Origin of the sequence: Flavobacterium aerium, from assembly GCF_030766725.1 — a bacterium.
GTDB lineage: Bacteria > Bacteroidota > Bacteroidia > Flavobacteriales > Flavobacteriaceae > Flavobacterium > Flavobacterium aerium.
Genome location: NZ_JARQWR010000001.1, coordinates 461,371 through 519,041, shown reverse-complemented (window position 1 = coordinate 519,041; position 57,671 = coordinate 461,371). Strand labels below are relative to the sequence as shown.

Sequence of the window (57,671 nt, the reverse complement as noted above, 5' to 3'; positions counted from 1 at the left end):
GAATATAATACAGTACAGGATTTGTATGATAAATCCCCACACTTTCTGCCAAATCTCCTACTACAAATGGTGTATAAGGGTGGGCTGTGGTATAGAAATCTAATAAGAAATTTTCAGCAAATGTATTTTTGAATTCTTTTTCAATGTATTGGTCTTTGAATGCTACAGATTGTAGGAATCGAACAGCGCTTTTCTCTAGGGCACGCATCACATACTCTTTACCGTTTTTATCGACTAATCGCAATGATCTTGATTGATGTCCCCCTCCTGAAATTGTTGGAGTCAATCCACCATATAGTGTATCTAATTTAACTGTTTTTGCAATAATTGGTAAGCTGTAATATTTACGGTAATGTTCTCCCCATAAAAATTTATAGAAGCCTCCTTTTTGGGTCATTTCTGGAGTGTAAACGGAAGCTTTTATTGTTGTATCAAACTTTCCAGAATATTCTTTTAATACCGGTTTAGGACGAAAAGTAGTAGGTTGTTGTTTATACAATAATACTTCTTCATTATTCACTGCTCCATAGTAGGATACTTTTGATGCTCCATTTCCGTACACATCTAATACCGCATAGCCATTTCCACCATAGGAAAAATCATTGTGCTCTATTGCTCTTGCTGGCGCAGTCTTCGAACCTGATCCGCTTATGATTTGTTTAATGTTATCTTCCTCAATGTATTGTAAGTTATGCTCGTGTCCAGAAACTACTATAACATTATTCTTATCTTGAATTAATGTTTTTATGCGTTTTACTAGAGTAGTGTATTTTTTATTTTGAATATCTTGTGGACTTATTCCAGATGTTTTACGTAAAACATTAATAACGGTTCCCAGTATTGGAAGGGGTAAATTTGACTGAAATGGAAATAGTTGTTTTCTCAATGAGAATTGTCCTCCGTGTGGTCCGTTACTCATCAATGGGTGGTGAATAGCAATAACGATTACTTTATTCTGATTTTTATTAATCTGACCTTCTAATTCTTCGAAAAAAGCTTCTCTTGTTTTTATATCGCAATCTTCATTTATTGTGGGGTGATTATCCCAGTTTTCCAAATACCATTGTGAGTCAATTACAATAAGGCTTACAGCATCACTTATATTTATTTTATCGATCGCACAGCTGTTTCTTGGCAAAAAGGATTTTTTATCTTTTAGTGCTTCTTTGACAAATTTTTCTTGGCGTCTTAGTCCATTAATTCCGTCATTCATCCAATCGTGATTGCCTGGAATAAAAACAGTTTTTCCTTTAAAATTTTTACTCAATTGTAGCTGAGTGTTCAGCTTTTCTTCAGCCAAGGTTCTTTTAGCAGTATCATTAGCTTCTGGCATTCCTTCAGGATAAATATTGTCTCCTAAGATTAATAATGTAGCACTACTGTCCGCTGCTTCCAATCGTTTTTCTAATAAGGAAAGTGTTCTTTTTGCCTTTTCTTCGTTTGCATTTCCTGCATCGCCCAAAAGGAAAAAAGTATGGGAAGGTTTCCCTGCTAATGCCGCTTCATCTAACTTTACGGGTTCTTTACTTCCAAATTGTGAATGGTTTGTTGCACAAGAGGTAAAAAAAATAATGACAACAATATACTTTAGTATACTAATATTTCGTTTTGCTAATGCATTAACCCAAAAGAATTTCATAATTTGGTACTGTGTTAAATTTTATATCCATGAATATTACTCAAAAAGCCGAGGATTACGTCTTTCTTCTTTTCAAAGATAAACTTTCTGAAGCATATACTTACCACAATTTTAATCATACTTTAAGAGTGGTACAAAGTGTTTCCGAACTATTAAAAGCAGAACCAACTGATGAAATTTCGTCAACATTGGTACTTTTAGCAGCTTGGTTTCACGATACGGGTTATATTGATGGTTGTAAAAATCACGAACAGAGAAGTGCCGAAATAGCAAGAACTTTCCTTACAGAACAGAACGTTGCAGAGGCAAGCATCCAACAGGTAATTGATTTGATTATGGTTACCGAAATTCACCATATACCAGAAACGACCTTAGAACGCATTATTAAAGATGCTGATTGTTCTCATTTTGCCGATAAAAATTACATTACAATTAGTGAATTATTACGAGAAGAATGGAATCTTACGGCTTCAAAATCATTTACAGATTTAGAGTGGGCAACGGAGAACAGAAAGGTCTTATCAAAATATCATCGTTTTTATACGCCTTATGCCAAAGAGAATTGGCAACATATAAAAGAAAAAAACATTGCTTTACTTCAAGAGAAAATAAATGAGCTTGGAAATCCATCGGGTGGAAAAAAATCGAAATCTGATGTCAACAAAAAGAAACTTGAAAAACTAGAACGTCCAGAACGTGGTATTGAAACCATGTTTCGCGTCACCTTAAATAATCATACCCGATTGAGTGATATTGCGGATAGTAAAGCGAATATTTTGCTTTCTGTAAATGCGATTATCATTTCTATTTCTCTTTCTACCTTAATCCCTAAACTGGATAGTCCTTCTAATGCGCATTTAGTAATACCAACTTTCACGCTTTTAATGTTTAGTGTGGTTTGCATTATTTTTGCCATATTATCGACCAAGCCAAAAGTAACGACTGGTACATTTTCACACCAAGAAATCATTGATCGAAAAGTCAATTTATTATTCTTTGGGAATTTCCACAAGATGCCTTTGGAGGAATACCAATGGGCCATGGGCGAACTGATGAAAGATCGCGATTACCTTTACTCTTCCATGATTAAGGATTTATACTTCTTGGGATTAGTGCTGAATAGAAAATACAAATTGTTGCGCATTACCTACATCATCTTTATGATTGGTATAATTGTATCGGTATTTTCATTTGTTTGGGCATTCCAATCGATTGTTGCAAATTAATCAATCGAAATCTCTCTTAATAAATCTTGATAGCTGTATGTTTTTTGATTCTGAGCCGTTTCATTAAATAATACACTGATACGAATTGCTTTCAATCCAGAAACGCCTTGTAGGTCTTCTACTTCAAGCATTTCAATATCGGGTCCTACAATGTTTTTGAATTGTAAAAACTGAATGTATCGAATGTATTCCAACTCTTCTGAATGTTGGGAGTATACAATTGTTATTTTCCCTTTCTCCGTAATGCGCTCATCAGAATCTTTTACATGGGCTTTATCAATACGTTTTTTCACCACTTCATAACGGGCATTGTAACTACCATCGACATCAAAACGTTTTTCATCCATTCTGAATCGGATTGATATTGGTGAATTGAACACCAGAATCAATGAGGTAACATCCAATTGGTATGGTAATGTAGGTTTCAAATAGTAATATTGATTTTCCATTTCGCACATTGTTTGCAACTGCCATAATCTTAGATTATACAGATACAGTTTATCAAATTTTTGATCTTGTGCAATGGAATCTCCTATGTATAGGTTATGTTCTACACCATCGGTTTTGAATCGCTCGTAATAATGTGGGTAATATTCCTGAGCTTCTCTTTGTTTTTGATCTAGAATAGCTGCTAATTTCTTGTTGATAAACGAAAGGGTTGTATCAAACTTTTTGCGTGATTCATAAATCGTTTCTAAATTTTCATCTAGTCTAGAGAAATAGTCTTCAATCATTTGCTTTATCGTCACATCTTCTGATTGGAAATGTTTGATAATCGGATTGATTTCAGTTTTTATATAGTTCTGGATACTCAGTTCTGTATCAGCTTTGAATTGCAGATTCAGTTCTTCTAAAAGACGGCTTAATTCAAAGCGTTTTTGTTCAAAAATAGGTAGCTGGCATTCTTCATTTCCTTTATCAAAAATGGCCAGTAATAATTTTATTTGTGTCGAAATATCAGACAATGTTGTTTCATTTCTCGTATCTGAAGATCCTTTAATATCAATTTGTCCATACAAAGGATATACTTCTGGAAATACAATTTCTCGCAGGATATAGTCTTGCCCATTGGCTAAATTATTGACATATTGTGAACCCTCTTTTCTAAATTTCCAGTATACGCTTGGATGAATTGTTGTATATTCTTTTTGAATCACGGCTTCCACCTGATTCTGTAAGTCAGAATAATAACGGTTTATTGTATCTACAATGTAGGGCATTACAATATCCAGTTTATTAGCATTTAAACTATTCAATTCTTTCGGTCTGGAAGAAACTAATTCCAAAACCCCTAGTAATTTATCATTTTTCATCACCGGAGCCATGATACAACTTCTTACATTTTGCTTGAGCAAGTGTTTGGCTAGTGTTTCATTTTCTCCACCTTCAAAGAATTCTTCTACATCGGATATGGCAAAATATTTTTTGTTTTCTATCAGGGTTTCAAAAGAGCATCCACACAAAGCTGTTTTACAGTCTACCGCAACTTCATTTGAAAGAATATAACTGTGTATATTGCTATTAAAGGCCGCTGCACTAAAGGTATCATCCTCTTGATTGAAGGTTGTAAAACCAGTACGTAAATCGGCAATATTAAAAATAGATCTAAAAATAGTTTCAAAATCCTGAGGCATATATTCTGCATCAGCAGCATCGGGTCCTACTAATAAATTTGTTTTTAGATTTGAAATAGCACTTTCTACTGTAGTATCAATTAGTGTAACGATACCAAAGCCTTTCATAACCCAACTTCCTACTGGGAATTTCTCTTTCCATAAAGCTATATTATCATAGCTGTCCATCAAAAGTCTAATATCCTCGGAGGTTATTTCTTTTGATTTATCGGTTGGTAAAATATCAATAAAATCGGCATTATATAAAATCTTATAATGTCTTATTACGCCTGCTTTATCTGGGATATCGTAGTATAATGGTTTTTTAAAATCGAAGTGTTGTCCATAGAAGCTATTCAAAATCAAACAGCAACTCATGATATAGAATTGGTCATCATTAAAATCACGGATTGTGATATCAAAATCAGTTCCTGCTTCTTTTAAAATATTCGCAAATCGATCGGTATAATTGAATACAATATTTTGGAAAGGGATACTTACAGCTTTAATTTCATTTAGAGTTAAAGCAGTTGGAAATAAATCCGCTAAAAGATATTTTATCAGCTTGCTATGCTTTTCGATTTCCTCTAGGCTTCTCAATCCATCGCGCAATTCAGGAAAGGGTTGGATTTCGGTCAGTAACGCTTTTGCATAATTTGCCCGATAATCTACATCTGTAAGTGCAATCTTCTCCAGGCTTTCAATTACCTTATGGAAAGATATTTGAAATTTAAACGGGTTCTCTTCATAGCCTACATAATCCATAATCTCTTCTGCTGAATTGTACGGTGCAAATTTACGAAATATTCAGCAATCAAGTATTTTTATGTACATGTATTATATCGGATTAACTTTTTTTTCTGATTATGATTTTTATCATATTTTTTGGTTTAAAATAGCAGCAATTTTGTTGGTATAAAACAGCAGTATATGATTCATTCTTTCCATATTCCAGTTCTAGGACTAGGATATTCTATTGATTCTCCTTTGAAGGTTGCCCGTTACGGAATTACTTCGGTCGTTTCAATTGTTGATGATATTTTGATTGAAGAAATGCGAAAATTCCATTGTGCTCAACAAAACCTACCTTTTGAACCTTTTTTGCCCCACATCGAAGATTCACGAGCAAAGAGGATTACGGCTTATCTTAATCTTATGCAGGATTTAGTGAATCAACAATTTGATCAAATTCAAAATCAGGAATTTATTTCCCCAAATGATATTCTGAAGTATTTTGAATTATTACCGGATAGCTCCAGTTATAAGCAATTGTATAATCAAATGTTGAGTACTTCTAACCGAGGGGTTAAAGCGTACTTACAACAAAAGCTTCGCTCACTCATGAAACCGGGCGCTATTGATGTTAATATCATGGCTAAGGTTGATAAAACGAATGTTGATGCAACTGGTAAAGCATTGGATGATGTTTATAGTGATGCATTAGCTGCTTTTCGAGGGTATGCTCAGAGTAATTTAGAGTCTTCTATCATTCTTTCTGCTGGAATGAATCCTAGATTGTATAGTTACATTGAGCGTTTTGAAGATTTTTTCCCTTCGGAAAATGGAACCATTAAAAAACAAATCGTTTTAAAAGTGAGCGACTTTAGGTCTGCCTTAATTCAGGGTAAGTTCCTCGCAAAAAAAGGGATCTGGGTATCAGAATTTCGAATTGAATCTGGATTAAATTGTGGTGGACATGCTTTTGCTACCGATGGTTATCTTCTGGGGCCTATTTTGGAAGAATTTAAAACAAAGAAATCGGATATGATTTCTGAATTATATGCGCTTTATCAAAGGGCTTTGATTGAGCGTGACAAAACTATTCCTACTAGCATTCCTACTATGCGTATTAGTGCTCAGGGAGGAATAGGAACTACCGCAGAACAGAATTTCTTATTGAATTATTACAATCTGGACATTACTGGTTGGGGAAGTCCTTTCTTATTGGTTCCTGAAGCTACGAATGTGGACGAGGATACTTTAAAGCGTCTTACGACTGCCACGGCAGATGATTTTTATATTAGCAATGCTTCTCCATTGAATGTTCCCTTCAATCATTTTAGGGATAGTACAGTGGAAGAACAACGACTGGAACGTATTGCAAAAGGAAGGCCGGGAAATCCGTGCAAAAAGAAATTTTTAGTTTCCAATACAGAGTTTGGTGTTACTCCTTTATGTACTGCTTCACGAGAATATCAGCATTTGAAAATCAAACAGCTGGGTACAGAGAATTTATCCGAAACGGAATATAAATTGGCTTTTGATACTATCACCGAAAAAATTTGTTTGTGTGATAGTTTGTGTTCTTCTGTTTACATCAAAAATAACACGATAAAACCGCGTCAGAACAAAGCAGTTGCTATTTGTCCCGGACCGAATATTGTTCATTTTTCTAAGACTTATTCTCTAGAAGAAATGGTGCAGCATATTTATGGAAAAGTTCATTTGTTTGATACAGAAAAGCGTTCTCATCTTTTTATTAATGAGCTTCAACTATACGTTGATTATTTCAAGAAAGACCTCAACAATCATTTGACTACTTTAAATGATCGAAAGAAAAAACACTTAAATAATTTCAAGGCACAGTTGTTGAATGGCATAGAATATTACAAGCAATTGATTCCTAACATAACGCTCGAAACGGATCATTTCAAGCAAAAAATGCAGGATGAGCTTTTGGCATTAGAATATAAACTTATCGCATTATCGATCTCTCTTTAATTAAATAGTCCCGTTTCAATATATTTTGAAACGGGACTATTGTTTTATGTTCTTATCTCTACTTATTCTTTCACCAGAATTTTATATTCCCATGGTTTGAATACTAGTTTCTGATCTTTTGAAAGGGTCATTTTTTGCCCAGACATATAATCAGTATAGGTACCTTCAATCGGTGTAGTAAAGGTTTGATCTTTTTTCGTCATATTCCCAACAAAATATACTTGCTTACTGTCTTTGGCTCTCTCAAAAGCTAGGATGTTCGCATCCGAAGAGGTTGCTATTCTGGTATAAGAAGCTGCTTTTTTACCTCCGTTTAAGGCTACATTATTGTTTTTTAAGACTCCTAATTTCTCATAAACTTCATACATTTTCCCTTTTTCTTTGATTAAGGTATCTTTCTCGAAGAAACGCAAGCGTTTTTTGAAATCATATTCTTGTCCATTATAAATCAAGGGCATTCCTGGCGCTGTAAAAGTTAAGGCTGCAAATAATTCTACTGCATCACCCATACGCTCATATTCTGTTCCATTCCATGAATTTTCATCATGGTTGGATGTGAAATACATCGTAAAATCGTCTGCTTGGAATACAGTATCTTTTTTCACGATATAGTCATCCCATGCTTTTACATTCTTTTTACCTTGCGCAATTTCATTCATAATGTGGTGTGATTCCCACCCGTATGCCATATCGAATGCTTTTTTCATCAAGTCAGCTTTTTCAGCTTCTGCTAACATAAAAACAGGTTTTACTTTATTTAACTCTGGCGTTGCTTCTTCCCAGAAATCTGTAGGCACTTCTCCTGCTACATCACAACGGAATCCATCAATATCGGTTGTTGTAATCCAATATTTCATTTCGTTAATCATTTCTTTTCTCATGGCTTTGTTGTCAAAGTTTAATTCGGCAACATCGGTCCAATCGTAAGGGGCAATGATTTTTCCATCTTTATCTTTTGTATAGTAGTCTGGGTGATCTACAGTCCATTGATGATCCCAAGCTGTATGGTTTGCCACCCAGTCAAGGATTACATAAATTCCATTCTCATGGGCAGTTTTTACCAATGTTTTGAAATCTTCTAAGGTTCCAAATTCTGGATTAATACCTTTATAATCTTTAATGGAATAATAACTTCCTAATCCTTCTTTTCTATTTTTTTCTCCAATTGGATAGATTGGCATTACCCAAATAATCTTTACGCCCATCTTTTTCAAGCTTGGAATATCTTTTGTAAATGCCGCAAAAGTCCCTTCTGGTGAGTATTGACGAATATTGGCTTCATAGATTACTGAATTTTCCATCAAGGCTTCACTAACGGGTGCTAGTGTTTCTTTGACAGCAGCTACTTCTGTTGATTTCTTATCGTCTTTACAGCTTATTAACGCTGCGAGGCAAAGACCTAAAAGAATTGTTTTTTTCATAGTAGAGTTTTTAGTTATTTATTATAATTGCTATTATTTTGACCATTCAAAATTTATGTCCTGAACGGTGTCTTTAGTCCATGATAGGGTAATTTCAACTGTATTTTCTGTTGCGTTCCAAGTAAAGGATTCTTCTTTCTTTGCTACTGTTACTTTTCTTGGTTTCTGTGCGACATTATGGATGATGAGCTTTACTTCTTTGTTCATTCCAGTGTAGTGCGCTCCTGTTTCGCCTTGAAGCGAAATGGCTAGGTTATTTTTCTTGGTATTACTTTTAAAATGTAAGTACTCGAATTGTCCTTTTTCATAGGCATCAGGTGTAAGTCCATCGTCATCGTATAGATTTCCTTCACTTGCAGTTACAGTCGCATCATAGTAATAGTGTAATTGGAATTTTTTAAGCGTATATTCTTTGGTACTTTGAATTGTTGAAATCATTGGAATAAATGCTCCTCCTCTTACAAATACCGGAATATGATCGGCTACAACAGCAACCGTTTGCTTTGTTCCTCCTTCGTGTTTCTTCCCACTATAAAAATCGAACCAGTTATTTTTTGCTGGAAAATAAACTTCTTGTTGTGTAATTCCTGCCTTTACGATTGGGCTCACTAAAAATTCATTTCCCCATAAGTAGGTATCGGCCGTTAGTAATGCAGTTGCATTATTGGGTTCATCAAAAAATAATGGACGCATTAACGGTGTTCCTTTTTGATTATTTTCAAAGGCAATCGTATAATTATAGGGTAATAACTGATATCTTAATTCAATTGCTTTCTTCGCCAATGCTTTTGTTTTTCCTTCTTTAAAAACTGGTTCAGAAGCTACTTCTTCTTGTGCATGTGGCCTGTATATGGGTTGAAAAACACCGTATTGTAACCAACGGGTATACAATTCATTGTCTAGATTACTTCCTGCAAATCCTCCTAAATCGGAATGCATATATCCTAATCCTTGCATTCCCATCTGCAAAGCAATTTCAGTTTGTGGTTGTAATCCACCCCAACTTCTACTCACGTCACCTGACCACGGAATTAATCCGAAGCGTTGTGATCCAGAGTATCCGGAACGCATTAGTATAAATGGCCTTTGGTTTGAAAAATCTTTTTGATAGCCTTCAAAAACTAATTTTGCCCATTCGTGTCCATAGATATTATGTACCTCATCTGCTGTTCCTGTAGCATGACGTAAAGCGGATGGATGTACTTCGGGTTCTCCTAAATCTCCCCACCATCCTGCAACGCCTTGTTTATTTAAATCTTTATAGATATCCCAAAACCAATTTCTTGCTTCGGATTTAAAAAGGTCTATTAATCCTGTATTTCCAAAGAAGAAATCATAGGTGAATGGTTTTCCAAATTTATCGGTTGCCAAAACTTTTTCATCAACAGCTTCTTTCCAACGGTTGGATGTTGTTAAAATAAATGGTTCAGTAATCAGTATTGTTTTTACACCTTTTTCATTAAAATCTGCCATCATTTTTTCAGGTTCCGGAAAGCTATCTCTGCTGAATGCTAAATTCCCCATAGTTCCTTTTACCTCTTTTCCGAACCAGTATAAATCCAAAATTATAGCGTCTAATGGAATTTTTTCTGCTTGAAATTTAGCAACTGTTGCTCTGGTTTCTTTTTCTGAATGGTAACCAAATCGGCTCGAAAAGTTTCCTAATGCCCATCGGGGTAACAGCGGTTGTTTCCCTGTTAAGCCAACATAATTGTGTACTAATTCTTTCCAAGTATCTGCGGCAATAACCTGATAGGTCATTCGGCCACTAATAGTTTCGTAGGTTAATGTATTGTCTTTTTTACTATCTAAATCCAGATAACCTATTGGAGCATTATCAAAATGTACAGTATAGATTTTTGATGACATTACAATGGGCAACGTAAAATTCATTAACTCAGAATGGGTCTCGTATCCGTAATGTGCCTTATTGTACAATTGTAATCGATTTCCTCGTCGGTTCATTCCTAATACTCTTGCTCCTCCTCCATATAATACTTCTGAGGATTCAAGATTGAATTCTAATTGCTTTACGCTGTCCTTCTGGATATAACCTTTTTTTTCAGAAAGTAAAAATTTGTTTTTATAGCTATAACTAATCTTAAAGGGGTTCTTTTCTATTGTAACCACCATTCCTTTGGTTACATACTCTAGTTTACTTTTTGTGGCTTTAATTTTGGCGAAGTTGCTTTCCGGTTGTAATACAACAGCATGGGATAACGGATTGAATGTTTCTCCTTTTGGAATAAAAGAAGTTTCAATTATTGCCTCACTATAGGCTTTAATATGATACGTTCCTTCATTCGTCGTAATTTCTAAATATCCATTTTCTGTTTTGAAATCTTCAAATTTTCTGTTTGCATTTTGTGCTTTTAATTCTGTTATTCCAGCGCATAACACAAGGCCTAACACAAGATAGAGGAATTGTTGTGGTTTCAAAATTGAATTTAAATTAATCATATTTATTATTCTTTATTCGTTTAATTCCAAAATCAAAACTGATTTTGGCTCCATACTGACTTGTCCTTTCAACTCTATTCTTGCGCCTGTTAAAACTTCTTTTCCGCTTTGGTACGTTTGTAGATTTTCTGAGAAGCGTTGTGTTTTTACTTCTTGATTTTCAACACTATTGTTAATCAATATCATTACGGTTTGATCATCAGTATATCTGAAATAAACATATACATTGTTCTCGGGTATATAGTGTGTCGTTTTTCCAGAATGTATGGCTTTATTCCCTTTTCTCCATTGGAATAATTGAGCTGTAAAATCGAAATACTGTTGTTGTTCTGTTGTTCTTCCTGCTTTTGTGAAAGCATTGTTTGTATCTCCTTTCCAACCGCCTGGAAAATCTAATCGTATGGCTGCATCTCCTTCATCTTTATTTCCTGCCATTCCTATTTCACTACCATAGTACAGCTGTGGTATTCCACGTACAGTAGCAATTAGAGCCATAGTCATTTTATATTTTTTAAAATCATTTTTATACAAATGATTAATACGATGGGTATCGTGATTTTCTGCAAAAATCAATAGATTATTTACATCGGGATACAGAAAATCGTTTACAAAATTATCGTAGACTTTTATCATCCCGTCAGACCATCCTTCTTTATCTTCATTGAATACCGAAGTCACAGCATCGTGTAAGGTAAAATCCATTACACTAGGCAGGTAGGAATTGTAATTTTTAATGGCACCTATCTTACTGTCTTTTTGCCAAAAAGCAATTTGTGCCTGATCGTGCATCCAAACTTCCCCTACAATATTGAAATAGGGATATTCATCGGTTATGGATTTTGTCCATTGTGCAATTGCTGCTTTGTCATTATAGGAATAAGTATCTACACGGAATCCGTCTAGGTTTGCATATTCAATCCACCAAATTGCATTTTGAGTCAGATAATTTAGCACTAATGGATTTGATTGATTCAAATCGGGCATCGTATCTACGAACCAACCGTCCAGACAATATTTTGTATCAATTTGAGAAGCATTCGGATCATATTGTGTCGCCATTCTATAATTTGATTTTGCATAACCCGGAAATTGATGAATCCAATTGTAGGTTGGTAAATCTTTAATCATCCAATGTTGCGCCCCCCAATGATTGGTTACATAATCCATGACTAGTTTCATGTCTCGTTTGTGTAGTTCATCCGCCAGTCGTAGATAATCTTCATTTGTTCCGTATCGTGGATCTATCTTATACACATCGGATTGTCCATAAGTATGGTAGGAATAAACGGGATCGTTGTCTTCTAAAAGTGGTGTGCTCCAAAGTGTGGTAGCTCCCAGTTCTTTGATGTAATCCAAGTGGTTAATAATTCCTTGTATATCGCCACCATGTCTTCCACCCGGCAAACTTCGGTTTACTTTTTCTGTTGTTGTTTTGTGTGAATCATTACTGGTATCACCATTTGCAAATCGATCGGGCATAATCAAATACATCATATCGGATGCATCATAACTTTTGCGATGAGCTGAATTTTCTTTTCTAGCTTTAAAAGTATAGTCTTTTGTAAAAGCTGTTTTGTTGTTGTTTTTAAAGGAGAAACGGATGGTTCCTGCTTTTACATTTTTGGTATCGATGGTAATGAATACATAGTTTGGATTTTCTGTTTTCAGAACTTCCTTGATTATTATAGCATCGCTTACTGTGGGTTGATATTGAGCAATGTTTTTACCATAGAATAGAATCTGTAAATCGGAATGCTTCATATCTGTCCACCAAAATGGAGGTTCTACTCGATCAATTTGCGCAAATACCGATCCATGTATCAGGAGTAAGAGCACTATTATTTTAGTAAAAAACTTCATATTTATTTATTTTATGATCGTATTCCGATTCTACAGATTATTCTTTTCTCTAATGGAGTCTTTTAAACGGTTACCGAACTATTTGGTGATACTATAACTTCTTTTTCGTTTACATATACCGTCAACTCCTTCGTCCCTTCTAAGGTAAATTGCGTCTCATGGGCATATACTGCTACTTTTAAAACTTGGTTTCTGAAGTTAATTTTAAAAGAGTATCCTTGCCATTGTTCTGGCATTTTTGGATCGAAATATAGGGTGTCATTCTTCACGCGCATTCCACCAAATCCTTCTACAATACTCATCCATGTTCCCGCCATACTAGTAATATGACAGCCTTCTTCTACTTCTTTATTGTAGTCATCAAGGTCTAATCTTGATGTTCTTAAATAGAAAGTATAGGCTTGTTCCATTCTCCCTAACGTTGCCGCTTGTATAGAGTGCACACAAGGTGACAATGATGATTCATGTACTGTAAAGGGTTCATAGAAATCGTAATGTTTTTCTAGTTCTTCTCTAGAGAAATGATCTTCAAAAAAGTAAAACCCTTGCAATACATCGGCTTGCTTGATATAAGGGGAACGCAAAATTCTATCCCATGACCATTTTTGATTGATTGGTCTTTGTGAACGGTCTAAATCTTTTACGCGTACCAAATCTTTATCTAAGAATCCGTCTTGTTGTAGATATACATCGTGTTCTTCTGAAAAAGGGAAATACATATTATCGGCTACTTCTTTCCATTGTGCAAGTTCGGCAGTCGATAAGGCTACTTTATTTAAGATACGAGTATAATCTGTTGGGTATTCTTTTTCTACACGTTCAATTTGCTCATAGGCATAATCAATACACCATTTTGCAATATAGTTTGTGTAGAAATTATTATTTACGTTGTTTTCATATTCATTTGGCCCTGTAACACCTAATATTACATATTGGTTTTTAGCCGTAGAGAAATTCGCTCTCTGATGCCAGAAGCGTGCAATTCCAATCAGTACTTCTAATCCTTTTTCTGGAATATAACTGTAGTCGCCTGTGAATCTGTAGTAATTGAAAATGGCGAAAGCAATTGCTCCATTACGGTGAATTTCTTCAAATGTAATTTCCCATTCATTGTGACATTCTTCTCCATTCATTGTTACCATTGGGTACAATGCTGCACCATTAGTAAAGCCTAGTTTTGCTGCATTTTCAATCGCTTTATCCAATTGATTGTAACGGTAAGTCAATAAATTTCGAGCTACTTGCTGATCTTTGGTTGCCATATAGAATGGAATACAGTAAGCTTCCGTATCCCAATAGGTGCTTCCTCCGTATTTCTCTCCTGTGAATCCTTTAGGTCCGATATTTAATCTTGGGTCTTTTCCTAAATAGGTTTGATTTAGTTGGAAAATATTAAAACGAATTCCTTGTTGTGCTTTTACGTCACCTTCTATTGTAATATCGGCCATTTCCCAAATGCTGTTCCAAGCTTCTTTTTGCTCTTCCAACAGTTGGTTAAATCCTTTTTGATTGGCCGCTGCAATTACATTTTTGGCTGCTGCAATCAATTGATCATTTTCATGATTCATCGATACAGTGTATCCACCTAACTTATGAATGGATGCTTTTTCTCCTTGTGCTACTTCAATTGTGTATTCAAATTGAATTTTATCATTTGTTTTTTCCAAAACTGTAGCGGTTATATTTTGCGCTGCATCGTTTAAGAAAATAGTATTGTGCATGTAGGTCGCCACATTAAAATGGGTTTTAAATGTTCTCGCTACAATAAAGGCTTCATTTGCTCCTTGCTCCACTGCTAATGGTTCCCAAAACTTCTCTTCCCAGTTTGCATCTTCATTCTTTACACCTGCATCAATCAATGGTTTATAGACTATTGTTGCTGCTTGATTTAATGGTGTAATTTCATAATTTATAGCTCCTACTTCATCTAAATTTAAGGATAGAAAACGACGTACATTTACTGAAATCTGAATTCCATTTTGTAGGGTTGCTTCAAAAGAGCGGTTGTACCATCCTTCCTGCATGTTCAATTCACGTTTGAAATTTTGTACCGTCTTACAATTATTCAAATCCAGATGTTCACCATTAATTTCAATGGAAATACCAATCCAGTTAGGTGCATTTAATACTTTTGCAAAATATTCTGGGTATCCATTTTTCCACCATCCAACTTTTGTTTTATCTGGGTAATAAATTCCGGCAATATAACTTCCTTGGAAAGTTTCTCCAGAATAATCTTCTTCGAAATTGGCTCTTTGCCCCATTGCTCCATTACCAATACTAAAAAGACTTTCTGATGATTTTACTCTTTCAATGTCAAAGCCTTCTTCAATGATGGACCAGTTATTTGGGATTATATAATCTTGATTCATTTCTTTACTTGTTAATGTGATGATTTTTTAATTCTTGATTAGATTTTCTATAAAACTGGTTTCCATGTGAGTGAAATCTGGAAATATGTATTTTGCTTCATGTAAGACTTCTGATTCTCCAATTCCTATACTGGTCATTTTAGCAATATTTGCTGCTTGAACTCCAGCTACTGAATCTTCAAAAACAATTGAATCTTCTGGCGCTGCTCCTAATAATTGTGCCGCTTGTAGAAAAACTTCAGGATCTGGTTTTGCATTGGAAACATCATTCCCATCTACAATTGCATCAAACAGGTCTACTATTTTTACTTTTTCCAGTATGGGTCTTGCATTTTTACTCGCAGATCCTAATGCTATTTTTTGATTATTGTCTTTTAAGAATTTCAAAGTAGATAGTACTCCTGGTAAAATCTCTTCTTCTCCCATATCCATTACATAGCTCAAATAGTCTTCATTCTTTTGTAGCATCCATTTGGTTTTATCTTCTTCTGAAGCTTGAATATCACCTAAGGCTAAGATAATTTCCAATGATCTTACTCGACTTACTCCTTTTAGTTGTTCATTGTGCTCAGGTGTAAATTCAATTCCAAGTTGTTGTGCTAGTTTCTGCCATGCTAAAAAGTGAAACTTTGCTGTATCGACGATTACACCGTCTAAATCAAAAATAAAAGCTTTGTTATTCATATATTTCAATTTTAGTTCTGCTGTTTACACGAAGTGTGAGCAGTCCCGCAATTATCATTGAGATTCCTCCGATGACAAGTGCATATATTGGTTCATTGTGAAAAAATTGTTTGATGATAAATCCAAGTATTGTTGCTGCAACAATCTGAGGGATTACGACGAAGAAGTTAAATACACCCATATAATATCCCATTTTTGAAGCCGGTAAGGCTCCTGATAACATGGCATAAGGCATAGACAAAATACTAGCCCAAGCTATACCAACTCCTACCATTGAAAGTAATAGCATGTATTGGTTTCCAATAAAGTAGATTGATATTAATCCTAATCCGCCTAATACTAAGGCTGATAAATGGGTCATGCGAACTCCTATTCTTTTTGCAATTACTGGTAATAGAAAGGCAACTGCTGCGGCTACTCCATTGTATACGGTGAATAATACCGAAACCCAATCGGCAGCATCATTATAGACTGCTGAAGTAGTGTCTTTTGTTCCAAATACATATCCTGTAACGGCTTGTGTAGTATAGATCCACATTGAAAAGAGTGCAAACCAAGAGAAAAACTGAACCCAAGCCAGTTTTTTCATTGTTGTAGGCATATTCAATAGGTCGGTCATAATGACTGTAAAACCATTTCGAATTTTCTGAACTCGCATCTGACTGGTAATACTGAATAAAATACCGACAATAACCATTCCTACAAAAAGGATATAAAGTTCTTTGGCTAATGTTTCAACATAGATAATATAGGATGCAATTGCTCCAACAAATGTCATCAATAATCCAAATCCTAATTGTTTTTTGATATTTGTACGGGAGTCATCTTGTAAAACATTAGCTTGTGGTTTGTTCTCTTGATCTTTGGCTTCAAAGGCATCAAGTTCTTCTTGTGTATATTCTTTAGATTTTACCACGGTCCATAATACGGCGAGCAAAAAAACAACGCCACCAATATAAAAGGACCATTTTACTGAATCGGGAATAATTCCTTTTGGAGCTGTATTACTAACATCAAATATGTTCGTTAATAAATAGGGTAATAATGAGCCTACTACTGCACCGATACCGATGAAAAAGCTTTGCATAGCAAATCCTAAGGTGCGTTGTTTTTCAGGCAAACTATCGCCTACAAAGGCACGAAAGGGTTCCATTGAGATGTTAATTGAGGCATCCATCATCCATAAAGTACCAGCAGCAATCCACAAAGTAGGTGAATTAGGCATTATGAATAATGCTATAGATGACAAAATAGCGCCAATCAAGAAATAGGGTCTTCGTCGCCCTAATCTTGTCCAGGTTCTATCGCTAAAATATCCGACAATGGGTTGTACAATGAGTCCCGTAACTGGGGCGGCAATCCAAAGAATAGGAATTTTATCTACCTCTGCTCCTAATGTTTCAAAAATTCGAGAGGTATTGGCATTCTGTAAAGCAAAACCAAACTGTATTCCTAGGAATCCGAAACTCATGTTCCATATTTCCCAGAAACTTAATTTCCGCTTTTCCATTTATCGTAATTTATAGATTAATATACGATAAGTGCTATGACTTATCAAAACTTACTTTTATTTGAAGTGAAAGTATAAGCTTTGATTTAAGGCAAATATATGTTTTTTTTGGAACTATCTATTTATTTTAACTATTTTGTAGATTCTCTTTCTACTAAATGGGTTTCAATGACTTCTGTTTTGTACTGTTCATCTTCTTCCTCATCTGACTCTAATCGTTCAATCAACATTTTGGCTGCTTTACGCCCCATTTTTATACCATTTTGGCTCACTGTAGTGATTGAAGGGGAAGAATATTTGGAGATAATTCCATCGGTAAAAGCAATAACAGATACATCATCTGGCACTTTTACTCCTTTTTTGTGGAGCATTTTTATCGCTGTGACTGCAAATAATTCATTGACAGCAAAGATTGCGTCAATCGTATTTTCATTCACTAATTTTTCAATAACTTCTCCACATCCATCGATGTCTTCAATCTTGATAATTAGATTATTATCTATTGTTAAGTTATTATCTCTTAATGCTTTGAGATAACCTTCTGTTCTCAATTTCCCAACACTAACATAATCTACAGTTGTGATTAATGCAATGTTTTTATATCCTTTATTCACTAAATGTTGTACGGCTTCATAGGCCGCATATTGATCGTCAATAATTACCTTATCACACAGTATATCATTCGTAACTCGATCAAACATTACGACTGGCATTCCTTGATTTATAATCTCTGTAATATGATGGAAATCTTTCTTGAGTTGTGTTTCTTTGGATAGCGACATAATGAATCCATCAATACTGCCGTTTGCGAGCATTTCCATGTTAATCACCTCTTTATCAAAGGATTCATCAGATAAGCAAACTATAACATTGTATCCATTTTCATTGGCTACCTGCTCAATTCCACTGATGACTGTAGCAAAAAAATGGTGCACGATTTCAGGAATAATAATCCCAATGGTCTTGGTCTTCTTATTCTTTAAACTGAGTGCTATATTGTTGGGTTTGTAATTGTATAATTTCGCAAAAGCCTGCACCTTTTGAATGGTATCTTCACTTATTTCTGGGCTATTTCTCAATGACTTCGAAACTGTAGAGATTGAAACGTCCAACTCTCTAGCAATTTGTTTAAGAGTTACCTTTCTTTTCATTTTGCAGATTTGTAATATATTAATTTCTGAATAAAGATAATTTTTATTTTGATTAATGTCAATTTTAACGCTAATAATCTGAGTTATACAAAAAGTTTTCAACACGAAAACGTTTGCGGAACAGTTTTATTCGGCTTCGATTTTTTTGAGTGGAATATTTACATAAATTTAACATTCGAAGTGAATTTATAAGCAAAAAAATCAAATTTAATCTAAACAGATTGTATGAAAACGATGTATAAAAAGTTATTACTTTTAGTACTGATGTTTCCTATTAGTATTCTGGCACAGAACACTTTAAGCGGAACAGTCAAAGATCAGACTTCGGGATTGCCCCTGCCTGGTGTAAATGTAGTAGCTGAAGGGACTACAACTGGTACAATGACCGATTTTGACGGGAATTTTGCATTACCAAATTTAAAAAAAGGAGACAAAATTGTATTCTCATTTATAGGGTTTAAGAGCCATGTTTTAAATTATGAAGCTCAAAAATCAGTTTCAATAATTTTACAAGAGGACGCTTCCATATTGGACGAAATTGTAGTAATCGGATACGGAAACGTTAAAAAGAAAGATGCAACAGGTTCTGTTACAACAGTAACGGCATCACAATTCAACAAAGGTCCTGTAGTAGCTGCCGATCAGATGCTTCAAGGTAAAGTTGCTGGTTTGCAAATTATAAATGATGGTGGTGCTCCCGGTGAAGGAGCTCTAATCCGAATTCGAAGCGGATCATCATTAGCAGCAAGTAATGATCCTTTATATGTAATTGATGGGGTTCCTGTTGAATATAAAGGAATAAAAGGAGGTCGTAATCCACTGGCTTCCATTAATCAAAATAATATTGAATCGATTACAGTATTAAAAGATGCTTCGGCAACAGCTATTTATGGTTCTAGAGCATCGAATGGTGTAATCATTATTACAACTAAAAAAGGTAAAGCGGGAGAATTAAGTATTTCGTATAACGGTAATTATTCTGTAGGAAGAATTGCTGATCAAGTAGATGTATTAAATGCTGATCAATACCGTACTTATGTAAACACAAATGGTTCAACAGCTCAAAAAGCATTATTGGGTAATGCCAATACAGACTGGCAAAAAGAAATCTTTCAAACGGCTACTGGAACTGATCATAGTATCGCGTTAACAGGTGGGGATGAAAAAATAGTGTACCGTGCTTCTGTAGGTTACTCGGATATGAATGGAATTTTAAAAAGAGATAACTTTCAAAGAACCACACTTTCTGGAGGTTTTACCACTCACTTTTTTGATAATCATTTAAAAATTGAAGCAAATAATAATACTTCTATTATTAAAAATAACTTTAGTGATAAATTGGCCATTGGAGCAGCATTAAGTTTTGATCCAACTCAATCTGTTTATGCTAATAATAATTATGGTGGTTATTTTCAATGGTTAGAACCTAATGGAATGCCTTTACAATTACCAGGGAAAAATCCATTATCTCTAATTAATCAAAAAAATAATTACGGAGATACTTTCCGCAGTATTGGTAACATCCAATTTGATTATAAAATGCATTTCTTACCCGAATTAAAAGCAATCTTGAACTTAGGGTACGATTATAACTCCGGAAGAAAGTATAGCAATGTAGATCGTGATTTTATTGTTCTCGCAGAACAGGGATCATATGTTAATGAGGTAGAAGATCGCAATAATAAATTGATGGATTTTTATTTCAATTATAATAAAAGCTACAATGGATTCATCAGTAATCTAGATGTAACTGCGGGTTATTCTTATCAGGATTTCAAGACTTACTACAAAGATGATTATTATAATAATGCACAAGGATTGGTTGACAATGACCCTGGAAGAACAGGAAAAACAAGAATCAATCTACAGTCCTTTTTTGCAAGAACGAACATCTCTATTTACGACAAATACTTAGTTACCTTATCGTACAGACGTGATGGAACTTCTCGATTTACAAAAGACAATCGTTGGGGTAATTTCCCTTCGGCAGCTGTAGCTTGGAAAATTAATAATGAAAACTTCCTAAAGGATAGCAAAATTGTTAATGATTTAAAATTCAGAGCGAGTTGGGGTATTACAGGTCAACAAGACATTCAAAATGCAGTATATCCGTCTAAACCATTATACCAATTGGCTACTGAAACGGCTAGTTATCAAATAGGTTATGATGCTAATGGAAAACCTATTTTCTTTAATCCAGTTAGACCTCAACCTTACAACCCAAATCTTAAATGGGAAGAAACTACAACCTGGAATATGGGGATTGATTTTGGTTTACTGAATAACAGAATAACTGGTACTGTTGATGTTTATAAAAGAACCACAACAGATTTAATTGTCAAAACTCCAAACCCACAAGGAGTTGCTTTTTCTAATGAGGATAATTACAACATTGGAGATTTAGAAAATAAAGGTCTTGAAATTGGTTTAAACTTTATTCCAGTACAAAATGATAATTTCAAATGGAATATTGGTGGAAACATTACTTTCCAAGATTCAAAAATTAAAAAACTGACGCTAATTACAGATCCTAGTTATTTAGGCCAACCTGTAGGTGGTATTGAAGGTGCTACAGGAAACACAATCCAAAGACAACAAACGGGTTATACTCCTTTCTCTTATTATGTATACCAACAAGCTTATGATGCAGATGGAAGACCTCTTAATGGTGTATATGTGGATCGTAATGGGGATGGAATTATTAACGCAGAAGACAAATATTTACATCATAGTGCAAATGCCGATCTCTTTTTCGGTTTTAATACCAGTATTGAATACAAGAATTGGGATTTCTCAATGGCTTGGAGAGGAAGTATTGGAAACTATAACTATAACAATGTTGATGCTCGATTAGGTTTTCAAGAAGGATTATTAATTAGACAAACTGATATTTCTAATGGTACTGTTGACATTTTAAATACTGGATTTGTAAAACCATCTTATGAATCGGATTATTACATTCAAAATGCTTCTTTCCTACGTATGGACAATGCTACGATAGGTTATACTTTTAAAGATCTTTTCAGAGACGGATCTACATTACGTATAACAGGTGCCGTACAGAATGCATTTATTATTACAAATTACAAAGGAATTGATCCTGAAATAAAAGAAGGTAGAGATAACAATCTATATCCAAGACCTAGAACGTATATGTTAGGATTGAATGTTAATTTTTAAAACAATACCATGAAAAAAATATCATTTACTATACAACGAATCGGAGTATTGTTATTAGTACTAACATTATCTTCTTGCTTGAATGATTTGGATCAAACTGCTCCAAATGATGGAAATCAATTTTCATCGGAAGAGTTCTTTAAGAATCCCGGATCCTATCAACAATTCCTTGCTAAACTTTATGCAGGATTAGCAACTACTGGACAAAAAGGACCTGATGGTACTCCGGATATTGGTGGAATTGATGAAGGGGAAAGTCAATATGTGCGTGGATTATGGTTGATGCAAGAATTAACAACGGATGAGGCCATCATGGGTTGGAACGATAAAACAATTCAAGATTTTCATGGTCAATCATGGACTTCTGGTGATTTATTCATCAACGCTATGTTTAGTCGTTTAGATTTCCAAATTAAAAACTGTAACGAATTTTTACGTCAAACTACAAATGAGAAACTAGATACTCGAGGAGTTACTGGCCAACTTCGTGAGGACATACAAGTATACAGAACTGAAGCTCGATTTCTTAGAGCTTTAAGTTATTGGCATTTCTTAGATTTCTTTGGTAATGTTGCTATTGTTACAGAGGATTCTCCAACTGGGTTTTATTTGCCTGAGCAATCTAGCAGAGCTGAATTATTCAATTATGTGGAGACTGAATTAAAGGCAATTTTAGCAGAAAATAGTCCAATGAAACCTGCTAAAATGAACGTTTACCCAAGAGCTGATAAAGGAGCTGCTCATATGTTGTTAGCAAAACTATATATGAATGCTGGAGTTTATATTAATTCTCCAAAATATGATTTAGCTTTTCCAGAAGTACAAGCTGTAATCAATGGTGGTTATACCTTACATAGTACGTATAAAGATTTATTCCTTGCGGATAATGATGATTACCGAAATTCAGAATTTATTTTTGCTGTTGCTTTTGATGGTTTACGTACTCAAACTTATGGAGGAACAACATTTTTAACTCATGCAGCAGTTGGAGGTTCTATGAATCCCGTAGAATTTGGAATCGTTGGTGGATGGGCAGGTATTAGAACAACTGCTGCTTTAGTAGACAAGTTTGCGCCTAATACTACAGATACTCGAGGTCAATTCTACACAGATGGACAAACAAAAGAAATTAATAGTATTACCAGTTTTACAGATGGTTATGCAATTCAAAAATGGAAGAATCTTACAAAAGCAGGAGTTCCCGGTTCTGATTCATCAGGAACTTTCGTAGATATCGATTTTCCTATGTTCCGTCTTGCCGATGCTTATTTAATGTATGCCGAAATTGCTGTTCGTGGTGGTGGCGGTTCTCTAGCAACTGCAGCAGATTATGTAAATTTAATCCGTACACGTGCCAATACTTCAACGGTATCAAGTGGTCAATTAACTTTGGATTTCATCTTGGACGAAAGAGCTCGTGAATTACATTGGGAAGGTCATAGAAGAACTGATTTAGTTCGTTTTGGTAAATTCTCTGGTGGAGCTTACTTATGGCCTTGGAAAGGTAATACACCGAGTGGTTCATCTACACCAAATTACAGAGACTTATTCCCTATTCCATCCAACGCTATTGCGGGTAACCCAAAATTGGTACAAAATACAGGGTATTAGTATCCATCTAATTTAAAGTTTAATAAAATGAAACATATTTATAAATTTTCAGCTTTAGCCATCTTACTTTTATTGGTATACTCCTGTAATTCTGATGATGAAAAGATTGTTGCAAATGCAATTTCTGCCCCAGTATTAGTGGCTCCTGAAGGGGGATCAGCTTTTGTATTGGTACGTGAAAATGCAAATAACACCGTGTTCAATTTGAATTGGACCAAAAGTGATTATGGTATTCCTACCGATATTTCTTATAGTGTTGAAATTGCACTAGCGAATACACAGTTTGTTAATGCAGTTAGCGCCGGAATAGTGTCTACAAATACCATTGCCTTAACTGTCGCTGCATTAAATTCTGCTGTAACTGCTGCTGGCGCAAATGCATTACAAGAAACCGAGATTGAAATTCGTATTAAATCTTCATTGGGACCTAAAAAGGACCTTCCAATGTATTCTAATAGTATTCATATTAAAGTAACTCCATATGCTACTATCGTTGCAAAAAACGATTTATTCCTTGTAGGAAATGCAACAGCTGCAGGATGGAATAACGATAGTGATAATACACCTTTATTCCGTGACCCTATGGATGAAAATAAGTTTTATTATACAGGATTCTTTATTGGTGGAGCCGACTTTGGATTTAAAATTCTTGATACAAAAGGTTCTTGGCATCCTCAATATGGTGGAAGTGGCGGAATCCTTGGGGTGAGTACTCCTACTGGAGAAAACGAACCTGCAATTATCCCAGTTGCTATCTCTGGATATTATAACTTAGAAGTTAATATTACCACGATGACCTATACCTTTACTCCTGTTTCAACTCCTCCTACAGTTACTTATCCTACAATAGGTATTGTAGGAGATGCAACTCCTGGTGGTTGGGATACTGATACCGATATGACAAACAGTACATTTGACCTTCATATCTGGAAGATTTCTGGAGTAACACTTTCGAACAATAACTTAAAATTTCGAGCGAACAACAATTGGGATGTAAACTGGGGTGCCGATACGTCATTCAGTGGTATTGCAACAATTGGTGGTGGGGATATTCCTGTACTCGCTTCAAAATATGATATTTGGTTTAATGATATTGATGGTCGATACCTCTTTATCCTACTACCTTAATATTCTAAACTAGTACCACTATTCATTAAAAAAGCCTCTCAATATAATTGAGAGGCTTTTTTTTATATCTATATAGAACTTATATCTTTTTAAGGAAACAAGCTTTTAATACCATCTGAACTTTATCTACACGTCCTTCTACTTCTTCATTACTAGATGTAAGACGAATATTTTTCACAATCTTCCCTCTTTTTATTACCGATGAAGATCCTTTTACTTTTAAATCTTTAATAATCTGCACAGAATCTCCTTCTACAAGTAGCGTTCCATTACTATCTTTTACATCCATTCTCTTCTTTTTTAACGTTATTAATTTATTCTAATTTGTCAAAATTGTAACTTATGATAAACTCTTTTAAGCAATTTACCCCACACAATTCTTTATTTCTGCTAATATACTACACTTTTTTTAGCCCATTTCTTTTTTCAAGACAATTTTAAAAATATCCAACTTAAAAACCTTTTAAATATCACTAGTGAGATGCTAATTCATTCCAGAAAACGGATACGTTAAAAACAAGAATTTTCTGATTGGAATTAAGCTAACAAACTAAAACATAGATGTTTTTAATCAATTTTTTGCATTTTTTTTAGCAATTAAACATTTTTTATTATAAATTCGTTACTTAATCTTTATTAGATATTACTCGGTATTATTATTTTTTAACCTTAATTTTTATTATTATGTCATTTAAATCAAAAATTACAGTAGGCGGAAAAGAAATGAACATTCTACACGCTATGTATGATCTACACCAAGAAGTAGATGCAACAGGACGTCCATCTTCAATCACTCGTGGAGGTAGACTAACTATTACAGTTGAATCAACAGGAGATTCATTTTTCTTCGAATGGATGACCAACAACTTTGAAAGAAAAGATGGTTCTATAGTATACGTAAAACGTGATACGGATGCTAAATTAAAAGAAATGAACTTTAGACAAGGTTACTTGGTTAAGTACAAAGAAGAATTTGATGCTAAAGGTGAAAACCCATTAACTGAAACATTCACTATTTCTGCTCAAGAATTAGAGTTAGGTAGTGGTCTTCACAGAAATGAGTGGGTATAACCAACTTCATTAAAATATTGTAGGAAATTAAGGGAATGTATATAACATTCCCTTTCCTCTTTTTTATTTAACTTAATAATGATGTCTTATGTCTTTTTTAGCAAAGCTTGAAATAGATGGGATAGCTCATACTGTATTAGAGTATGATATCTTTTTCGAACAGAATACAGATAATAATGGCAAACCATCTTCTAATGCAAAAGGTGGTAAAATCAGAGTTGTCGTTGAAGCCAATAATCTAGATAATTTTTCTGACTGGATGGTTAGTAATACTCAAACGAAAGATGGAGTAATAACTTTCTATAAAAGAGATGCGATGAGCCGTATGAAGGAAGTAAAATTCACAAAGGGTTATTGTATACGTTATCATGAGATGTTTCGAGCTAATGGTGCATCCCCGATGACCATTGAAATATTAATTTCCTCTCAAGAAATTAATATTGGTAATACTCCATTTAAAAACAAATGGCCAGGCGTAAATTTTTCATAAACTAAAGTTATGGGAAAGCAACGAAAAGAAATAATCAAGGCAGCATTAGAAAAAGAATATAATGTAAAAAAGGTCTATGATTGGGCTGGCTATGCCGATGAGTCTCGAGAAAAACCTTTGGTCGACATTATAGAATTGGTATCCAAGGAACTTGGTTTTATGCCCTCCTATTTTTACACCATTGCAATTGGTGAAGGTCTTGGCCATACTTATATGGATTTAGACTTCAATTATGAAACCGATTACAAAAACAAAACAGGAGAAAAAATTCTGACTAATCTTCCAATAGACGGTTTCAATACGCTGGGTGTTGATAATTTTTCATCTGATTTCCCTGAAGTAAAAAAATATTTACCCAAAGATTATAATGAAGGTGATGAATTTAAAACCGTAAAAGTAGCCCGTAATGAATGGGGCGGCAAAACGACTGTAAATTCTGCCGTTTTTAATGGCTTAAAAAATGCATTATATGGGTTTGGGGCAATATTGTGTCAGAGACGTGATCAATTTAATGCCGATCGAAAGAAATTAAAATATGGTATTCCAACAGAGGATCAATCTGCATTTTGGACGTATGTATATTTTCAAGGTCAAGGAACAGGAATTAAATATCTTACTGCTAATGGTAGTTTAGATTTTAAAAAAAATCCTCCTACAAAAGTCGCTCGTATTAATGGTGGAAATGGCGTTCGCTACAAAGCCCTTGAACGATTAGCTACATGGCGCTATATGATAACTAAAGGAATTTTTACAAAATAATCGTGAAGCTAAAGAAACTCATATTTTCTATATTATTAACTAGTATTTATGTCCTAACTATAAATGCTCAGAATAATAATGCTATAGAGCAAAAGCTTGTTCAAACCTATAATTTATTTTCTACTGCATCACAACAAGATGAAAAGAACGATGAAATTAAAACATTGTTTCGAACAGATTTACAGGATGCTTTATTAAATCATTTTGATTTAAAATATCCTTTTGAACAACTTGGAGAAAAAATCACTATCACTTCTTCAGAAGATAAAAAACTTCGCATATTTTCTTGGGATAATTTTAATGGTGGAACTTGGCATGATTTCCAATCCATTTTTCAATATCAAGAAACACCAAATAGTCCGCTAAAAATTTATTCTGAAAAAATCTCTGAAACAGAAGCCACTTCATCTGAAGAAAAACTATTGTATTCTGATGTTTCATGGTATAAAATAGAGTCAATTGCTACAGCTACGCACCCTAACCAATATTTAATTTTTGGATATGGTACACACGGCAGCGGAAATGATTTTTTCACCCTTGAAGTGATACGATTAGAAGCGGGTAATTTTTCAATTTGTCCAGACTGTATAAATGGGCAAAGTACTTTTACCACTTTTAAATCCAGAAGTGATGATCAAGCTCCCCAATATGACCCTACCACTAAGAAAGTTCAAATAAAAGAATATAAAGAAGATCCTAAAACAGGTAATTATATATCCTCAGGTAAAATTATTTCGTTAAAATTTAATGACAAGAAATCTGTTTTTATCGTTGATAAAAGCGCAAAAAAATAATCGTCATGGCATTACAAACTACCCTTACTATAAGAATTGGAGAAACGACTATCAGTACGTTTCTAAACTTTATGCTGGCTCAGGATATTGAAGAACATCATTTTCTAACGTTAGAATGTCGTGAAGATGAGTTATTACTTCAAAATCCCGGTTTAAAAGGAGATTTTCAACAACTAGTTGGAGAGCCTATCATGGTTACGATGCAATGTCAGGAAAGCATATTTTCGACTAGTATAGGTAATTTTAAAGGAATTGTTACTCAGGTAAAAATGCGTAAATCGGATGGTTTTTCAAAAGGAAAAACAGTAACATTCAAAGCTTTTAGCCCAACAATCCTGATGGATAATGGTCCAGAATCTCTTTCCTTCTTAAAGAAAGATCTTAAAAGCATCGTTAATTCAGCGCTTTCTAATTATGACGTTAAACTTTTAGAAACAGTTGTTAAGCCTGAAAAAAACACTCCTTATCCTTATGTTGTACAATACAATCAGAGCGACTATGATTTTATTGGTCGATTGTGCGCGCGACAAGGAGAATGGTTTTATTATAATGGACAAAAATTAATCATTGGAAATGAAGATGCATCAAAAGTAATTGACCTCCGTTATGGTTTTGACCTTATTGAATATGATTTCGAAATGAGCTTACAACCTACCCGTTTTAAGTACCATACCAATGATGTATCTGAAGGTGCCTCACATCAAAGTCCAACATCAATACATGAAGGATCTGTAAATGGTCTTAATCAATCTATATTACAAACTTCTGGGAAAATATTTGCAAAAGAAACGACTGTACAACACAATCAATTGGTTAGTGAAACTATGGGTCAATCGGACACGGATCAATTCAGTCGTTTAAGTTTTGACCAAAAAGTAGCTAACATGGTTTTTGTTAGTGGACGAAGTGAAGATCCCGCAGTACGTCCTGGTGCCATTATTAATATTTTAGATGAAAATCAGGATAGCAAAGGCCACTTTAGAGTAATTGAAGCAACGCACCATTGCATTGATACAGGAGAATATGAGAATTCATTCAAAGCAATTCCCGAACAGGTAAAAATTTCACCCTATGCACAACCATCAGATTACACCAAATGTGAATCACAGATGGCTACAGTAATCGATAATAATGATCCTAAAGGATTAGGTCGGGTATTGGTACAAATGGCATGGCAAAAACCCGTAGGTGAAACTACCGATTGGATTCCACTAATTTCATCGCATGGTGGTGAAGGAAAAGGAATGCACTTTATCCCTGAAATCGGGGAAACCGTATTGGTTGATTTTCAAAGTGGAAATGCTGAAATGCCATTCGTTGCAGGAAACTTATACCATAACCAAGCAAAAAGTGGATTCCATGATGCCGATAATAATATCAAAGCATTACAAACCCGATCTGGAACAAAAATCATTATGCATGATGGTGAAGGATCTGTAACTGTAGAAGATCCAAGTGGTAATATTTGGCATATGGATGGGGATGGTAATATATCTGTTAATGCTCCTAAAAATATCACTTTAAATGCTGGAAAAGATTTTGTAATCAATGTAGGTGAAAATATGACTACCACAGTAGGCAAAAATAAAAACACAGATATTACAAACAAGTATACAATCAACTCAGAATCTCATAATGAAACGGTAAGTCAAAATAAAACAATTGAAGTTGGTGGTGACTTAAAAGAAACAACAGCAACAACAACACACACAGCAAAAAGTGGAGATATTCTTATCCATAGTGCAGGTGTGGCAACCATTCTAGGAGATGTAGACGCGAAGGTGAACAAATCATAATTTAAATACAGCAACAGTACTAGAATTTAGACGTTTCAATCTATAAGAGACAAACAAAGACAATTATGCACAGAATAATATCAGTATTATTAATTAGCATTTCAAGCTTGAATTTTATTTCATGTCAGGAAAAAAAAGCAAACACCACTATGAGTCAGAGTACAACCGAAGCAACTAAAGAATTTCGTTGGAAAGAAACAATCACTTGTCCTTTGGGATATCCTGTTGATGTTTATGAAGGCGGATTAGAGTCGGCTAAAGGCTCTACTAGTCTTTATCTAGGTACACACACTGGAACTTATGGCTGGGGACACATAGGAGGGAGTATGAGTTCGGGTATTAAACCATTACCAAATCGTCTAGATGTTGTCTGGCTTTCTTATGCGGAAGATACTTTTTACCATATCGATACAAAACTGGACTATGATAAAATGCTTGCCTTATTTGAGGAAGGTTATCTGGATAGTTTTACAAATAAAAAAATGACGTATTCAACTATAGTCGTAGGCTTTGCTCCAGGTGGAGTTGTTGTTGTATGGCTTTTTGGTTCTGGAAAACAAATTGAGGTAAGTCGATATGAAGGTAAAAAAATAGTTATACCAGAGCAAGAAATTGCGGGGCTAGATAGCCATGAAAAATTATTGTTTAGTCCGGACTATCGCAAGTCCATTATGCTTAATGAACAAATTGTTCCTCTAGAGGTACGAGAAGCAAACAAAAACAAACCTATACCCTATGGGATATGGGATACGTATAGAAAAAGATACAATTGGAAACCAAGCTATTCAATCCCCAAAGGTGGTGAAGCAATTAATTCCTATTTCTTTATGCTCAATGGTGAGCAGGAAGAATTCATTGATGAAACCTTTAAAAATATCACATTTAGTCCCAGAGCTGTTCCTAGAATGGTGAATTTAGGGTGGAGAGATTCTACTGGACAACGTTATGGAGGATCAGTAACTTTTAATGAGCAAGAAATTCTTAAAGCTTATCAAGAGTTATATAGAAACGATTCTGCAATAAATGCAGAATTAGAATTCAAAGTTAATATACCGAATACATATCTTACGATAGTACTTAAAGGTAATGGTCAAGAAATTCCATTATCAGAAAATCAAATTAACGTTTATAAATCGAGTAAAAAATAGATTGATTATGGCAACAACATTTGTTTATAACACAGGTGAGCCTCAAAAAGCAGCTGAAGATTTACATCTAACTTTTGGTTTATTCTTTGATGGTACTCTAAATAATAGAGAAAATAGCCGTTTGCGTAAAAAATTTAGAAATGAAGGTAGGGAATCCATTACCGATGAAGAAAACAATCATAAAATAAAACTTGAGGAAGCCCATTATACTTTAATTAATTCAGAAAATCCAAAATTAAGACAACGATATATTGATCAAATAAACAACAATCCAAACCAAGGTCCAGAATATTTAAAATATTTAGAAGCATCACATCGATCTGAATCGGATAAAAAGGGAATGGATAATAGTTTTAGTAATGATTATACCAACGTTGCACGGCAATGGTTTTGTTGTGATAAAAATAATTATGGCATTTACATTGAAGGCATTGGTACGCTCGACAACACAAGAGATGTTGATGGTGGGTTCCAATATGGTTCTGGGATTACGGGGATTCGTAGCAAGGTAAAGAAAGGTTGTGAAGATCTGGCTGAGAAAGTCGAACTTGCTATAAAAGCAAAACCAAATGATCCATTAAAAAGCATTACAGTAGATGTATTTGGGTTTAGTCGTGGTGCCGCTGCTGCAAGAAATTTTGTTCATGAATTAAATCGTATAAAAGCTGAAAAACCAAAACAGAATTTTGAGCAAGATTATACAACTACATCTCCATCTATGGGGACATATGGCGGGCCAACTTCATCGTACAAAGCGGTTGATGTAAATAATTATAATGAACCTGTAGATATGTCTGTAGCTGTAAATGGAAAACTTCCTACTATGGGCCATTTTGGTTATACGTTAGTAAAACAAAATATATTAACAAATGAAGAATTAGAAAATATTCGTATTAATATTCGATTTGTTGGAGTATATGATACCGTATCCTCTTATGAAGAAATTGGTGATATGGATACCCGTACAAAACTCGGTACAGCAAAAGCTGGAGCACATGGTGCTGCACACGTTGCAACAAATTACTTCGATGATGATATTAAACAACTCAATCTAGATGACTTAGGAAGTATCAATAAAGCTGTTCACTTTACTGCAGAAAATGAACATCGTGAAAATTTTTCTTTAACTCGAGTAAAAATGGTCAATGCCATTGAAAAAAATCTTCCAGGTGTACATTGCGATATAGGTGGTGCTTATGAAACAGGACTAGAAGTAGTCGATGAAATTGAAGTAGTGAACAAACACCCTGGTGTAGGATTTAACTTCTATAGCTCTTGGAATCCAATGAAAAAACTAGAAGATTTCAAAGAAAAATTAATTCGCGAATACTGGTATAAAGATAAAGAATTAGTAATCGACAAAGAAACTTATATCTATGGTGTAATACAATATCATAAATTAACAGGGACGCGTTTCTTGAAAAAAGAGTACAGCTACATCCCTTTACATTTCATGGAACGATTTTGCTATCCACTAATGAAAAAAAACATCATAAAATGTGTTGATGAGGATTATGTTGTCCTTAACGATGAAGTCTTAACTGCGGCAAAAGATCGATTGGCAAGATATGTTTTTGAAGATGGTAATCCTCTAAAATATAAGACTGAGGAGGAAATGAAAAAAGATAATGCAAAAAGAATTCAACAAGAGGAATTAGCAAAAGAGCTTGAAGAAATGAAAGCTAAACCTTTTTCTAAACCAATCGTGTCCGTTCAGGACAATATAAAAAGCCCTATTGATTCCAGATATCATGAAATGCATATACCCATTGCAACATCTGCTTTACCCAATAAATCAGAAGAAGATGGAATTGCATATCATAAAGACTTAGAAGAAGTAGAAATAACAGCCTATGGAGATCAGGGTCTACTCCGCAAATTAAGAAATGGGTATTTTCATTGGTCTGCTAATCGAGATTGGTTAGGTATGGATCCTGAAAACAGTAGAAAAAGAACAGAATATTAATAACGCATGATTAACAATAGTGTTTCTGAATCGAATATAGCCGATAATAATCGTGATCAAAATATTTCAAAATATCGATTTGAAACCATCGTAAAAGAAAATATTGGATTGCAAAATGAAAGTACAAGAAATTACATTCGAGATGTAGAAATTATTTTTATTGCAAACGTTGGATCACTTTTGAGGTATCAGGTATTATGCATGAACACTCTCTTTAAAACAGAAAATATTACTATTCCATCGGAATTTATGCTGCGTCGTATTAGTTATATTTTTGACGAAATTTCTATTAGTGTAAATCGCGAAGGTAGAATAGTTGAATTACATAATTTAAAAGAAATACGCAAACGATGGATTATTACGGAGACAGAATTAAGAAAAGATAACAAGGGAACCGCAATTGAGAATTATTTTAAATCTATTGATAAGCTTTTAAAAAATGAAACCGAAGTAATCGATTTTCTTAGTGATTATAAAATGTATGGTCTTTATTTTCACGGCTATTATGGAGAATATGATAGTCGGGGAATAAACCGAAGAAAAGTAGAAAATCCTGATTTCTTAGAGGATCATATCATTGAAGAAACTATTGAAATTAAAAATTTAAAAAAGGAAAATGACTCTTTAACAGAATTAACCGTTACTGGTTCTTTTCTAGATGTAGCAGAACAGATTAGCCAATATGATGGAGAATTGTATTTTAAAAATGGGCAATTAAAAGAAGCTCTTATTGCAATAGAGTATAAAAGTACTCAAATAAAATATAACGTATTATGGGTAGGTTAGATAATCCAACACCGGATGGTATTGATGAAAAAGAGGCTCAAAACAGAGCCCGTATGGAAAAGGAACGTGAAGAACGCAATAAAAAAGAAAAGGTAGCTGATGGATTAAAACTAGTAATAGATCAAGCCAAGATACAATGCGATTTATGCACTAATCCACAAGGCATTTTAAAAGTAAATTTTGATACGCCTACGATTCAAAATAAAAAAACTGCAACGGTAAAAGAAAAAGATGCAAAGAGTCTAATTTTCATGGGAAATTGTACAAAAAGCCCTCTTATAGCTAGCCCATGTCCCGCTGTGATGCAATTGGGTGAATGGAAAGACACTGGTACCTTAAAAGTACAAGACCAAAGCCCCTTACTTTTAAAAAGTACCATTCCATGTCTTTATGGCAGCGTAGACATTAAAATTACCGATTGCGGACAAGTTAATGAACCCGGCAAGGTTGTAAGTGATGGCACGCCGATTCCTACAGAAAAGAAAGAAATTGAAATAAAAGTAGTTCAAAACACTTTTGTCCCATTTGGAATTGAAAATTTTAGAGGGGAAAAAGAAAACGATAAAATTAAATTCAAAATCAAAGCGAAAAAAGGAACCGTTGAAAATCTGACCTTTTATATCAAGCATGATGGTACAACGCTCTATACTGAAAAACTAAGTGTAACTACATTAGAAAAAGGAGAAGAAACGGAAGTACAATGGGATGGGTTTTCTGATGAAAAAGTTTATGAAAATGTAAAATTCCTTACCGGTGAACTTACTGCTGAAGTTTCAAATGGTTCTGATGAAGCTAAAGTAAAAATCAAGGTAAAAAGAGAAGAAGGAAAATGGGTCGATATTAGAATCAATAAAAGCACTCATGAAATTGAAGCTCTATTGCGTATTAATTTAACCGATGCAAGTCCAGAAGGACTAAGCCGCGGGAATAAGGTTTCTGCAGAAGCACTTGCCTCATATGGGGTACCTGTAATCACAACACAAACAAAAAGTCAAGAACAATTAACCCAAATGGCTTTGGAAGGGGTGAACAAATACTGGAGTCGAAATGACTCTAATGGTAAAGATGTTACTATTAATGGGGAGAAATATAAAATCTCGATCACTTCAAAGAAAACAAATGAGAATAGTCTTAAGGCTCCAGAAATAACGTTTGTTACCAACGATGAATCTAAAAGATCAAGAAACTTTTTCTTATCCAGAATATTATACTACAATGCTGGTTATTTATATTATTCAGACTGGAAGGACTATCCATCTTTCTCTATTTTCACAACCAAAGGATGGGCTTATGAAACAGAAGCCGATTCTGATAAAAACTATATTGAAACAGCAGCTCATGAAATAGGTCATGAAATTCTTAAAGATTATGGCGGAATGGATTATTCTTTTAGTCATAAAGAAACTTCAACAGTAATATCACAATCTCCATTAGGGGGTACAACATATCCCGGAGTTGGTGAAATTGATTTAATGAAGTATGCCAAAACATCACGCCCACCCGATTTCCATGCACGAGTTATCGCCTCAGAAAGAGATGTTTTATCTATTATTTGGTCTAGTATGCTCAAAATATCTTAATTCTTATCCTATGAAAAAGCTATTCTTATTACTATTACTTATCAGTATATCTGCCTGTTCTACTAAAAGCTATATTCTACGCAAAGACATTTCAGGTTGTATTCAGGATCAGGAAAATCGCCCCATTGAAAATGTCGAAATAAAATTCGTGGGAAATGATGCTTTTAGTCCAATCCCATTAAAAAGTGATAAAAATGGTTGCTTTTTTATAGAACGACTTGTCTTTAAAAAATATAAAGATGTTGTTCTACATCAAAATACAATTGCCACAAAATTCACTTTATCAAAAGAAGGCTATACATCAGAAACAATAAATTTGGAAGATTATAAATACAATCGAAGTATGGTTGTTGCCGACACTATAAAATTAGGTACAATACATCTTAAAAAATAAATTTTCAACCTTATGCATATAAAAATCCCTAGCTGAAACTTTAGTTCAACTAGGGATTTTTTATAAAATTAAATCCGTTTAAAGTTTAATTAATTAACATACAAGTAACCTGATTTTTCAACACGTTCTCCTCCATGGGTTACATAGCGGATGATATAAAAATAAGTACTTGAACTCACATTATTTCCTTTATTAACCGTTAGGTATCCATCAGAAACACCTCGGAAAACTTTATTATTTGATCCATATCCTTTAGCACTAAATACTTTCACACCCCATCTATTATAGATTTCTACGGTATTGTTTGGATACTTCTCTAATCCTCGAATATAGAAGTAATCATTTAATCCATCACCATTAGGAGAAACTCCGTTATAGATTACTAACTCAACAGGTTCAACTTTTGCCTGAGCCTGATTATTATCGGGGTTAGAATCTTCAGGGTTTGACCCAATTATTGAAGCTATATTTAAATAATTACCGGATTGTAATACTGTTGCTGTAACAGTTAAAGTAACATGTTCACCTACATCCAACTCTGGTATTGACCAAATTCCTGTTGTTGCAACATAATCACCTATTGATGGAATTGCACTTACAAACTGGTATCCAGTAGGCAATAATTCACTCACAATTACATGTTCAAATTTACCCGTTCCGTTATTCTTTACAGTGATTGTAAAGATTACATTGTCTCCAATTTCAGGTTCTAGTACATTTACTACTTTCTCAATACTCATATCTGAGCAAGATTGTACTGTAATTGGGAAACTAATTATAACTAATGGATCACAATTATTTGCATTTATAAATGAAACTTCAATTTCACCATCTGTAACTGTAGGCCACATAACCGTCACAAAATTATCTGTAGAATGTCCTCCTGAAACAATAATACCTCCAGTAACTACCCAATGATAATCTGTCATCCCTACCGAAGTTGTATAAGTCACTTGATTAAGAACACATGCTACATTGTCCCATCCCGTAATACTTCCTGGTGTGTTTGTTTTAATAACTACATGAATAGCTAAACGAATAGCACTTTCACATCCTCCTACTGGATCATGTAAAGCTGCATAATAAGTCTGTCCACTCACTAATGGAGTTCCTAACGCAATCATATTTCCTCCTGTAATAGCATCATACCAAATTACATTGGACTCATTCACTTGAATATTTCCTATTGTAGGATTTGTATCTATACAGAATTCTTGATTTACATTATTTGTAGTTGGTGTTCCTAGCATACCAACTGTTACCGTTACTTCTTTGGCTGTTCCTACTGCATTTGCACAAACACCATCACCACTTACCGTTATATAATACGTTGTAGTTACTGTTGGATTAGCATCATAAGTAGAACCTGTACTAATTTCTGTTGTTAAACTAGCATCACTGTACCATGTGAATATTGGATTCACAATCGTACTGGTCGCCGTTAATATTGCCGTTTCTCCTGCGCATATCGCTGCATCTGCTACTATAATATCCGTTGCTATTGCTTTTGGATTTACCGTTACTGTTACTTCTTTCGCTGTTCCTACTGCATTCGCACAAACACCATCACCACTCACTGTTACATAATACGTTGTTGTTACTGTTGGGTAAGCATCATAAGTAGAACCTGTACTAATTTCTGTTGTTAAACTAGCATCACTGTACCAAGTAAATATTGGATTCACAACTGTACTGCTTGCCGTTAATGTTGCTGTTTCTCCTGCGCATATCGCTGCATCTGCTATGGTAATATCCGTTGCTACTGCTTTTGGATTTACCGTTACTGTTACTTCTTTCGCTGTTCCTACTGCATTCGCACAAATACCATCACCACTTACAGTAACATAATACGTTGTTGTTACTGTTGGGTTAGCATCATAAGTAGAACCTGTACTAATTTCTGTTGTTAAACTAGCATCACTGTACCATGTGAATATTGGATTCACAACCGTACTAGTTGCCGTTAATGTTGCTGTTTCTCCTGCACATATCGCTGCATCAGCGACTGTAATATCCGTTGCTACGGCTTTTGGATTTACCGTTACCGTTACTTCTTTCGCTGTTCCTACTGCATTCGCACAAACACCATCACCACTCACCGTTACATAATACGTTGTTGTTACTGTTGGACTAGCATCATAGGTAGAACCTGTACTAATTTCTGTTGTTAAACTAGCATCACTGTACCATGTGAATATTGGATTCACAACCGTACTAGTTGCCGTTAATGTTGCTGTTTCTCCTGCACATATCGCTGCATCAGCGACTGTAATATCCGTTGCTACGGCTTTTGGATTTACCGTTACCGTTACTTCTTTCGCTGTTCCTACTGCATTCGCACAAACACCATCACCACTCACTGTTACATAATACGTTGTTGTTACTATTGGGTTAGCATCATATGTAGAACCTGTACTAATTTCTGTTGTTAAACTAGCATCACTGTACCAAGTAAATACTGGATTTACAATCGTACTGCTTGCCGTTAATGTTGCTGTTTCTCCTGCGCATATCGCTGCATCAGCTACGGTAATATCCGTTGCTATTGCTTTTGGATTTACGGTTACCGTTACTTCTTTGGCTGTTCCTACTGCATTCGCACAAACACCATCGCCACTCACTGTTACATAATACGTTGTTGTTACTGTTGGACTAGCATCATAGGTAGAACCTGTACTAATTTCTGTTGTTAAACTAGCATCACTGTACCATGTGAATATTGGATTTACAATCGTACTGGTTGCTGTTAATGTTGCTGTTTCACCTGTACATATCGCCGCATCAGCGGCTGTAATATCCGTTGCTACTGCTTTTGGATTTACTGTTACTGTTACTTCTTTCGCTGTTCCTACTGCATTCGCACAAACACCATCACCACTCACCGTTACATAATACGTTGTTGTTACTGTTGGGTTAGCATCATAAGTAGAACCTGTACTAATTTCTGTTGTTAAACTAGCATCACTGCACCAAGTAAATATTGGATTCACAACCGTACTGATTGCTGTTAATGTTGCTGTTTCACCTGCGCATATCGCTGCATCAGCGGCTGTAATATCCGTTGCTACTGCTTTTGGATTTACCGTTACTGTTACTTCTTTCGCTGTTCCTACTGCATTCGCACAAACACCATCGCCACTCACTGTTACATAATACGTTGTTGTTACTGTTGGACTAGCATCATAAGTAGAACCTGTACTAATTTCTGTTGTTAAACTAGCATCACTGTACCATGTGAATATTGGATTCACAATCGTACTGCTTGCCGTTAATGTTGCTGTTTCACCTGCGCATATCGCTGCATCAGCTACGGTAATATCAGTTGCTACTGCTTTTGGATTTACCGTTACCGTTACTTGTTTCGCTGTTCCTACTGCATTCGCACAAACACCATCTCCACTTACCGTTAGATAATACATTGTTGTTACAACTGGGCTAGCATCATAGGTAGAACCTGTACTAATTTCTGTTGTTAAACTAGCATCACTGTACCAAGTAAATATTGGATTTACAATCGTACTTATTGCTGTTAATGTTGCTGTTTCGCCTGCACATATCGCTACATCTGCTACGGTAATATCCGTTGCTACTGCTTTTGGATTTACGGTTACCGTTACTTCTTTCGCTGTTCCTACTGCATTCGCACAAACACCATCGCCACTCACCGTTACATAATACGTTGTTGTTACTGTTGGGTTAGCATCATAAGTAGAACCTGTACTAATTTCTGTTGTTAAACTAGCATCACTGTACCAAGTAAATATTGGATTCACAACTGTACTGCTTGCCGTCAATGTTGCTGTTTCTCCTGCGCATATCGCTGCATCAGCTACGGTAATATCCGTTGCTATTGCTTTTGGATTTACGGTTACTGTTACTTCTTTCGCTGTTCCTACTGCATTCGCACAAACACCATCTCCACTCACCGTTATATAATACGTTGTTGTTACTGTTGGATTAGCATCATAAGTAGAACCTGTACTAATTTCTGTTGTTAAACTAGCATCACTGTACCAAGTAAATATTGGATTTACTATTGTACTGGTTGCTGTTAATGTTGTCGTTTCACCTGCACATATCGCTGCATCTACTACGGTAATATCCGTTGCTACTGCTTTTGAATTCACAATTACTGTTACTTCTTTAGCTGTTCCTACAGCATTTTCACAAACCCCATCTCCACGCACTGTTATATAATACGTAGTGGTTACAGTTGGGCTAACGTCATAAGTATCTCCGGTATGAGCTTCTGTTGTTAATGTAGCATCACTATACCATGTAAAAACTGGATTTGTTATTGTACTTGTAGCTGTTAACGTTGCTGTTTCTCCTACACATATTGTTGCATCATCTATAGTAATATCTGTTGCTACTGCTTTTGGATTTACGATTACTTGTATTGCTTTTGCAGTGCCTGATCCATTTTCACAGACAGCATCTCCTTGTACTGAAACGTAGTAAACTGTAGTTACAGTCGGGCTTACTGTATAACTTTCGCCATTAGCTATTTGTGCTGTTAACTCAGCATCACTATACCATGTATAAATAGGATTTACTACTGTACTGCTTGCATCCAATCTTATTCTTTCTCCTACACAAATTGTTTCAATAATAGGACGTGCCAATGGTAGTGTTACTGTTCCGCTAATGCTACCTTTAGGTAACGTTTTTTCGAATTGATAAGTACATTCTGTTACAGATTCAGAAAGATTGATCCAATTAACCTTAGGTGTAGTATATATTCCGCCATTGCTAATTGTTGACACAGTATTTAATACTGTACCATCTGTATCAATTATTGGATTACTACTCGATATAGCTCCATTCACTACAGTTTGTACTGGTAATGTAATGGTTTGATCTTTTAATTCTAAATCAATTATTTTATTTAAATTCCATAAATTAATTGGACTGAAATCTTTAATTTCATTATTATTAAAATATACGTTCTCTAAGTCATTTGAAGTAAGATGAGGTAATACTTTAATTTTATTATTACTCAAGTCAACATCATAAATCCTAACAAAATTACTAACTACACTAGCATCTGTGATTTTATTATTAACTAAAGACAATCTAGACATTGTTGTATGTAAAGCAAGGGGACTAATATCAACTATTAGATTTTGATCCATATATAAATGCTTGATTCCTAGTGCTTTTATAGGATTTAAATCTGAAATTTTGTTGTCATTCAAATCAATATAATATAGGTTACTACAATATTGTAATCCCACCATACTAATTATATCTTTCCCTGCAGCTCTCAACTCTACAATTTTATCAAGATCTTCTTGAGTCACTGTTTCATTAACAGTAGCCTTAATAACTCCTTTACTGTTCAATGCTAAACGTATAGCTTCCGCTAAATTTGCATCTGGAAAAAGACTAATTATTGATCCCAAAGTAAGGACCGATAAATTACTCTCACTATTGATTCGTGTCTTTGATTTTACAGTAAAATCAACTACAGGCATGGCTGTAGCATACAATAAGGAATAAAAAACAAATAGTAGTATTAATAATTTTTTCATCATAATCTTATTTTAAAAAAACGATTTAACGTTTATAATTTTGTTGCCGTTACATTAATAGTCCCTTCTACGGCTTTAGGGTTTACAGTTACAACTATCGTTTTTGCAGTTCCTGCAGCATTCTCACAAATACCATCTCCACGCACTGTTATATAATAGGTAGTGGTTACAGTTGGATTAGCTTCATAAGTAGCTCCTGAATGAATTACTGTTGTTAATGTAGCATCACGATACCATGTAAATATTGGATTTGTTAGTGTACTTGTTGCAGTTAACATAGCTGTTTCATCTATACATATTGTTGCCTCTCCCACCGTAATATCCGTTGCTACAGCTTTTGGGTTTACAGTTACAACTATCTCTTTTGCTGTTCCTACTTCATTTTCGCAAACCCCATCACCACTCACTGTTATATAATAGGTAGTGGTTACTGTTGGATTAGCTCCATAAGTAGCTCCAGTATGAATTACTGTTGTTAATGTAGCATCACTGTACCATGTAAAAACTGGATTTGCAATTGTACTCGTAGCTGACAGTGTAGCTGTTTCTCCGATACAAATTGTTGTATCATCTACTGTAATATCTGTTGCTACCGCTTTTGGATTAACGATTACTTGTATTGCTTTGGCAGTACCCGATTCATTTTCACAGATATCATCTCCTTGTACTGAAACATAGTAAACTGTGGTTACTGTTGGGCTTACTGTATAACTTGCACCAGTAGCTATTTGTGTTGTTAACTCAGGATCACTATACCATGTATAGATAGGATTTACAACTGTACTATTTGCTGTTAAGCTTAATGTTTCACCAATACAAATTCTTTCTTCTTCTACTCCACTTAAAGGTTGTACAACCGTACCGCTGAAATATCCATTGATAAATTTCACCTCAAAATCAAAACTAGTTTGTACACTGGATGCAGATAAGTTAGTCCAGTTAATCGTTGGAGAAGTATAGACACCAGCATCACTAATTGTATTAATATCATTCAATATTGAACCATTAATACCGATCAATGGATTATTTGTCATAACCGCTCCACTAATATTATATTTACTCGGTAAATGAATTTCTTGGTTTGAAAAATCTGTTCCTGCTCTTACACTTACGTTCCAAAGATTAGCAGGGCTAAGATCTCTAATCTGATTTCTATTAAAATAAAGGGTATTTAAATTTGTAGATATAAAATGAGGAAGCGTTTTAAGTAAATTACCACTCCCTAAAAAAACTTCTAATACAGGAAAATTACTTACTACATTGGCATCTGAAATCTTATTATTCCTTACACTCAAATGAATTAATTGTGTAAGTAAAGAGAGCCCACTAATATCTTTAATCTCATTATAATCCAAAATTAAATAAGTCAGTGGAAGATTTCTTAAAGGCGCTAAATTTGAAATTTGATTCTTATCTAAAAACAGTTTACTTAACGTACTACAATACTCTAATCCATCAATATTCTTGATATCTTTTTCTATTGCAGATATTGTTATTATCTGATCTAATTCAGCTTGAGTTACGGCTGCATCAATATTCGGTTTTGTTATTCCATGTTGTATTAATGCTAAGCGTATTTCTTCTGCCATAGCTAGATCTGGAAAAATATCTCGTATTGCTCCTAAACTAAGTACAGTCTCTTTTTCAATCGCATTTCTTTCTATTATTGTTTCCGTTCTCCCTATAAAACTATCAATTGGCATTGCGTTCCCTAAATAGGAAAGCATTCCGAAAACAAATAGTATAAATAATTTTTTCATATTAACTTCATTTTAAAAACATATGGAAAAAGGCTAATGTTTCACCGCTATTACGTTAATCATACCCATTGATGCTTTAGGATTAATTGTAATTGTAAAACTATAGGATGCCCCGCCACAACCTTCCCCAAGCACATACGGTTGTATGGTTAGTACTGCTGTTTTTGGTGCATTTGTATCATTGATAATTGTAAAACTTGGGATTTTACCATCTGGTACCTGAAAATAGTCGCTTAAACCAATTGAAGGGTCACTATTGGAAACAAAATATCCTGTCCCTGCTGGCGCTGTTGCAGGCTTTAATACTATCTCTGGTATTATTTCTCCATCGCATACCACCAAATCTACAATTGGATTCACGTCTCCTCGAGCTAATATTCTAACTTCAACCTGAACTGGTATACCATCACATCCATTCAAAGTAGGAGTTACTGTAATTGTTGATACAATTGTAGAAGATGTCATATTTAATGCTGCTGCAATATTTATTGACCCAGTTCCCGAGGCTGGAATACCACTGGAGGTATCATCGTTCGTCCAATTATATGTTGTTAATGCATGATCACTATTAAAGTCAATAACAATGGGTTCGTCCACGCAAAAACTAAATTCATTATTTACAATTACAGTAGGATTATTTACCACTACGGTTACTGTTTGGGTAAACGTACAGCCCGTCACGGTTACAATAGTGACTGAATAATCTCCGCTCTCAGCTGTAGTTAAATTATCTATCTGTAATCGAAAAGCATTAGACGTTGTACCATTTGGCAAAGTCCACTCAGTACTGGATATAGGTCCTAATGGTATCGTAGAAAAGTTCAATGAGCTTCCCTCACACAATTCTTTATCTCCTACTATAATATTCGTTGCAGACTGTGTTGCCATTACAAAAGATTGCACTACCTCATAGCAACGTGTTACCGCTTTTACATCATAAGTACCGGCTGTTAATCCTGTAAATAGAGGATTCGTTTGCCCAGTTGTAGGAAAGTCTGTTTCTGTATTTTTTTTAATGAAATAGGTTACAGCACCAATAACATTATCTACTTTTAAAAATAAATCACCTGTGGTAGCACCGCCACAAATTGCTCCTCCTGATAGTCTTAAATCAAAGGCAGGGAAATTAGGTAGAACTCGTAATTGAACGATTGATGAAGTCTCTAGAATATCTTCTGGAGCAAGAAATTTACTATACCCATCTTCTCGACTTAAGCCAACATGATAGTTCCCCGAAATATTGGCTGTGAAAGTAAATGGTAAAATATCATTTCCAAATACATGAAACCATTTCCCCGTTTCGCCACTAGCATGAAAAGATTCTATACCTGTTGGTCCTGAAACTAATCGAGGATAAGCCGTCAAGTATCCATAAACACTTTGAATCGGTCCATTTTGTACAATTCTTGTTCCAACAGCTGTAATTTTAATTTCTCCGCTAATAATATAGCGATCACAAACTGTAGGACTTTCTGTATACGTTACATTTTGTAATACAATACTTGAAATATAACTTCCTAAAACCACGGTATATTCTTGTTCAAAACAACCTGAATCTTTTACTTTAATCTTATAGGTACCTTGTAATAAATCATCTCCAAGACCCGTGTAATAAATATATCCATCTAAATCAACCGTTTCATTTATCGTTGAAGGTCCTTCCGTTGAAGTAATTGTCACTGGAGAAACTAATCCTATGGAATTAGACATTCCTTGAATCACTAAAGCCGATTTTCCAATATGATTTAAACTAGGCCCTTCTACAAACGTCAATTTATTTTTTATGGGTGACGGGGTATAATGTGCAGGATTGATGTAAACATTCGCTGGATTACTCTGTGATGGAGTTGATGAAGAAGATGTATCATTTCTAAAAGAATAATACGTCAGTTCATTTTCACCTGCATCGACAATTTTAAAAGTATAGCTTTTCCCTATATCCAATAAAACTATTCCCATTCGTTTTTCCTGCGTTACCGTATCTCTAAAAGTATAGGATGATCCATGTTCTGTAACTTCCATAATAAAAGGATAACATCCTCTTACCGTTGGATAGTCGGACATACTATCAAATCTCGCTTCAACTTTTCCCATTCCTCCGGGACAACTTGTATTTGCAGGATTATCACGGATTGATATTATTTTTCCTGCTACTGGTTGTGGTATAAAAGCTCTATAAGTTGATAAGTCGATTGAGTTTGTTTTTTCAATTCCACAAATTTTGAAGGTTAATTTTATAATCCCCCATTTTGATCGATCGGTAGGTAAAAGATATACCCCATCTAGGACAGCATTATAATCTAAATCATCATATACATCGAAAGTACCCGACTCATTTTGAATCTCAACCTTATAGGTTATTACTTTTGTTCCGTAAAAACTTGGCGCTCCTAAACCAGTAGTCGTTACATCCTGTACCATATTATTCGATGAGCTACCTCCTCCTAATGCCATTAAAGGATTCTTCAAATTCGCTTTTTTAATCCCAGAACAAATGTCATTGGGAATATTATATTCTATATCAAACCAATATTCTGCTGGACTGGGAGAAGGGGTACCAATTGTAAAATCAGTATATTGTACATTTGGTTTTAGCACTATATCTTCAGGAGTATATACTACAGTATTACAAGCATCTGTTGCTCTTAAACGATATGTTCCGGCAACAAGTCCTGTAAATTCTGCTCCTCCATAGTAGTTCGCTTCCACTTCTTGAAGAGTCGCTCCACTATCATCTAGTAAAGCAATTGTATACGGTTTATTTCCTCCTATTACTCGGCCACTTATTTTTCCTAATGGATCAGTAGTTCCACAATAGGCATAATAGGTAGGGCTTGCTGTAGTAAAACTTGGTGAACTAGTAGAATAATCATTGTATACTGTTGTGGTCCACTCTGCCTTTACAAATGTGGTTCCAGTATAGTATCCAAAGAAATATTCTCCAGGTTCTAAGTCTGTAAATAAAGCAGCGCTCTGACTTACTATTTTAGTTTCATCATACGGAGCTTTTCCTATACCATATATTGTAGGTTGTGGTGTACCCATTACTATAATCTCTATCTTTCCATTATTTGCACAAGTAGAGGAGGTGGGGATTGCATAAAAACCTGTAATCTGTGCTGTTACCGCAACGGGTAATAGACAAAAAAGAAAGATTATTATTTTTTTCATGTTATTATTTTTTGTGGGATTTTTTCTTTTTCAATAGTCTTTCGGGGACTATACGCTATTTATTATGGTGTTATTTCCACAATAATCTCTGTTCTTCTATTGACTTGATGCTCTTGTTCTGAGCATTTTACACCTGTCGCACAATGGTTCAGTAGTCTGGTTTTCCCATATCCCTCACCTTGTACTCTATCGGCAGAAATACCTGCATCAATCAAATAACTCACTGTTGTTTTGGCTCTACGTTTTGATAATTTCATATTAAATTCTGCACTAGAGCGACTATCCGTATGGGATTGGATTTCGACCGAAATTCTAGGGTATTGCGTCATCACATCCACCAATCGATTTAACTCTTTGACAGAAGAAGCACGAAGTTTGTCTCCTCCATAATCAAAATAAATAGGTGCCATTTTTAATTTTTTCATTAAATCATCGCCTGTTGAAATTTTGGTGACTTTATCACCATCATAAACCACTGTTATTGTTCCTGGATCTTCAGGTTTCATCGTAATGTTGAATTCCGTTAATCCTTTTTTATCAATATTGGTTATCATTTCATAGCGTATGTATCCTTTTTTATCAAATTGGAATTTATATTTTTCCAACTCTGAAAGTACAATTGACACTTTCCCTTCTTCATCTGTATAGGCTACATCAATCTGATTGTCTTTACTATCAAATACGGTTACAGTAACTTCATTTATCTTCTGTCCATTATCTGTATTTACAACATTATGTTCTGCAACAATTTCAAATGGCGTATCTACTGGTACAACTTCTTCAAAGGCATAAATATCATCCTGTGCTGCTCTACCTCTATTTGAAGTAAAATATCCTTTCTTATTTTGTTCATTAATTATAAATGCAAAATCGTCTGCATTAGAGTTAATCTCACTTCCTAAATTGTACACAAAATAATTTCCTGTATTTACATCTTTATAGGCTGCAAAAACATCCAATCCTCCTCTTCCCAAATGTCCATTTGAGGAGAAATATAAAATTCCCGACTCACTCACAAAGGGGAATGTTTCTTTCCCAACAGTATTAATTTGGCTTCCAAGGTTTACTGGAACCTTAAGGCGTCCATCTTCTCTAATTTCCGCTACATAAATATCCGAGTCTCCTAGTCCACCTATTTGATTGGAGACATAGTATAGAAACTTACCATCTGGGCTTAAGGCCGGATGTCCATTCGAATGATTATCACCATTAATTGGTAAATCTTCTATATTCGTCCACTCGTCATTTATTTTAGTTGCTTTATATATTTTCAGATGGTTAAATCCTGAATCTGATTTTCCGAATTTTTTCTTGAGATAATTATTTCGGGTAAAATACATGGTCTTCCCATCTTTTGTTATTGCAACGGAAGACTGGTTATATTTTGAATTTACTTCACCTGGTAAAACAACTGGTTTCTCTAATGATCCATCGGTTTTTATAGTCGCTGTATATAGCTTAGTATATCCTTCGTCACTCCAACCCATTTTTCGATTAGAAGTACCTTTTTCCATTCTTGCCGAAGCAAAAATGATTTTATCTTTTCCATAAAAAGCAGCTCCAAAATCGGAATAAGGACTATTAATTCTTGTTTTCTTGATGACATAATTCCCTTCCAGCTGTTTGATCTCTTCCAAATAATCTGTAGATAATTTATCTTTAATCAAATCTTCTTTCCCTATTAATTGATAATAAGTTAGTAGGGCAGCATCTGCATTTACATATTCTGCCTTTGCTCGTAAACATTCCGAATATCTGAAATAATAAATCGGAGCAATTGTACCTTGCATCTTCATCATTTTGTCATACGGCTCTAATGCTTTGATGTATTTTCCATTGAAATAATAGGTATCCCCTAAATGCGCTAAGGCTGTTTTGGTTTTCCTTTTATCTTGTTTCAATCCTTTTTCATACAATTTGGTAGCTTCGGCAAAAGCATAATTTGAGTATTCTAATTCTGCTCTTTTCACATCTTGTGCTTTACACAACATGCCGACTAAAAGCATCAATAGAATTAAATAGGGGTATTTTTGTTTCATTTTTCGAAATATTTTGAGTTAGAAAAATCGTGGAGCTTGTATTTTCTTTTTAGATAAGTCAAACAAATCGTATCGTAGAAAAATTTCATGAGATCCTGAATTATATCGGCTAAGATTATTCATATCATGGTCGTAAGCATATCCGATCTGTAAGGCATCTGAAATTGAAAAAGCTGCTAGCGTACTTACTGCTGCATTTAGACGATAAGCCATCCCTAAAGTCAATTTTTCTTGAAATAGGAAGTTCGCTGAAACATCCAATGACAAGGGTGCTCCGTTTACTGCTTTCAACAATACTGCTGGTTTGAATTTTAATTGATCGTCTAAATCAAATACATATCCTCCCATCATATAGATGTGCATTCTTGATGAAGCTACAGATTGTTCTATATCATCATAATATTTCGTTTCAAGTATACTAGGAACAGAAAGTCCTACATACCATTTATCTGAATAGACATAAGCACCTGCTCCAATGGTGGGAGCTGTACGGCTTAATGTTCCTTCCAATTGTGAATCTCCCGGATCAAACTTATTAAGCTTATCATAATCTATATTTAGGAAGTTCATTCCTGCACGTAATCCAAGTGATAGGTTTACATTGTAAGACAAAGGCACATTGTATGCATAATTTGCGTCTACATATGTTTCTTTTGAAGGTCCTATCTCGTCACTGATAATAGACAAACCTATTCCATTTCCTTTTTTCCCTATAGGACTATGTGCCGAAAAAGCCATTGTACGTGGCGCACCATCTAATCCTACCCATTGTGCTCTGTATATTCCAAACATTGTCATTACACCTGTTGTACCTGTATAACCAGGATTCATACTCATCGTATTATACATGTACTGTGTAAATTGGGATTCTTGTTGTCCTTGCATCATGTTGTAAGACAATAGAAAACACAACACAAAGAATTTAATATTCTTTATTCTCATTTTTACAAAAAATTTAATTAAGTATTTAAAAATCAATTCATTACTTAATAATTACGGAGCAAAATTACATTTTAGGTCCTCCAATGAATGCTACAATAAGCCTTAAGAATTGCAGAATAAGTCTTTTTTTCACCCCCTATTACCCCTTATTTCTCTTTTATACTGATACTTACATAATATTTCTTCCAAAAAATGCTTGCACAAAAAAAGCCTCAATCTTCATTGAGGCTTTCTATTTTTAATATCTTTTATTATCCTTTATGCATTTCCAATTGAATAAATTACTTCTTTTTTGTTTTAAAATTATAATTTCCAGAAAACAACAATTCTATTTTTAATCACCGAAATTTAAGGCGTTAGCTTCATCAGAATACTTTTGTTACCTTTGGTATTCTATACTACCTCAACTATGAATAGACGGATATTAACCATACTACTCGGATTATTTTTCATCTGTACTACTCTTTTTGCTCAAAACCAAAATAGACAACAGGATTATAATCTTGCCAAAACTCTAGAATCACTCACTTCTACTCAAAGGTCTATATTGTTCCAATATGGCACACTAGAACAGTATGGCACGCCCGAAACGGCAGCCGCTTTTTGGGCAACCCATAAAACGGCTATTCCTCAAGTACAGGAAAATCAAAAAAAGATACTCGCTCAAGAACTATTGGCCAATACAACCTTAGTATATGAAGTAAAAAAACCTTCCCAATTACAAGCCTTACGTGGCGTATTCACCACCTCTCGTATATTAATAGGTATAGCAGCGCTGGTTGCAGCCTATGCTTTAATTAGTATTTTAAGATCGTACTGGTCACGAATTTTTGCTTGGCTCTTTCGGAATCTTGCTCCTTTATTCCGAATCATTTTCTCCCCGCGATTACTTACATATGAATTACTGATTCTGGGTATCATCGGAATCTGGCTAGGTGCCGATATCGCTTCTGTAGTATTGCGTACTATCGTAGTTCATATTGGACTGTTCTTGTTATGGGGATTACTCACTGCCGTGATTTCGCGCAATTATGATTTAAATAATTACACCCGAACATTAAAGTATAATCTAGACGATAATAGTTCTTATATTACCTCATTCTTCGAAATTTCTATTCCTGCATTCATTACCACTGGAGCCATCATTTGGTTGCACTTCACTACGCAGGATCCTTGGTTTAGTTATGAAGTGAGCATTCCTGCTTTAGTAGGACTAAGTACGTTTCCTTTGGTTCGTTGGGCAGAAAAACCTTTGAGCCGAATATTGTTTCCTATACAAGGTTCTGATAAATTTGAATTTCGCCGCTTTACGGCTATGGTTGTCATTACTTTAATAATATGGGGCATTCTATGGAACTGGGCACTACTCCTTCAACCTGTTCTTGAAACACTTACCTTATTATTAATCCTATCCATGATTTTCCTTTCTTGGATGAAAGTAAGCAATGAACACCTCAACCGTTATTTTTACATTCAAATTATTACCTTATTCTATTGTATTGCCAGTATACTTTTGGGCTCGCAATTTGGATTAGTAAGTGTGCTGAACATCGGACTGGGTGGTTTAGTGTTTTTTATTGTCTTCAAATATTGGGAAATTCCAACTCTATTTGGTTGGTCATGGAAAGACAGAAAAGCATGGGGTATTCTCGGAATGGCATTTCTTCTTTGGGTTATTGCCCAATTAATGCTTTGGGTTCCACAATGGTTTTCTTTTATTTAAAAAAGTAATCTGTTTGTCTATCCAAAAAAAAAACAAATACTCATAATACTATAAAAAATGACGTTTTTAAAAAAATAACGTTTCGCTTCCCCTATTACAATATTTTTTTCTGAGATTTGTAATGCGAAACTTAATTAAAATAATACCCATGAACTCATTTATCAAAGCATTAACTATTCGGGATAGCATATCAGTGCAAGTCTGTAAATTTCATGAACTTCGGTTTAATTGAGTTTCGCAGTGACTATCCCTTTTTATCTAACACCTTTTTCTTATGCGAAACTCAAGAAACAGCAATGCATTGCCTAGCGATACCATTGCATCCACAGCTCTTCTGGAATCTCTTTATGGATATACCCAGAAATTGTACCACAGTATTGGTCTAGAAGAATCTGAAGAAAGTATCGAATCCATGCTTACGGGCTGGATTAGTTCTCCTCTAGCAGATTATGATGCCGAAAAACGAATGAAGATTTATCTTTTCAATAAAGATTTAATTCAATTGCTTCGTAATGCGCATTCGTTTTACAAACAATATAAAAATAAAAGTACCGCCGTTTCTTATCCCAACAATAGCTTAGGATTTGTGAATTCGCTTACTCTTTTTTGTTCCGAGAATTACCGCTACAAAAAAACCGCTTTGGACTACTTTACCACCATATATCATTCTTGGTTAATTTCGCCTTTGGCAAATGATACGCTCACCCGCGAAAACATCATTTATCATCATCGGGAAACTCTAAATTTCCTCTCTGGAATTTACAAAATCCACAAGAAATACACTCTTAATTAATATAATAAACCCTGCTCATTGAGTAGGGTTTTCTTTTTTTTACGTCCAGTTGTGTTTACCCTACAAAATCAAAGCAACAACAACAGATTCTTTCTCAACATTTCTACTCTTACAGTTGTGTTTACACTTCAAAACAAGTGCAGCTACAACAAGCAAAAATAGATTTAATCCAAAGTAATAGTTGTGTTTACACTTCAAAACAAGTGCAGCTACAACTATTTAAAAAAAACATGGCTCAAAACTTACGTTGTGTTTACACTTCAAAACAAGTGCAGCTACAACTTTTTTAAAGAAAGTTACCCCGTAGATGATGTTGTGTTTACACTTCAAAACAAGTGCAGCTACAACGTAGGCTGTTCGCGCTAGTGTTCCTGTTTGGTTGTGTTTACACTTCAAAACAAGTGCAGCTACAACCAAAATCCTTTTTCTTTTGAATGGATTAGGGTTGTGTTTACACTTCAAAACAAGTGCAGCTACAACTAAAAACTTATTGTTATATATCAATGTGCAGTTGTGTTTACACTTCAAAACAAGTGCAGCTACAACCCGTAGGCCAAAGACTTGTGTCCTTCCAATGTTGTGTTTACACTTCAAAACAAGTGCAGCTACAACCTTAAACTCGTAACTAACTTATTATAAAGGCGTAAAGTGACTTATTTTTACAAAAAAATGAATTAAATATAAAGTACAGGGATATCAAAGATCAATATTATAGTTTCTATACTTTTAATTTTTCTTGAATTATCTTTTCTATTCTACCCAAATATTCCTCTGCAATTTGCTTCGCAAAACTCTTTTCTTTTAAATCGAAATATTTTTCCATTATTTGCTTCCTAGGGAATTTATTATGTGAAAATTTATTGCGAATCTCTGTGAACCATTCATGTTCATTATCGTCAATTATATTGTATTTTTTCAGCCAACCTAGATAAATCTTATGTGAAATATTATTATCGCTTTCTGTAATAAATTGTTCATATTCTTCTGTAGATACAACTTCAATAATTGCTTTTTCCAATTCAAAAACTGTTCTAAAAATACATTCTTTATATTTATTATATTCTTCTAGTTCTTTTTTTAACGCTACATGAGGAATTATAGTATTTGTATAGTATTTCAATAATTCTTTCAAACGATTATCTGAAATGAATTTCTTAAATAATGTAACATTTTTACGTTTGCATCGATCTGTTATAATGTAGACCACATTATCGATCTTTAGCTGTTGTTTTATATCTATTTGTTGCTCTAATGGACTCGATTTCGAAACAGGTGAAATTTCAGCCAATTTTATTCCTAATTCCTCTTCTATCATTTTATCTAACATTAGTAATGTTACTCTATCCTTTGTTTGATAAAAACGTATTATTTTTTCATTTTCAACAATTGCTTTTTTTAGAACAGTTATAATTTGATTCCTTTGTATCTTTGAATTTTCTTTTCTTCTGTTTGCCAGAATTTCATCTACTCTTGGTGAATAATAATCTTTAAATGAAGGTTTACTACCTAATTTAAATTTTATTGAGGTTTCATATTCTTTATTCTTAAAAATAATATATTCTCTATCACTATTGTAAAATGATTGTGTATCATTTAACCACAATTCTAGTAACTTGGAATAATTATAAGTTTTAGTATCACTTTCACTAATACCTACTTTTTTCTTTAATAGATTTACTAGATGGGCATCAAATAAATTTGTAGGCAAATCTACAGATTCCATTTTTGGATCCTTACTATATCTTTCTGTTAGATTTCTAAGCCAACCTTGAAAGTCATTTGGCTCTTTTTGAAGTTTTTTATATGTTAATGGAATGGGTATTGTGGTGGGTATTCTTATTTCAATTTTATTTTTTCCATTCTTACTATCATAAAATGTATTTGACATCCAATTATCTTCTTTTGAATAAAGATTATTTTTATCTTTTCTTCGAGTTCCTTTTAACTCTAAATAGACTACATATAAATCTCTAAGCTTATTCAGATTATTAAATTGAATATCTTTTAAGAATGGATGTCCTAATTCTTTATTAAACAACTGGAGTTCTTTATTGCATATCTCTATGAATAAATTTTTTTTAACTGGATTTTCATATAATGCTAATGACTCTTGTAGCAAATCATAATAAAAGGATGTAATCTTTGATTTCACATCAGCATCAATCACTAAATTGACAATGTCACGCGCAAGAAACGTCGCAATCTCACCTATTTTTGGAGATTTTCCATTATCTAAATCATTGATTCTTTTCTTACATTCTTTCTTTTCAGCTCTTATTCTGTTTTTGATACTTACCTCCTGTTTTGTATCTTTTATATTTAACCAATATTCAATAATTCTACTTGGAATTTGATTTACTTTTAAATTATATTTAACCAAAATCTCACTCAGTCGTTCTTTTCTATTGTTAATATTTTTTACATATATAGCATAATTCAATGCTTTTAATTCTTCTTTTTTACTTTTTAATGCTTTTTCATTATTTATTTTTTTTATCTCATTTTCTAGTTTCTCTTTTATTGTTTCATTTACAATTTTCCAATCTTTATTTTTTAATCGCTCATCAAAGAAAACTTTATATAAAACTTTATCATACGCGAGTTCATTTTTAATCTTTTCTACAAATTCTTCATTAAGAATCTGTGAAGAGTTAATTTTTATAAACTCATTAATAATTTCACTGCTTTTCTCTTTTTCTAACAATTCTAATAAGACGAGCTTTGGTAGTTCATGAACACTAAGAAAAGCGGTAGAAACTAATGGTCTATAGAGCTTACCATTATATCTTCTATTCTTAAAACATAATAGACCAATTTTATTATTTGTCAAATGATAATGAGGACTATACTGCATAAATACATTTTTATCTTCATCGTAATACTTCTTTTTAAAAGCTGATTCTTCACATAGTATGGCTTCTGCTCCAGTTTTTAAAAATTCGTTTAACTTTCCAAAAGAAATAACATCTTCAATAATATTTCTATTTTTCTCTTCTGGTACATTTCCTAATACTGTTTTCTTATACGATTTCTTAAGGCCTTTCCCTAAATTAATTTGAAAATTAAAGTGAAAACTATCCAGTTGATCCAAATATTTTAATGCAAATCCTGCAAAACGATCTGAACTTCTTTTCTTTACTGTTATTAATTCTATATAATCCTGATAATCTGAATCTTCAATTGATTCTGTAATACTATTTTCGATTACGCTATACCTGGAGGATTCATTTAATGTAGGATGAAATTGTTTTTTCCCATCTAGAGTAAGAGCATTATACAGTTCCTTTGGACATCGATTAAGATAATTTAGAATATCCAATTGAAATGCTTGTTTCGGGTCATCACTGATAAACTTATCGTGAGGTAATGTAATACAGAAAACTGAAAAAACTTCTCGAGTCGTTAGAAAAACATTCGTTTGTGTTCCTTTAAATCCATTAATTTTATTAATAAAATTAAATGCATTTTCCTTATCTAAAAATAAACAGCACAGAAAAACCATCCCTCTATTTGTAATTTCATTTTGCTCATTTATAATTTCAAAACTATTTGTTAAGTCATAATCTTTTTCAACAAAAACATCTTTAAATCTTCTCTTTGTGAACTCTATAGCATTCAAATAGCTCTCTCTTAAGAATACTGCAAAATCTTCTGAAATTTTTATTTTCTTTTTCTCTCCCGTTTTTACAGAGTAGTAGTGAGTATAATCATTTCGGAATTCATTTAATTCTTTAAAACACAGTTTAAAGAAACACGTCATTTTACCAAAATCAACTCCTTGAAAACGATTATCATTCGGTAACGATATAGGTATAAAATCACTAGAAAATGTTCTCGCTATTGGAAGAAAACGGATTAGATGAGAATAAATATGATTCGCATTAGTTTTATCCAAAATAGTTTTATCAAGTATAAAGCTATTTCTTATATCCTCTTCCTTTTCCATCTTAGCTGAAATCTTAAACTTACTCTCTAGCTCTTTTATTATCAAATAAATATTATGTCGAGCCATATTTAAATATGCTCCAAAATAGGATGGGTCATTTTCTAAATTAATTATATTTCTTTCTAAAGTTTCATTTTCTGATTTCATAATAATCAATACGTTTCTGGTTATACATTTTAAGCTAAAAAAACATTTTCAATATTTCATCTACACTAACTTCCATGTAGAGATAAAATTGAGACAGCTCCCCGACATTTTTTAAGAAGAATAAAAAACTAAGAATTTACTCCTTAATTTTTTTTATAATCTTAGGCAATTACCCAAATCTACAGTAATTTTTTGAACTTACTTTATGCTTTCCCATAACAATTTATTTTTATCATAATGATATATCAAAACTGAAGAATTTATCAAATCACACAAGTTCAGCCTTATGTTGCTGTTTTTATGGCTTATCATATTATCATTAAAAATGCTAAAAAAATAAATTTACATTCAACTTATAACTAAAAATATCATGAAAAAAGCTACATTCGTTTTATCTTTTGTATTAACATTCATATTTTCAACTTCCTGTGAAAACACGAATGATAATCTTAGAACTGAAACATTATCAAAAAAAACTAATTCAGAATTTAAACTACAAGGACAAAAAGCTTTTATCAATCCAAACATGTATGGAGAATACCATAATGAAGCAATCTTACTTTATAGTCAAACATATATAAGTAAAGGAAGTCATTTGAGTAATTCAAGTTTTGAACAAGTTTTAAAAGATATGTTAACCTTAATGAAGGAAAAACATCCTCATGAATTTTTAAATGTAAAAATCGATTTAGTAGCCCCTTATTTTAAAGAATACCAATCATCTTTAGATTATAATTTTAAAAGTTTTTGGACTGCTAACAAAATAAGCTTTAAAGATTCGAGTATGATATCCAATCAAATTATACATTTTATTGATGATATTATATTAAATGATTTAGATTACGGAGAGATTATTAGTAAAATTACTACTCTAGAAAAAGAAAACAAACTCAAACAAGAAGATATTAAATTTTTAATAGGTTTCAAAAGTGTATTAAATTCTTCTAATGATTTATGGGCTGTTAAAGAGAATAGTTTATACAATACTCGAAGAAATTGGTGTAATCATCAATTAATTATCTCTGATGCTGCTGCAGCTGGATTATTTTTATGGTCTGGACCAATTGCAGCAATTGCAGGAGCAGCATCCTCATTAATTACTGCATCAACAGGAGATTGCAATTAATAAAACATTTATAATATGGAGGTAGAATTTAGTAAAACAAATAATTTTGATTTTAACCATTATGACATCTACTTAAACAGTAGGAAATATTCATTAGAAAACAAAACAAAAATTGACATTGAGGAAACAGAAAATCATTTTTATATAAAAACCTTTTTTATCAAATCTCAGGAATATCAACTGGAACCAAATCATAAAAAATGTTTTATTGAAGTTGATCATTTTATAAATAAAAAACGATTTCTAGTTTTTATAGCAACACTGATGACCTTGGTTACTCTATATTTTATATTTGAAACCAATTTTCTTTGGTATTTAATTATCAGTTTTGGTGTTTTAATAGCCCTGTTTCAACTCTATATTCATACCATTGGGATGAAACATTACATAAAAGTAAAAATAGAATATCACGATTAATTATTGCAATTCAGCAAAATTTACTACTATAAAAACCCGCACTATGAGCGGGTTTTTATTTATTTACAAAATTTAGCGCTGTTATAATTGTAACATAATCAGAACTCTTCCGTCATATTTACAAATCAAACAGAATCAAGCTTATGGAATTAGTTATTAAAAATTTAGAAAAAAAATACAGCAATAATGTTCATGCTTTAAACGATGTTTCCCTAACCATTGGTAAAGGAATGTTTGGATTATTAGGTCCTAATGGTGCTGGAAAATCATCTCTAATGCGTACACTTGCTACCTTACAGGACGCTGATAAAGGAAGTGTAATGCTTGGAGATATCGATGTCTTGAATGATAAAGATGGTGTACGAAAAGTATTGGGTTATCTCCCACAAGAATTTGGTGTTTATCCTAGAACTTCTGCCGAAGAACTTTTAGATCATTTGGCTTTATTAAAAGGATTTTCAGTAAAATCAGACCGAAAACAAATTGTAGAACAATTATTAACAAAGGTAAATCTTTGGGAACAACGCAAAAAAGCAGTCAGCAGTTATAGTGGTGGGATGCGTCAGCGTTTTGGCATTGCACAATCATTAATTGGAGATCCAAAACTTGTTATTGTAGATGAACCTACTGCGGGACTTGACCCAGGAGAGCGTAATCGTTTTTATAATATTCTAAGTGAAATAGGTGAAAATATAATTGTAATTCTTTCTACA

General features: G+C 33.9%; 36 protein-coding genes and 1 CRISPR repeat array (2 of these 37 only partly in view). Of the genes, 20 read left to right on the top strand and 16 right to left on the bottom strand.

Features of this window, described 5'->3' with window-relative positions:
- Positions 1-1,639, bottom strand: the 5' portion of a protein-coding gene (locus P6733_RS02350; RefSeq protein WP_306349984.1) for a metallophosphoesterase. The gene continues 2,093 nt to the left of window position 1, outside the view; 1,639 of the gene's 3,732 nt are visible here — the first part of the coding sequence; it begins with the start codon at positions 1,637-1,639; its stop codon lies off the left edge, out of view.
- A gap of 29 nt (positions 1,640-1,668) precedes the next feature.
- Here P6733_RS02350 and P6733_RS02345 point away from each other — a divergent pair, with 29 nt between their 5' ends.
- Positions 1,669-2,865 (top strand): Pycsar system effector family protein, encoded by a 1,197-nt coding sequence (locus tag P6733_RS02345; protein WP_306349983.1) that lies wholly within the window; start codon positions 1,669-1,671, stop codon positions 2,863-2,865.
- Here the strand turns inward: P6733_RS02345 and P6733_RS02340 are convergent.
- A complete protein-coding gene (locus P6733_RS02340; protein ID WP_306349982.1) occupies positions 2,862-5,243 on the bottom strand; it encodes a GAF domain-containing protein in 2,382 nt (793 codons plus the stop codon). The two genes, P6733_RS02345 and P6733_RS02340, sit on opposite strands and share 4 nt — an antisense overlap.
- Positions 5,244-5,408: 165 nt before the next feature.
- On the opposite strand from P6733_RS02340, the gene P6733_RS02335 reads away from it, so the two are divergent.
- Positions 5,409-7,199 carry a hypothetical protein gene (locus P6733_RS02335; RefSeq protein WP_306349981.1) on the top strand — a complete coding sequence of 597 codons (1,791 nt, stop codon included), beginning with the start codon at positions 5,409-5,411 and terminating at the stop codon, positions 7,197-7,199.
- A 62-nt stretch (positions 7,200-7,261) separates the two neighbouring features.
- On the opposite strand, the gene P6733_RS02330 is transcribed toward P6733_RS02335, so the two are convergent.
- The 7 genes from P6733_RS02330 to P6733_RS02300 form a co-directional block, all read right to left on the bottom strand.
- The gene (locus P6733_RS02330; protein WP_306349980.1) at positions 7,262-8,620 is read right to left on the bottom strand and encodes an alpha-amylase family glycosyl hydrolase; all 1,359 of its coding nucleotides are present in this window, start codon (positions 8,618-8,620) and stop codon (positions 7,262-7,264) included.
- Positions 8,621-8,653: 33 nt separating this feature from the next.
- The gene (locus P6733_RS02325; RefSeq protein WP_306349979.1) at positions 8,654-11,080 is read right to left on the bottom strand and encodes a glycoside hydrolase family 31 protein; all 2,427 of its coding nucleotides are present in this window, start codon (positions 11,078-11,080) and stop codon (positions 8,654-8,656) included.
- Positions 11,081-11,092: 12 nt separating this feature from the next.
- Positions 11,093-12,940, bottom strand: coding sequence for a glycoside hydrolase family 13 protein (locus P6733_RS02320; RefSeq protein WP_306349978.1), 1,848 nt, complete (start codon positions 12,938-12,940; stop codon positions 11,093-11,095).
- Between the two features lie 62 nt (positions 12,941-13,002).
- Entirely contained in the window at positions 13,003-15,312 is a 2,310-nt protein-coding gene (locus P6733_RS02315; RefSeq protein ID WP_306349977.1) for a glycoside hydrolase family 65 protein, read from the bottom strand.
- Between the two features lie 27 nt (positions 15,313-15,339).
- Entirely contained in the window at positions 15,340-15,996 is a 657-nt protein-coding gene (pgmB, locus tag P6733_RS02310; protein WP_306349976.1) for a beta-phosphoglucomutase, read from the bottom strand.
- Entirely contained in the window at positions 15,989-17,506 is a 1,518-nt protein-coding gene (locus P6733_RS02305; RefSeq protein ID WP_306349975.1) for an MFS transporter, read from the bottom strand. The genes pgmB and P6733_RS02305 overlap by 8 nt, the downstream gene beginning before the upstream one ends.
- 131 nt (positions 17,507-17,637) lie before the next feature.
- A complete protein-coding gene (locus P6733_RS02300; RefSeq protein ID WP_306349974.1) occupies positions 17,638-18,657 on the bottom strand; it encodes a LacI family DNA-binding transcriptional regulator in 1,020 nt (339 codons plus the stop codon).
- 225 nt (positions 18,658-18,882) lie between these two features.
- Here P6733_RS02300 and P6733_RS02295 point away from each other — a divergent pair, with 225 nt between their 5' ends.
- Genes P6733_RS02295 through P6733_RS02285 form a run of 3 tightly spaced genes read left to right on the top strand, consistent with a single transcriptional unit; the run spans position 18,883 to position 24,576 of the window.
- Positions 18,883-21,837, top strand: a complete 2,955-nt coding sequence (locus P6733_RS02295) for a SusC/RagA family TonB-linked outer membrane protein (RefSeq protein ID WP_306349973.1) — start codon at positions 18,883-18,885, stop codon at positions 21,835-21,837.
- A gap of 9 nt (positions 21,838-21,846) precedes the next feature.
- Positions 21,847-23,448 (top strand): RagB/SusD family nutrient uptake outer membrane protein, encoded by a 1,602-nt coding sequence (locus P6733_RS02290; RefSeq protein WP_306349972.1) that lies wholly within the window; start codon positions 21,847-21,849, stop codon positions 23,446-23,448.
- Between the two features lie 27 nt (positions 23,449-23,475).
- Positions 23,476-24,576: a SusE domain-containing protein gene (locus P6733_RS02285; RefSeq protein WP_306349971.1), complete on the top strand. Its 1,101-nt coding sequence runs from the start codon at positions 23,476-23,478 to the stop codon at positions 24,574-24,576.
- 79 nt (positions 24,577-24,655) lie between these two features.
- Here the strand turns inward: P6733_RS02285 and P6733_RS02280 are convergent, their stop codons facing one another.
- Positions 24,656-24,865: an alkylphosphonate utilization protein gene (locus P6733_RS02280; protein ID WP_306349970.1), complete on the bottom strand. Its 210-nt coding sequence runs from the start codon at positions 24,863-24,865 to the stop codon at positions 24,656-24,658.
- 395 nt (positions 24,866-25,260) lie between these two features.
- Here P6733_RS02280 and tssD (P6733_RS02275) point away from each other — a divergent pair, with 395 nt between their 5' ends.
- The 10 genes from tssD (P6733_RS02275) (at position 25,261) to P6733_RS02230 (ending at position 35,360) form a co-directional block, all read left to right on the top strand.
- On the top strand, positions 25,261-25,647 hold the full coding sequence (tssD, locus tag P6733_RS02275) for a type VI secretion system tube protein TssD (protein ID WP_306349969.1): 387 nt from the start codon (positions 25,261-25,263) through the stop codon (positions 25,645-25,647).
- A gap of 88 nt (positions 25,648-25,735) precedes the next feature.
- Positions 25,736-26,137 carry a type VI secretion system tube protein TssD gene (tssD, locus tag P6733_RS02270; RefSeq protein WP_306349968.1) on the top strand — a complete coding sequence of 134 codons (402 nt, stop codon included), beginning with the start codon at positions 25,736-25,738 and terminating at the stop codon, positions 26,135-26,137.
- Between the two features lie 9 nt (positions 26,138-26,146).
- On the top strand, positions 26,147-26,896 hold the full coding sequence (locus tag P6733_RS02265) for a hypothetical protein (protein ID WP_306349967.1): 750 nt from the start codon (positions 26,147-26,149) through the stop codon (positions 26,894-26,896).
- Positions 26,897-26,898: 2 nt separating this feature from the next.
- Complete coding sequence (locus tag P6733_RS02260; protein WP_306349966.1) at positions 26,899-27,690, top strand: hypothetical protein; 792 nt, start codon at positions 26,899-26,901, stop codon at positions 27,688-27,690.
- Positions 27,691-27,695: 5 nt separating this feature from the next.
- A complete protein-coding gene (locus P6733_RS02255) occupies positions 27,696-29,486 on the top strand; it encodes a type VI secretion system Vgr family protein (RefSeq protein WP_306349965.1) in 1,791 nt (596 codons plus the stop codon).
- Positions 29,487-29,551: 65 nt separating this feature from the next.
- A complete protein-coding gene (locus P6733_RS02250) occupies positions 29,552-30,634 on the top strand; it encodes a DUF2931 family protein (protein WP_306349964.1) in 1,083 nt (360 codons plus the stop codon).
- 7 nt (positions 30,635-30,641) lie between these two features.
- On the top strand, positions 30,642-32,600 hold the full coding sequence (locus tag P6733_RS02245; protein WP_306349963.1) for a phospholipase effector Tle1 domain-containing protein: 1,959 nt from the start codon (positions 30,642-30,644) through the stop codon (positions 32,598-32,600).
- Positions 32,601-32,606: 6 nt separating this feature from the next.
- Positions 32,607-33,386 carry a hypothetical protein gene (locus P6733_RS02240; RefSeq protein ID WP_306349962.1) on the top strand — a complete coding sequence of 260 codons (780 nt, stop codon included), beginning with the start codon at positions 32,607-32,609 and terminating at the stop codon, positions 33,384-33,386.
- Entirely contained in the window at positions 33,374-34,966 is a 1,593-nt protein-coding gene (locus P6733_RS02235) for a PAAR-like protein (RefSeq protein WP_306349961.1), read from the top strand. The genes P6733_RS02240 and P6733_RS02235 overlap by 13 nt, the downstream gene beginning before the upstream one ends.
- A 10-nt stretch (positions 34,967-34,976) precedes the next feature.
- On the top strand, positions 34,977-35,360 hold the full coding sequence (locus P6733_RS02230) for a hypothetical protein (RefSeq protein ID WP_306349960.1): 384 nt from the start codon (positions 34,977-34,979) through the stop codon (positions 35,358-35,360).
- An 89-nt stretch (positions 35,361-35,449) separates the two neighbouring features.
- Here the strand turns inward: P6733_RS02230 and P6733_RS02225 are convergent, their stop codons facing one another.
- The 5 genes from P6733_RS02225 to P6733_RS02205 all read right to left on the bottom strand — a co-directional run bounded on the left by P6733_RS02225 (position 35,450) and on the right by P6733_RS02205 (position 48,806).
- Positions 35,450-40,894 carry an Ig-like domain-containing protein gene (locus P6733_RS02225; protein ID WP_306349959.1) on the bottom strand — a complete coding sequence of 1,815 codons (5,445 nt, stop codon included), beginning with the start codon at positions 40,892-40,894 and terminating at the stop codon, positions 35,450-35,452.
- A 32-nt stretch (positions 40,895-40,926) separates the two neighbouring features.
- On the bottom strand, positions 40,927-42,654 hold the full coding sequence (locus P6733_RS02220) for an Ig-like domain-containing protein (RefSeq protein ID WP_306349958.1): 1,728 nt from the start codon (positions 42,652-42,654) through the stop codon (positions 40,927-40,929).
- A 33-nt stretch (positions 42,655-42,687) separates the two neighbouring features.
- Positions 42,688-45,825: a PKD-like domain-containing protein gene (locus P6733_RS02215; RefSeq protein WP_306349957.1), complete on the bottom strand. Its 3,138-nt coding sequence runs from the start codon at positions 45,823-45,825 to the stop codon at positions 42,688-42,690.
- A gap of 62 nt (positions 45,826-45,887) precedes the next feature.
- Positions 45,888-47,864, bottom strand: a complete 1,977-nt coding sequence (locus P6733_RS02210) for an OmpA family protein (RefSeq protein ID WP_306349956.1) — start codon at positions 47,862-47,864, stop codon at positions 45,888-45,890.
- An 18-nt stretch (positions 47,865-47,882) separates the two neighbouring features.
- Positions 47,883-48,806 carry a PorP/SprF family type IX secretion system membrane protein gene (locus P6733_RS02205; RefSeq protein WP_306349955.1) on the bottom strand — a complete coding sequence of 308 codons (924 nt, stop codon included), beginning with the start codon at positions 48,804-48,806 and terminating at the stop codon, positions 47,883-47,885.
- Positions 48,807-49,215: 409 nt separating this feature from the next.
- Here P6733_RS02205 and P6733_RS02200 point away from each other — a divergent pair, with 409 nt between their 5' ends.
- Both P6733_RS02200 and P6733_RS02195 read left to right on the top strand, forming a co-directional pair.
- Positions 49,216-50,529 (top strand): hypothetical protein, encoded by a 1,314-nt coding sequence (locus P6733_RS02200; protein WP_306349954.1) that lies wholly within the window; start codon positions 49,216-49,218, stop codon positions 50,527-50,529.
- A gap of 274 nt (positions 50,530-50,803) precedes the next feature.
- Positions 50,804-51,322, top strand: coding sequence for a hypothetical protein (locus P6733_RS02195; RefSeq protein ID WP_306349953.1), 519 nt, complete (start codon positions 50,804-50,806; stop codon positions 51,320-51,322).
- A 114-nt stretch (positions 51,323-51,436) separates the two neighbouring features.
- Positions 51,437-51,934: a CRISPR direct-repeat array (repeat unit 36 nt; unit sequence GTTGTGTTTACACTTCAAAACAAGTGCAGCTACAAC).
- 106 nt (positions 51,935-52,040) lie between these two features.
- Here P6733_RS02195 and cas13b read toward each other — a convergent pair.
- Positions 52,041-55,415, bottom strand: a complete 3,375-nt coding sequence (gene cas13b / locus P6733_RS02190; protein WP_306349952.1) for a type VI-B CRISPR-associated RNA-guided ribonuclease Cas13b — start codon at positions 55,413-55,415, stop codon at positions 52,041-52,043.
- Between the two features lie 370 nt (positions 55,416-55,785).
- Between cas13b and P6733_RS02185 the strand changes: the two genes are divergently transcribed.
- The 3 genes from P6733_RS02185 to P6733_RS02175 all read left to right on the top strand — a co-directional run.
- Entirely contained in the window at positions 55,786-56,541 is a 756-nt protein-coding gene (locus P6733_RS02185; protein ID WP_306349951.1) for a hypothetical protein, read from the top strand.
- Between the two features lie 15 nt (positions 56,542-56,556).
- Positions 56,557-56,958 carry a hypothetical protein gene (locus P6733_RS02180; protein ID WP_306349950.1) on the top strand — a complete coding sequence of 134 codons (402 nt, stop codon included), beginning with the start codon at positions 56,557-56,559 and terminating at the stop codon, positions 56,956-56,958.
- 143 nt (positions 56,959-57,101) lie between these two features.
- Positions 57,102-57,671, top strand: partial view of an ABC transporter ATP-binding protein gene (locus tag P6733_RS02175; RefSeq protein WP_306349949.1) — the 5' portion only. The gene runs 303 nt beyond the window's last position; the window shows 570 of its 873 coding nt (coding positions 1-570); it begins with the start codon at positions 57,102-57,104; its stop codon lies off the right edge, out of view.

Excerpts from the sequence above, each read along its gene's own strand:
- P6733_RS02345 (WP_306349983.1), top strand. The coding sequence starts at position 1,669 with ATGAATATTACTCAAAAAGCCGAGGATTACGTCTTTCTTCTTTTCAAA.
- P6733_RS02340 (WP_306349982.1), bottom strand. The coding sequence starts at position 5,243 with ATGGATTATGTAGGCTATGAAGAGAACCCGTTTAAATTTCAAATATCT.
- P6733_RS02335 (WP_306349981.1), top strand. The coding sequence starts at position 5,409 with ATGATTCATTCTTTCCATATTCCAGTTCTAGGACTAGGATATTCTATT.
- P6733_RS02330 (WP_306349980.1), bottom strand. The coding sequence starts at position 8,620 with ATGAAAAAAACAATTCTTTTAGGTCTTTGCCTCGCAGCGTTAATAAGC.
- P6733_RS02325 (WP_306349979.1), bottom strand. The coding sequence starts at position 11,080 with ATGATTAATTTAAATTCAATTTTGAAACCACAACAATTCCTCTATCTT.
- P6733_RS02320 (WP_306349978.1), bottom strand. The coding sequence starts at position 12,940 with ATGAAGTTTTTTACTAAAATAATAGTGCTCTTACTCCTGATACATGGA.
- P6733_RS02315 (WP_306349977.1), bottom strand. The coding sequence starts at position 15,312 with ATGAATCAAGATTATATAATCCCAAATAACTGGTCCATCATTGAAGAA.
- pgmB (WP_306349976.1), bottom strand. The coding sequence starts at position 15,996 with ATGAATAACAAAGCTTTTATTTTTGATTTAGACGGTGTAATCGTCGAT.
- P6733_RS02305 (WP_306349975.1), bottom strand. The coding sequence starts at position 17,506 with ATGGAAAAGCGGAAATTAAGTTTCTGGGAAATATGGAACATGAGTTTC.
- P6733_RS02300 (WP_306349974.1), bottom strand. The coding sequence starts at position 18,657 with ATGAAAAGAAAGGTAACTCTTAAACAAATTGCTAGAGAGTTGGACGTT.
- P6733_RS02295 (WP_306349973.1), top strand. The coding sequence starts at position 18,883 with ATGAAAACGATGTATAAAAAGTTATTACTTTTAGTACTGATGTTTCCT.
- P6733_RS02290 (WP_306349972.1), top strand. The coding sequence starts at position 21,847 with ATGAAAAAAATATCATTTACTATACAACGAATCGGAGTATTGTTATTA.
- P6733_RS02285 (WP_306349971.1), top strand. The coding sequence starts at position 23,476 with ATGAAACATATTTATAAATTTTCAGCTTTAGCCATCTTACTTTTATTG.
- P6733_RS02280 (WP_306349970.1), bottom strand. The coding sequence starts at position 24,865 with ATGGATGTAAAAGATAGTAATGGAACGCTACTTGTAGAAGGAGATTCT.
- tssD (WP_306349969.1), top strand. The coding sequence starts at position 25,261 with ATGTCATTTAAATCAAAAATTACAGTAGGCGGAAAAGAAATGAACATT.
- tssD (WP_306349968.1), top strand. The coding sequence starts at position 25,736 with ATGTCTTTTTTAGCAAAGCTTGAAATAGATGGGATAGCTCATACTGTA.
- P6733_RS02265 (WP_306349967.1), top strand. The coding sequence starts at position 26,147 with ATGGGAAAGCAACGAAAAGAAATAATCAAGGCAGCATTAGAAAAAGAA.
- P6733_RS02255 (WP_306349965.1), top strand. The coding sequence starts at position 27,696 with ATGGCATTACAAACTACCCTTACTATAAGAATTGGAGAAACGACTATC.
- P6733_RS02250 (WP_306349964.1), top strand. The coding sequence starts at position 29,552 with ATGCACAGAATAATATCAGTATTATTAATTAGCATTTCAAGCTTGAAT.
- P6733_RS02245 (WP_306349963.1), top strand. The coding sequence starts at position 30,642 with ATGGCAACAACATTTGTTTATAACACAGGTGAGCCTCAAAAAGCAGCT.
- P6733_RS02240 (WP_306349962.1), top strand. The coding sequence starts at position 32,607 with ATGATTAACAATAGTGTTTCTGAATCGAATATAGCCGATAATAATCGT.
- P6733_RS02235 (WP_306349961.1), top strand. The coding sequence starts at position 33,374 with ATGGGTAGGTTAGATAATCCAACACCGGATGGTATTGATGAAAAAGAG.
- P6733_RS02230 (WP_306349960.1), top strand. The coding sequence starts at position 34,977 with ATGAAAAAGCTATTCTTATTACTATTACTTATCAGTATATCTGCCTGT.
- P6733_RS02225 (WP_306349959.1), bottom strand. The coding sequence starts at position 40,894 with ATGAAAAAATTATTAATACTACTATTTGTTTTTTATTCCTTATTGTAT.
- P6733_RS02220 (WP_306349958.1), bottom strand. The coding sequence starts at position 42,654 with ATGAAAAAATTATTTATACTATTTGTTTTCGGAATGCTTTCCTATTTA.
- P6733_RS02215 (WP_306349957.1), bottom strand. The coding sequence starts at position 45,825 with ATGAAAAAAATAATAATCTTTCTTTTTTGTCTATTACCCGTTGCGGTA.
- P6733_RS02210 (WP_306349956.1), bottom strand. The coding sequence starts at position 47,864 with ATGAAACAAAAATACCCCTATTTAATTCTATTGATGCTTTTAGTCGGC.
- P6733_RS02205 (WP_306349955.1), bottom strand. The coding sequence starts at position 48,806 with ATGAGAATAAAGAATATTAAATTCTTTGTGTTGTGTTTTCTATTGTCT.
- P6733_RS02200 (WP_306349954.1), top strand. The coding sequence starts at position 49,216 with ATGAATAGACGGATATTAACCATACTACTCGGATTATTTTTCATCTGT.
- P6733_RS02195 (WP_306349953.1), top strand. The coding sequence starts at position 50,804 with ATGCGAAACTCAAGAAACAGCAATGCATTGCCTAGCGATACCATTGCA.
- cas13b (WP_306349952.1), bottom strand. The coding sequence starts at position 55,415 with ATGAAATCAGAAAATGAAACTTTAGAAAGAAATATAATTAATTTAGAA.
- P6733_RS02185 (WP_306349951.1), top strand. The coding sequence starts at position 55,786 with ATGAAAAAAGCTACATTCGTTTTATCTTTTGTATTAACATTCATATTT.
- P6733_RS02180 (WP_306349950.1), top strand. The coding sequence starts at position 56,557 with ATGGAGGTAGAATTTAGTAAAACAAATAATTTTGATTTTAACCATTAT.